At 33.5% G+C, this 45,982-nt stretch carries 43 protein-coding genes, 13 tRNA genes and 1 pseudogene; 15 read left to right on the forward strand and 42 right to left on the reverse strand.

From position 1 onward, the window contains the following. Positions 1-824: 824 nt before the first annotated feature. Positions 825-1,238 (reverse strand): Ohr family peroxiredoxin, encoded by a 414-nt coding sequence (locus IAE51_RS03765; protein ID WP_012897305.1) that lies wholly within the window; start codon positions 1,236-1,238, stop codon positions 825-827. 100 nt (positions 1,239-1,338) lie between these two features. Here IAE51_RS03765 and IAE51_RS03770 point away from each other — a divergent pair, with 100 nt between their 5' ends. Further along, a complete protein-coding gene (locus IAE51_RS03770; RefSeq protein ID WP_200094785.1) occupies positions 1,339-1,770 on the forward strand; it encodes a MarR family winged helix-turn-helix transcriptional regulator in 432 nt (143 codons plus the stop codon). Positions 1,771-1,822: 52 nt separating this feature from the next. On the opposite strand, the gene IAE51_RS03775 is transcribed toward IAE51_RS03770, so the two are convergent. Continuing rightward, complete coding sequence (locus IAE51_RS03775) at positions 1,823-2,332, reverse strand: hypothetical protein (protein ID WP_010905453.1); 510 nt, start codon at positions 2,330-2,332, stop codon at positions 1,823-1,825. A gap of 299 nt (positions 2,333-2,631) precedes the next feature. On the opposite strand from IAE51_RS03775, the gene IAE51_RS03780 reads away from it, so the two are divergent. The 4 genes from IAE51_RS03780 (at position 2,632) to IAE51_RS03795 (ending at position 6,288) form a co-directional block, all read left to right on the forward strand. Beyond that, positions 2,632-3,165 (forward strand): GNAT family N-acetyltransferase, encoded by a 534-nt coding sequence (locus IAE51_RS03780; protein ID WP_021723151.1) that lies wholly within the window; start codon positions 2,632-2,634, stop codon positions 3,163-3,165. 461 nt (positions 3,166-3,626) lie between these two features. Continuing rightward, positions 3,627-5,093, forward strand: coding sequence for a Y-family DNA polymerase (locus IAE51_RS03785; protein ID WP_058208586.1), 1,467 nt, complete (start codon positions 3,627-3,629; stop codon positions 5,091-5,093). Beyond that, positions 5,053-5,433: a hypothetical protein gene (locus IAE51_RS03790; RefSeq protein ID WP_012897301.1), complete on the forward strand. Its 381-nt coding sequence runs from the start codon at positions 5,053-5,055 to the stop codon at positions 5,431-5,433. Before IAE51_RS03785 ends, IAE51_RS03790 begins: the two co-directional genes overlap by 41 nt. A gap of 156 nt (positions 5,434-5,589) precedes the next feature. Next, a complete protein-coding gene (locus IAE51_RS03795) occupies positions 5,590-6,288 on the forward strand; it encodes a TIGR00266 family protein (protein WP_015425920.1) in 699 nt (232 codons plus the stop codon). Positions 6,289-6,762: 474 nt separating this feature from the next. Here the strand turns inward: IAE51_RS03795 and lysS are convergent, their stop codons facing one another. Then, entirely contained in the window at positions 6,763-8,259 is a 1,497-nt protein-coding gene (gene lysS / locus IAE51_RS03800) for a lysine--tRNA ligase (protein ID WP_017864184.1), read from the reverse strand. Positions 8,260-8,625: 366 nt separating this feature from the next. On the opposite strand from lysS, the gene IAE51_RS03805 reads away from it, so the two are divergent. Further along, on the forward strand, positions 8,626-9,546 hold the full coding sequence (locus IAE51_RS03805; protein ID WP_038599443.1) for an Rgg/GadR/MutR family transcriptional regulator: 921 nt from the start codon (positions 8,626-8,628) through the stop codon (positions 9,544-9,546). Between the two features lie 548 nt (positions 9,547-10,094). On the opposite strand, the gene IAE51_RS03810 is transcribed toward IAE51_RS03805, so the two are convergent. The 11 genes and pseudogenes from IAE51_RS03810 to IAE51_RS03860 form a co-directional block, all read right to left on the reverse strand. Further along, the gene (locus tag IAE51_RS03810; protein WP_003130528.1) at positions 10,095-10,379 is read right to left on the reverse strand and encodes a putative quinol monooxygenase; all 285 of its coding nucleotides are present in this window, start codon (positions 10,377-10,379) and stop codon (positions 10,095-10,097) included. A gap of 227 nt (positions 10,380-10,606) precedes the next feature. Then, positions 10,607-10,975 carry a glyoxalase/bleomycin resistance/dioxygenase family protein gene (locus IAE51_RS03815; protein ID WP_021723158.1) on the reverse strand — a complete coding sequence of 123 codons (369 nt, stop codon included), beginning with the start codon at positions 10,973-10,975 and terminating at the stop codon, positions 10,607-10,609. A 119-nt stretch (positions 10,976-11,094) separates the two neighbouring features. Beyond that, entirely contained in the window at positions 11,095-11,457 is a 363-nt protein-coding gene (locus tag IAE51_RS03820; RefSeq protein ID WP_010905449.1) for a YxeA family protein, read from the reverse strand. 146 nt (positions 11,458-11,603) lie between these two features. Further along, positions 11,604-12,377 carry a DUF1295 domain-containing protein gene (locus IAE51_RS03825; protein WP_010905448.1) on the reverse strand — a complete coding sequence of 258 codons (774 nt, stop codon included), beginning with the start codon at positions 12,375-12,377 and terminating at the stop codon, positions 11,604-11,606. Further along, a pseudogene (locus tag IAE51_RS03830) lies at positions 12,374-14,169 on the reverse strand (DAK2 domain-containing protein). The gene IAE51_RS03825 and the pseudogene IAE51_RS03830 overlap by 4 nt, the downstream one beginning before the upstream one ends. A 3-nt stretch (positions 14,170-14,172) precedes the next feature. After that, positions 14,173-14,574, reverse strand: a complete 402-nt coding sequence (locus tag IAE51_RS03835) for a DUF2177 family protein (RefSeq protein ID WP_003130519.1) — start codon at positions 14,572-14,574, stop codon at positions 14,173-14,175. A 118-nt stretch (positions 14,575-14,692) separates the two neighbouring features. Further along, positions 14,693-15,175 carry a TspO/MBR family protein gene (locus IAE51_RS03840; protein WP_003130518.1) on the reverse strand — a complete coding sequence of 161 codons (483 nt, stop codon included), beginning with the start codon at positions 15,173-15,175 and terminating at the stop codon, positions 14,693-14,695. Between the two features lie 197 nt (positions 15,176-15,372). Continuing rightward, complete coding sequence (locus tag IAE51_RS03845; RefSeq protein ID WP_010905446.1) at positions 15,373-15,966, reverse strand: lipoprotein BA_5634 family protein; 594 nt, start codon at positions 15,964-15,966, stop codon at positions 15,373-15,375. Positions 15,967-16,115: 149 nt separating this feature from the next. Further along, a complete protein-coding gene (locus IAE51_RS03850; RefSeq protein WP_017864179.1) occupies positions 16,116-17,141 on the reverse strand; it encodes a YdcF family protein in 1,026 nt (341 codons plus the stop codon). Positions 17,142-17,247: 106 nt separating this feature from the next. Then, the gene (locus tag IAE51_RS03855) at positions 17,248-17,691 is read right to left on the reverse strand and encodes a GNAT family N-acetyltransferase (protein WP_012897295.1); all 444 of its coding nucleotides are present in this window, start codon (positions 17,689-17,691) and stop codon (positions 17,248-17,250) included. A 12-nt stretch (positions 17,692-17,703) separates the two neighbouring features. Continuing rightward, a complete protein-coding gene (locus tag IAE51_RS03860; protein ID WP_017864178.1) occupies positions 17,704-20,031 on the reverse strand; it encodes a cation-translocating P-type ATPase in 2,328 nt (775 codons plus the stop codon). Between the two features lie 197 nt (positions 20,032-20,228). On the opposite strand from IAE51_RS03860, the gene IAE51_RS03865 reads away from it, so the two are divergent. The 6 genes from IAE51_RS03865 (at position 20,229) to yidC (ending at position 24,382) form a co-directional block, all read left to right on the forward strand. After that, positions 20,229-20,414: a 2-hydroxymuconate tautomerase gene (locus IAE51_RS03865; RefSeq protein ID WP_003130513.1), complete on the forward strand. Its 186-nt coding sequence runs from the start codon at positions 20,229-20,231 to the stop codon at positions 20,412-20,414. A 145-nt stretch (positions 20,415-20,559) separates the two neighbouring features. Beyond that, positions 20,560-21,255: a phosphopantothenate--cysteine ligase gene (locus IAE51_RS03870; RefSeq protein ID WP_012897293.1), complete on the forward strand. Its 696-nt coding sequence runs from the start codon at positions 20,560-20,562 to the stop codon at positions 21,253-21,255. Further along, on the forward strand, positions 21,248-21,784 hold the full coding sequence (gene coaC / locus IAE51_RS03875) for a phosphopantothenoylcysteine decarboxylase (RefSeq protein ID WP_017864177.1): 537 nt from the start codon (positions 21,248-21,250) through the stop codon (positions 21,782-21,784). The genes IAE51_RS03870 and coaC overlap by 8 nt, the downstream gene beginning before the upstream one ends. Before the next feature lie 16 nt (positions 21,785-21,800). Beyond that, entirely contained in the window at positions 21,801-22,391 is a 591-nt protein-coding gene (locus IAE51_RS03880) for an ECF transporter S component (protein ID WP_109990671.1), read from the forward strand. A gap of 95 nt (positions 22,392-22,486) precedes the next feature. Continuing rightward, complete coding sequence (locus IAE51_RS03885; protein ID WP_003130508.1) at positions 22,487-23,245, forward strand: HAD-IIB family hydrolase; 759 nt, start codon at positions 22,487-22,489, stop codon at positions 23,243-23,245. 174 nt (positions 23,246-23,419) lie between these two features. After that, a complete protein-coding gene (yidC, locus tag IAE51_RS03890) occupies positions 23,420-24,382 on the forward strand; it encodes a membrane protein insertase YidC (protein ID WP_003130506.1) in 963 nt (320 codons plus the stop codon). 126 nt (positions 24,383-24,508) lie between these two features. Here the strand turns inward: yidC and IAE51_RS03895 are convergent, their stop codons facing one another. The 4 genes from IAE51_RS03895 to fabI all read right to left on the reverse strand — a co-directional run bounded on the left by IAE51_RS03895 (position 24,509) and on the right by fabI (position 27,541). Next, positions 24,509-25,429 carry an ABC transporter permease gene (locus IAE51_RS03895; protein ID WP_003130505.1) on the reverse strand — a complete coding sequence of 307 codons (921 nt, stop codon included), beginning with the start codon at positions 25,427-25,429 and terminating at the stop codon, positions 24,509-24,511. Then, on the reverse strand, positions 25,410-26,051 hold the full coding sequence (locus IAE51_RS03900) for an ATP-binding cassette domain-containing protein (protein ID WP_200094787.1): 642 nt from the start codon (positions 26,049-26,051) through the stop codon (positions 25,410-25,412). Before IAE51_RS03900 ends, IAE51_RS03895 begins: the two co-directional genes overlap by 20 nt. A 68-nt stretch (positions 26,052-26,119) precedes the next feature. Next, a complete protein-coding gene (locus IAE51_RS03905; RefSeq protein WP_003130500.1) occupies positions 26,120-26,527 on the reverse strand; it encodes a hypothetical protein in 408 nt (135 codons plus the stop codon). A 261-nt stretch (positions 26,528-26,788) separates the two neighbouring features. Beyond that, positions 26,789-27,541 carry an enoyl-ACP reductase FabI gene (gene fabI, locus IAE51_RS03910; RefSeq protein WP_012897290.1) on the reverse strand — a complete coding sequence of 251 codons (753 nt, stop codon included), beginning with the start codon at positions 27,539-27,541 and terminating at the stop codon, positions 26,789-26,791. 275 nt (positions 27,542-27,816) lie between these two features. Here fabI and fabZ point away from each other — a divergent pair, with 275 nt between their 5' ends. Next, on the forward strand, positions 27,817-28,272 hold the full coding sequence (fabZ, locus tag IAE51_RS03915) for a 3-hydroxyacyl-ACP dehydratase FabZ (protein WP_003130498.1): 456 nt from the start codon (positions 27,817-27,819) through the stop codon (positions 28,270-28,272). 67 nt (positions 28,273-28,339) lie between these two features. Here the strand turns inward: fabZ and IAE51_RS03920 are convergent, their stop codons facing one another. The 4 genes from IAE51_RS03920 to IAE51_RS03935 form a co-directional block, all read right to left on the reverse strand. Next, on the reverse strand, positions 28,340-29,458 hold the full coding sequence (locus tag IAE51_RS03920) for a M20 family metallopeptidase (protein WP_012897289.1): 1,119 nt from the start codon (positions 29,456-29,458) through the stop codon (positions 28,340-28,342). A 14-nt stretch (positions 29,459-29,472) separates the two neighbouring features. Next, positions 29,473-30,282, reverse strand: coding sequence for an ABC transporter substrate-binding protein (locus IAE51_RS03925; RefSeq protein WP_010905441.1), 810 nt, complete (start codon positions 30,280-30,282; stop codon positions 29,473-29,475). A gap of 195 nt (positions 30,283-30,477) precedes the next feature. Continuing rightward, the gene (uvrB, locus tag IAE51_RS03930; protein ID WP_023189444.1) at positions 30,478-32,556 is read right to left on the reverse strand and encodes an excinuclease ABC subunit UvrB; all 2,079 of its coding nucleotides are present in this window, start codon (positions 32,554-32,556) and stop codon (positions 30,478-30,480) included. Positions 32,557-32,566: 10 nt separating this feature from the next. Next, positions 32,567-33,028 (reverse strand): RNA pyrophosphohydrolase, encoded by a 462-nt coding sequence (locus IAE51_RS03935; RefSeq protein ID WP_306171264.1) that lies wholly within the window; start codon positions 33,026-33,028, stop codon positions 32,567-32,569. A 147-nt stretch (positions 33,029-33,175) separates the two neighbouring features. Between IAE51_RS03935 and def the strand changes: the two genes are divergently transcribed. Continuing rightward, entirely contained in the window at positions 33,176-33,811 is a 636-nt protein-coding gene (gene def, locus IAE51_RS03940) for a peptide deformylase (protein WP_003130816.1), read from the forward strand. Positions 33,812-33,953: 142 nt separating this feature from the next. Here the strand turns inward: def and gap are convergent, their stop codons facing one another. After that, the gene (gene gap / locus IAE51_RS03945; protein ID WP_003130818.1) at positions 33,954-34,967 is read right to left on the reverse strand and encodes a type I glyceraldehyde-3-phosphate dehydrogenase; all 1,014 of its coding nucleotides are present in this window, start codon (positions 34,965-34,967) and stop codon (positions 33,954-33,956) included. 172 nt (positions 34,968-35,139) lie between these two features. Here gap and IAE51_RS03950 point away from each other — a divergent pair, with 172 nt between their 5' ends. After that, a complete protein-coding gene (locus tag IAE51_RS03950; RefSeq protein ID WP_200094789.1) occupies positions 35,140-35,610 on the forward strand; it encodes an Rrf2 family transcriptional regulator in 471 nt (156 codons plus the stop codon). Positions 35,611-35,964: 354 nt separating this feature from the next. Here IAE51_RS03950 and IAE51_RS03955 read toward each other — a convergent pair whose 3' ends face one another. The 19 genes from IAE51_RS03955 to IAE51_RS04045 form a co-directional block, all read right to left on the reverse strand. Beyond that, positions 35,965-38,211 (reverse strand): ATP-dependent Clp protease ATP-binding subunit, encoded by a 2,247-nt coding sequence (locus IAE51_RS03955; RefSeq protein ID WP_012897283.1) that lies wholly within the window; start codon positions 38,209-38,211, stop codon positions 35,965-35,967. 50 nt (positions 38,212-38,261) lie between these two features. Next, entirely contained in the window at positions 38,262-38,600 is a 339-nt protein-coding gene (locus IAE51_RS03960) for a hypothetical protein (protein ID WP_200094791.1), read from the reverse strand. 283 nt (positions 38,601-38,883) lie between these two features. Continuing rightward, a complete protein-coding gene (locus IAE51_RS03965; protein WP_200094793.1) occupies positions 38,884-40,251 on the reverse strand; it encodes an MFS transporter in 1,368 nt (455 codons plus the stop codon). A 164-nt stretch (positions 40,252-40,415) separates the two neighbouring features. Next, positions 40,416-41,159 (reverse strand): MurR/RpiR family transcriptional regulator, encoded by a 744-nt coding sequence (locus IAE51_RS03970; protein ID WP_010905438.1) that lies wholly within the window; start codon positions 41,157-41,159, stop codon positions 40,416-40,418. Positions 41,160-41,273: 114 nt separating this feature from the next. Further along, entirely contained in the window at positions 41,274-42,434 is a 1,161-nt protein-coding gene (gene rpoD, locus IAE51_RS03975; RefSeq protein WP_026138868.1) for an RNA polymerase sigma factor RpoD, read from the reverse strand. 259 nt (positions 42,435-42,693) lie between these two features. Then, positions 42,694-44,607: a DNA primase gene (gene dnaG, locus IAE51_RS03980; protein WP_058204328.1), complete on the reverse strand. Its 1,914-nt coding sequence runs from the start codon at positions 44,605-44,607 to the stop codon at positions 42,694-42,696. A gap of 178 nt (positions 44,608-44,785) precedes the next feature. Continuing rightward, positions 44,786-44,873 (reverse strand) — tRNA-Ser (locus IAE51_RS03985). Positions 44,874-44,914: 41 nt separating this feature from the next. Further along, positions 44,915-44,988 (reverse strand) — tRNA-Ile (locus tag IAE51_RS03990). A gap of 14 nt (positions 44,989-45,002) precedes the next feature. Then, a tRNA-Gly gene (locus tag IAE51_RS03995) sits at positions 45,003-45,073 on the reverse strand. Positions 45,074-45,083: 10 nt separating this feature from the next. After that, positions 45,084-45,156: transfer RNA gene (locus IAE51_RS04000), tRNA-Phe, on the reverse strand. A 7-nt stretch (positions 45,157-45,163) separates the two neighbouring features. Further along, positions 45,164-45,237 (reverse strand) — tRNA-Ile (locus IAE51_RS04005). Between the two features lie 12 nt (positions 45,238-45,249). Next, positions 45,250-45,323 (reverse strand) — tRNA-Met (locus IAE51_RS04010). Positions 45,324-45,360: 37 nt separating this feature from the next. After that, positions 45,361-45,434, reverse strand: a tRNA-Pro gene (locus IAE51_RS04015). A 5-nt stretch (positions 45,435-45,439) separates the two neighbouring features. Next, a tRNA-Arg gene (locus IAE51_RS04020) sits at positions 45,440-45,513 on the reverse strand. A gap of 39 nt (positions 45,514-45,552) precedes the next feature. Next, positions 45,553-45,624: transfer RNA gene (locus tag IAE51_RS04025), tRNA-Gly, on the reverse strand. Positions 45,625-45,649: 25 nt separating this feature from the next. Continuing rightward, positions 45,650-45,722 (reverse strand) — tRNA-Thr (locus tag IAE51_RS04030). A gap of 12 nt (positions 45,723-45,734) precedes the next feature. Continuing rightward, positions 45,735-45,816, reverse strand: a tRNA-Leu gene (locus tag IAE51_RS04035). Positions 45,817-45,824: 8 nt separating this feature from the next. Beyond that, positions 45,825-45,897 (reverse strand) — tRNA-Lys (locus IAE51_RS04040). Between the two features lie 20 nt (positions 45,898-45,917). Beyond that, positions 45,918-45,981 (reverse strand) — tRNA-Asp (locus IAE51_RS04045). Position 45,982: the final 1 nt, after the last annotated feature.

The following is a 45,982-nucleotide window of genomic DNA, read 5'->3' on the forward strand; positions in this document are numbered from 1 at the left end:
CGGTAAATTTTATTTTAATTTTTATAATATACTGTTACAAAGGCAGCCATGAATATTCCCATATTTGAAATAACATTCAACGCGTTTGCTTAATATTAAAACTCATAAAATAAAAAGTCACTAATGTTTAGTGACTTTTTATTTTATATGTTTTCTATATTCTTCAATAATATCTTGTTATTTTATGTATTTTAAATTCTGCCCACTATTTGCCCACTAAATTTTATATTAACTTCTATAATGCATTGCTACAAAGGCAGCCATCAATATTCCCATATTTGAAATATAATTGCGCCATTACTTTTCCTTTTATTTTTTAGCTTCTAAACCATTGATATCAAAAGTTCTGTACTTCAAAATCCCTAAAGATTACTTCATAAACTTTCTCGATTTCTCTAATTTTTACTCTACGAGGTCAAATTAAAACACAACTTAAATTATATCATATTTCATTTATATTTTAACCCTTCTCTCTGTTTTATTAATCCATCAAAGGTTGGAAATGTTACTTCATTTAATGTATATCTTTATAATTTCTTAGTAATAAGATCCTTTTATCTATTTTCTTATTTTTTATTGCACTCGAGATGAAAACACCTATTCTGGAATTTTTTAAAATAAAAAAACCAATATTTTTTTTATTGACTTTTTTACTTTTTAAATTTTTAATAAGATCCTCGCTGATTTTTGTATTTTAAATTCTGCATTAACTATCGTTATCTTTTATTTTCAATATATTATCAAAACAAAAAATAATAAGAGTTTTGCGCTCCCTAAACTTAGTAAAAAGTTTAATTTTGGAAAACTGATTTTAGAATAATCTTTTAGATAGCCTTTATCGTTACTTCAATATTACCTTGAGTAGCGCGAGAATATGGGCAAGTTTTATGTGTTAGTTTCAAGAGTTCTTCTGTTTCTTCAGTACCCACTCCTTCGATATGTCCTGTAATATCAACTCCTAATACTACATCTGGAATTTCATTTTGACTTAAATTATAGAGAGAAACTGTAACTTCAATAGTTGATTCACCCTCTATATTTTTTGATTTCTTAATATAGTCTAAAGCACTATTAAAACAAGCGCTATATCCTGCAGCAAATAATTGCTCTGGATTTGTTGCTCCTTCAACCTTTCTGCCTGGTGCAACAATATCTAAATTAAAACTTTTATCTGGAGAATGGACTTCGCCATTTCGACCGCCAGTATTTATCATTTTTGTAGAAAATATTTTTTTCATTGAAATCTCCTTTTTAAATTGTTTACAATATAATTGTACTAAATACAATTACGTTTGACAAATATATAGATTCAGATATAATGAAATGATAGGAGAAAATATGACAGACAATATTCTTAGCAAGGAATTATGTTTTCAATTATACATTGCTTCAAAGGAAATCATAAAAAAATATAATTCTTATTTAAATAGATATTCGCTTACTTATACTGGATTTATCGCTATGTTAGCAATTGAAAACAAGATGACAATAAATAAATTAGGCGATGAACTCTCTTTAGATTCTGGTACATTAAGCCCTCTGCTAAAAAGATTGGAAGCAAAAGGATACATTATAAGAAAACGTTCTGATAAAGATGAAAGAAGTGTTGAGTTATTTCTCACAGATAAGGGAGCACAAGTTAAAAAGGAATTACCTTCTATCTCTATTGAAATTGGTGACAGTTTAGTTTCTTGCAACGAGAATATTAATTATGACTTACTTCTCTCGCAATTACTTACTTTAAATAAAAGTTTGAAAACAGAAATTTAAATATTTATGCTTATTTATATAAAAAAACCTGACCTAAGTCAGGTTTTTTTATTTATTGTGCATCTTTTACAGCCTGATCAGATTTTGCTCGAGTATCTTGAACTTCTCGCAATGCTTGATCATTGTCCTGCCCAGACTTTTGCCTTAAATCATTAAGTTGTTGGTTTAATTGAGAAATTGTTTGGTTTGCTGTATCAACCTCTTTTTGTTTATCAGCTACTTTTTGATTTCCTTCTGCAATTTTTGTATTGATTTCATTTATCTTTGCATTAATTTCATTTTGTTTGTCAACATTAGCTTGCGTTAATTGAGTTTGCAAAGAATTGACTTGTGAACTTTGTGAATCAACTGAACTTTTTAAGTTTGCTATGGTCTGATTTAAATCAGAAATTACTTGATTTTTACTTTTAACCCGATTTGATAGTGTATCAATATTGTTGTTAATTGTCTGAATTTCTCCATGTCCAGTCCAATAATTATCCGCTAATGATTTAATACCAATACACGTACTAAAAACTATTGCAAAAGTGGTGGCTGCTATGATAATTTTTTTTATTTTCATTTTTATTTTTTCCTTTATTTTTTTCAAATTACACACACAAAGAGCATTGTACCATATACATTACATCAAAACAATACCAATTATGGAAAAAACTGACTTTTTTAGTTATACAAAAAAACTATACCCCTTAAATGTTTGTTAAACAATACTTAAGAACAACACGAAATGCATAACATATAAAATATGCATTATACCACTTTGATAACATATACGAAAATCCCAGATAAAAACAAAGAAAAGGTTTACATTCATGCTTTTTTATGCTATAATTTTCCAACCTCAAAATAGGAGAATATAAGATGAAATACTTTGTACGCCTTGCTACAGAGCAAGATAAACCCGCAGTTGCTAAATTCTATGATAATTCTTTACCATTGATTGATGAAAAACAAACGAGTTGGATAAAAAATATTTATCCCTCAATTGATACAGCTCTAAAAGCAATTGACTTATCTCAGCTCTTTGTTTGTTATGATTCAAATGATATTGTTTCAGGAACTGTGATTCTAAATAATCAATCAGATAAAGAGTATGAAAATATTACCTGGAGCACTCCAGAGCTTGATCCTAATCAAATATTGGTAATCCATACTTTAATTATAGATCCTAAAAAATTAAATCAAGGAATTGCAAGTGCCATGATCAACTTTATTAAAGATTTTGGCAAAAGTAATAGTATGGTAACTATTAGATTAGATACTAATTTTAAAAATACACCTGCACAGAAACTTTATGAAAAACATCAATTTGTATTTCGCGGAAGAACCAATCTCAAGAGCTTTGATAACAAAGGATGGGACGATTGCGTATTTTATGAATTTTGTCTTAAATAATTAAAAATATAAAAATAAGTAAAAACCACTATTTTTTTTAGTGGTTTTTTATTTTATAAATTTTCTTTTTTTAACAATATTTTTTAATTTATTTTAAATTCTACCCATTAAATTTTATTTTGGTTTCTTTAATTCATTGCTACTAAGAGGACTAGTAATATTTGCATATTTGAACTGATTAAATATTTTTCTTAAAAATTGTAATTTTTCCTAAAACTTACATCAATTATTCTTAAATATTTTTAAATAATGAATCAAATACACAACATCTTTGCCCTTCTCTAAATCTAACTGTAGCAGAAAATAAACTCTTTTTTTGGTGGGAAGGAATAAACTGAGGTATTTTCCTCAACACCTTTTTACTATTTTTTCTGATATTATTTATTGATTAATGGTTTTTTTTAGAGTATAATATCAGATAAACGGATTTTTTGTATTAAATATGTTACTGAAGGGGAGAAATGGATAAACATAAATTAAATAACTTTTTTGACTACTCACTTGAACCTCGCAGAGCTATCCTTTTTGAAGATGTCAAATCAAATTACGCTTCTATTGAGTGCGTTCAACGAAATCTTAACCCTTTGACAACTTCTCTTTGCGTCATGAGTCGTGCAGATAACACTAAAGGTTTAACGCTTGCCTCTAGTCCTACTTTTAAAAAAGTCTTTGGAATGAAAAACATAAGTCGTGCCAGTGATTTACCCTTTATTATTGAAACAAGGAAATTCAATTTCCCACAATGGTATCGAACACATACGGATATTTACGGACAACGGGCTGAACCAACTTTGCAGTATGTCGCTTTCATCGAATCTTGGGCAAAACGAACATGGCTTGTTCCGCCTCAAATGCAGCTCTATGTAGATTATAAAATCAAAGTTACTGAAATTCTAACCAATTACACATCAATTGAAGAAATTCACTCTTACTCAATTGATGAATCATTTTTAGATATCACAGAATCTCTTAACTTCTTCTATCCTGATATTAGAAACCGATATGAGCAAATGAATCTGATTGCTTTAGATTTACAACGTGAGATTTTGGATAAGTTAGGGCTTTATGTAACTGTAGGGATGGGTGATAATCCTCTACTTGCAAAACTTGCCATGGATAACTATGCCAAACATAATCAGAATATGAGAGCATTAATACGGTATGAAGATGTGCCTAGTAAACTCTGGACTCTTCCTAAGATGACTGACTTCTGGGGAATTGGAAAACGAACTGAGAAACGTTTGAACAAGTTAGGAATCAGTTCTATTAAAGAGCTTGCAAATGCTGACCCTCTTCTCCTTAAACAAAAATTAGGCACAATTGGACTCCAACATTTTTTCCATGCAAATGGAATTGATGAAAGTAATGTAAGGGAAAAATATATTCCTAAATCTTCTAGCTTCAGCAATTCTCAAATTCTACCTCGTGACTACCATAAACAAAAAGAAATAGAACTTGTGATTAAAGAAATGGCTGAAAACTTAGCGATAAGGCTAAGAAAGGGAGGAAGAATGGCAAGCAATCTTTCACTTTATGTGGGTGCTGCAGCAAGCTCTGAACACTCTTCTATTAAAATTTCACGCAATATTGAAGCAACACAAAATACAAAGGAACTGCAAGACCTCGCAATTCGTTTATTTCGTGAAAAATATCAAGGTGGAGCAGTAAGGCAAATAGGAATAAGTGGCAATCAACTCTCTGATAATTCGGTCAAACAACTTTCTTTATTTGAAACTGTTGAAGAAAATCAATCCAACGAAAAGCAGGAATCCCTTCAAAAAGCCATTGACGAAATCAGAGAAAAATTCGATTTTCTATCCATTCAAAAAGCAAGTAGTTTATCCGAAGGTTCACGTGTGATTTATCGAAATAAACTTATTGGAGGTCATGCAGCAAGTCAAAATAAGGAGGATAAAGATGTCAGTTGACCGTTCTTATAGTTCCTATGAAGTCATTCGAGCATATCAGGATAGAGGAATGATGAAATGGGGATCATTTGCGACCGGAGAGTTGACCGAGGCCCAAAATGCATTTGTTAAAGAGCAAAATAGTGATAAAATCTTACAACCTTTATCACATCACATTATACTTCATCTTCTCAACCAGTCATTTACTAATCAAGTACAAGTCAAAATTAAATATCAATCTAAGGATAAAATAACTGAAGTTTTTGGTTTTGTATCAGAATTTATCAATAATCAAGTTAGAATAAAATCCACAGATAAAATTCACCTCATATCTATCGAAAAAATTATAAATATTTCATAATTAATGAAAAAAGCATGTTATGTCCAAACATGCTTTTTTATTACTATAGCTTCTTTGAATACAATAATTTCATAAATAAGAATAATTTTTAATATTTATTCAGATGACATCTCATGATATAATTGTTTAAAGAATAAGTTCAAAAGGAGAAGATTTATGGAATATCAACTAAGTTCAACATCAATGGCACCACTAGTGGAGATTAGTCTTGACAATAATGAAGAGATTCAAATTGAGTCTGGAGCGATGGTCTATCATAACGCTGCTGTTAAACTTGAAGGAAAAATGAACAGCAATGGAAAAGGAGGACTTGGAGGTGCTTTAAAAGCTCTTGGTCGTTCAATTACAAGTGGAGAAAGTTTCTTTATTACTAAGGCAAGCGCAATAGGTGCAAATGGTAAAATTTCGCTTGCTCCTGCTAGCCTTGGTTCAATCAAGGAAATTCTTGTCGGTCAAGAACAGTGGAATCTTAACACAGGGGCATTCCTCGTTAGTGAGGGTGGTGTCCATTACATAATGGAACGTCAAAAATTAGATGGAGCATTATTTGGAGGAACTGGTGGTCTTTTTGTGATGAAAACACAGGGCAGCGGAAAGATGTTAATCAGCGGTTACGGGGATATTGTAGAAATAGATCTTGATGGAACAGAAGATTTTGTAGTTGATAATCAACATGTTTTAGCATGGACTGAATCTTTGAGTTATTCAATTGAAGTTGCTTCCGGAACATTTGGTTTTAAGACAGGAGAAGGGTTAGTTAATAAATTTCGAGGTAAGGGAAAAATCCTGATTCAAAGTAGAAATGTTGAAGCCCTCGCACAGTCAATCATTCCATTCATACCAAGTAAAGGATAAATAAAAAGTCACTAAACTTTAGTGGCTTTTTATTTTATAAATTTCCTTATTTTTCAATAATATCTTGTTGTTTTATGTATTTTAAATTTTGCACACTATTTTCACACTAAATTTTATTTTAGTTTCTATCGTATATTGCTACACTAACATTCAGTAATAATTCTATATCTTAAATTGGTTTTGAACATTCTTTAGTTATTCTAATACATTCAAATCTTTTTATTTATTGAAATGCCACGAACTGAAATATCATTATATAAACTAAAATATAAATAAAAACAAAATTTCTGGCACTTGATTATTTTAAGCTTGTATTTCTAATAATACTGTGATTTTCGTAGAGACCGAAAAGCCAAAGCTTTGGAACCTCTTGGACTTTTAAATATCGACGGAAATCTAAGTTCAATTGGGTATAAAAGCATAGTCAAATTTCGGACTAACTTACTCTGTTTTAAACTTCGAAATAGAACCATTTTATGGCTTCATAGTGGGAAAGAGGAGCACATCTCTAATAGTTGTTGTATTAGTTAAGAGCATAACAAGTCGGTCAATCCCAATCCCTAATCCTCCAGTAGGGGGCATTCCATACTCTAAAGCCTCTACATAATCATAATCTATACCAGTCGCTTCTTCATCACCTAATTCTTTATCTCTTGCTTGATTTTTAAATCTTTCTAACTGATCTATCGGATCATTCAATTCAGAATATGCATTAGCATATTCATGCCCACCGATAAACAATTCGAATCTCTCAGTAAACCTTGGATCTTCTTTACTCATTTTAGCAAGAGGTGTTATTTCTTTTGGGTGGCCAAAAATAAACGTGGGTTGAATCAAAGTTTCCTCAACAAATTTTTCAAAGAATTCATTAATGATATGCCCAATTGTAAAATGTCTTTGTACCTCAATACCATGATTAACAGCAATATTTACTGCCTCTTCAAAGGTCATCTGTTTTCTAAAATCGATCCCTATTTTTTCTTTTATTGCATCAACCATATGTAATCTTTTAAAATTCTTAGATAAATCTATTGAGGTTTTCTTTCCTGATAACTCTATCTCAACTACTGTACTTGAAGCAACGGATAATGCTGCACTTTTAAAAATACCTTCTGTTAAATTCATAATATCTCTAAGATCAGAATAAGCTTCATAACATTCTAACATGGTAAATTCAGGATTATGAGTATTATCCATCCCCTCATTACGAAAGTCTCTTCCTATTTCATATACTTTTTCCATTCCACCAACAATTAACCTCTTCAAATGCAACTCCGTAGCAATTCGAAGTGTCATATCTATATCTAAAGCATTATGATGAGTAGTAAATGGTTTTGCTGAAGCGCCGCCAGCTTGATTTTCCAAAACTGGAGTTTCTACTTCGAGGTATCCTCTATCATCCAAATACTTTCTCACTGAGCTGATAATATTGCTTCTCATCCTAAAGCGTTCTAAACTTTCATGATTAGAAATCAAATCTAAGTAGCGTTTACGATAACGAGTTTCTGTATCAGTGAGGCCGTGCCATTTTTCAGGAAGTGGGCGCAAAGCTTTTGATAGATGCGTTAAACGAGTAGCTTTAACAGTGACTTCACCAGTGTCAGTTTTCATAACGTCGCCTTCAACACCTAGAATGTCTCCCAAATCCGATTTTTTAAAAATATCGTAATTTTCCTCACCCACAATATCTTTACGCACGTAAATCTGGATTTGCCCCTCTCGGTCTTGAAGGTTGGCAAAGCCAACTTTACCTTTGCCACGCTTGGTCATCATACGCCCAGCAATCATTGCTGTTAAAGCTTTTGCTTCCAAATCTTCTTTACTGTCTGCGTCGAAATTTTGATGTAACTCTCCTGAATCTGTCGTGCGTATAAACTTTTTCCCAAAAGGACTAATCCCCTTTTCACGCAACTCTTCCATCTTTTCACGCCTAACTTTCATTTGGTCATTCAACTCGATGCTTACTGTCATTATAAATCTCCTTTGCTCCTTGCTTTATGTTTTTTCTTTATATAGTACTTTTTTAGATCTAACATACTCAAAAAATTTTTTATAATAATACCACTTTTCAGATCCTGTTGCAAAGCTCCTCATAATTCCCTAATTAAGTATAAAATATAAGAATCTAAAACTTTGATTTTTTTGGAACTGGAATTAGCGCTTATTATATTTTATAATAGTATTAATATAAGGTGTTAAATGTTTATATGTGATTATTTGAAGTATAAATAAAGTGTAAAGTTAGCTAAAAAATCAAATTAAGCTATAATTAAAGATACTTTTTGTAATTATTTAGTATGTTTAGAATATAAACTATATAAAATAGAGGTCTAAAAAATGGATAAAAAAACAAAAAAATATTCTGAAGAAGAGCTTGCAATTGGAATTATTTTCAAAGAATTTCGAATATCAAAAGGTTTTTCCCAACTAGAAGCAGCTGGTAACGAGATTTCAGTTACACATCTTTCAAATTTTGAGAATGGGAAAACTGTCATATCTACAAATCATTTCCTTAATATTCTACAAAATATAAATGTAAATATGTTTGAATTTCAAAATTCTTTAAATCAATATTTTCAAAAAAAAGATTTATTACTTTTTAACATAGAGATGGCAGATGCTTTTGCTGAGAAAAACGTATCAAAATTACGTATGATTACTGAAGAATTGCATAAAAAATTAGAAATAAGTTCAACTATCTCAACCACCAAAAAATACAGACTTGATTATATTCGTGCAAAATCTATTCTCTCTTTTGTTGATTCATCTTATTTCCTTACAAAAAGTGAAATAACTTTTTTAGAAAACTACCTTTATAATCTTAAAGAATGGGGACAATATGATATAGCAATTTTGGGACAATGTGCACAATTTTTAGATTTTATTCATCTTATAGAACTATCCGATCGAATGATCAATCCTTCACAAAATTCCATCAACATTCCCTATGTAAAGCAAGCTATAATTCAAACTGTTCTTAATATAATTAATATTTTTGTAGATGCAGGGTTATACACTCCAGCTAGAAAATTTATAAAATATCTTGAAAACATTAAAATTAACGATAACTATATGTTTGAAAAATTTACTTTAGTCTATAATACTGCACGCTATAATTATAAGATAGGCGACGAAGGTGCACTTGCTGTAATGAATGATTGTCGAAAAGCCTTAGAATTCTGTAAATGCTTTAATACTTCAAATTGGATAGCCGAAGAAATAATCAGGATAAAAGATCAGAACTCAAAGAACAATTAACAAACTTTATCAAAGTAGTTAGCTCTATTCCAAAGTTTCCAAAATGAGTAGACTAACGTCAAATAGTTATACATAAAATGAGCTATATTTGGATTATAAAATTGAAGTTACGGATATTCTGACCAATTATACATCTATTGGTGAACCTTTTTTGACCATCACAGAACTTCTTAACCTCTTATATCCTAGTATTCAAACTAATATGAACAAATAAATCTTATTGCTTTAGATTTGAAACGTGAGGTTTTGAATAAGTTAAGCCTTTATGTAACTGTAGGGATGGCGACAATCCTCATTTTTCAATGGTATCTTGTTGTTTTATGTATTTTAAATTTTGCCCACTAAATTTTATTTTAGTTTCTATAATGCATTGTTATAAAGGAATCCAGTAATATTTCCATATCTAAAATATAGTTGAGCGATTACTTTTCCTTTCCCAGTTTTACCTTCTAAACCTTAGAAGATTCTTCACTAATTTCTTTCCCTATAATATAAAAAGATAGAGCAATATTTTTCTTGCTCTATCTTTTTATATTGTTAATTATTTTTTACTTTGTTTCCGCAATTTGTAGAACTGGTTTCTTTGAACTATAAGTGCTTAAGTTCTTAGCGAATGCTAGCAAAAGGGGATTAGTGTTATGTTTTTCGATCGCTTCCTGTGATTCCCAATTTTCTATCATCACAAATTCTAGCTGATTATCCGTAGATTCATAAAGAGAGTATTCCAGACATCCTTCATCCTTTTTGGAAGCTGAAATCAGACCTTCTATCTCTTTTAAGAATTGAGATTTTTTATCTTCTTTAATATAAAATTTAGCATTTACAATAATCATAATTTTTATTCCTTTTTATTTATTAATGTTTATTTTTCAATTTTTGGAAAATAAATACTTGATGAGTCAATGATTGATAAGTCATATAATAAAATATTTTACTTGTTTTTGCAAATATTTTAGATTACACAGAATAAAAATTTATATGATTTCTTTATTTTTTCATTTAAATAAAAAGAACTGCCTTTAATGACAGTTTTTAAGTACTATTATAAAATTAGATATGATTAAATTTCCATAAAAGCATAATAGTTACCCGAAGGGCTTTGGAAATTAAATGCTTTTTTCCCGTTAGCATCCATCAAGTCGCTTGTTGTAGGAGTAATTTTCTTTAATTTTTCATTCATCTCTTCTATATTATCTACTGTGAATAGTAATGAAGGTTTATCATTCGCAACTTCGGGTGAGACTTTTTTTATAAACTCGATATCCCAAATTTGTAAAAAAGCATTGCCATCTGATAGCGGTGCAATTACAACTGAATCTGAGTTTTCCATCTTATGTCTTTCAATTTCTAAAAAACCGATTGACCTGAAAAAATCTACTTCTTTTTCTACTTCTTTTACATAAAGATTTACACAGATATTAAAAGCCATATTTATTTTCCTTTTTTCCTTTAACACTATCATTATATCGCTAAAATATTTAATCTATCCACTAACTTCTTTTAGCTCCCTAGCTTACAAATTCTTTATCTAGATAAGGAAAATAGAAATTAGTTTTCTAAGCTTTGTAGCTCTTTTAATGCAGGTTTTGGTATTTCTTTCTCTTGGACCTCATTCCAGTTTGTTACACCTTTATGCTTGTTATAAGTCAGTTCTAAATAGGCTTGGTTTCTTAAATTATGACTAGCCATAAACTTTACTAACTTTTTATCTCCTTTTGAATTGAAAGAATCAAGTTTGTAGTGATAAATTACCATTGGTGTATGATCATCAGCAGTCGTCTCTTCCCGCTCACCATTAACTAATATTTGAACATAGTAACTTTCCCCACCATAATTCATTTTATAATATGTATATCCAGAAGCGATTATCATAACCATAATAGCTAACAATCCTACTAATACTTTCTTCACAATATATTCTCCTTTATTTTATACCCTTATTATATCAAGGAGCTGGATTAATAAGCTTACAATTTTGAAAGCATACGAATGTTGTTTTATATAAGAATAAAAAGGAAATTACTAAAATTATGGGCCTTTATGATTGAGAACTTAGTCTACAAGCCCTTTTTACCAATAAAAGGAACAAACTTCGGGGTAGTTTTTGCATATTCTTTAAAATCTTCACGATTCTTATATTTTTTTTCAAGAATTGGTACACCAGATACAAATAAAAGGAGACTAGTAATCAATAGTGGACTAATAACCAACCAAAGCGTTGATAAAGTCGTCAAAGAGATTAAGAATATTCCCCACCAACACATTGACTCGCCAAAATAATTAGGATGTCGTGTTAGTGACCACAGGCCACTAGTCAATAGTTTTCCTTTATTTTGGGGTAGTTTTTTAAAGACTTCTAACTGACGATCTCCAAAAACTTCAAAGATAAAGCCAAATATCCAAATTATTATACCTAAAATTTGCCACCAATAAAATTGAGAATTAACATTTGAATTGACTTGAATAATTGGGAGTGAAATAATGATTAACAAAAGATATTGCACCATAAATACCGTTAGAAAAGCTTTCAATTTTGGAAAATTATTGCCCCACCTTTTACGCATATTTGTATAGCGATAATCCTCGGGTTTATTCCAATTTCGTCTTCCTAAATGAATTGCTAAACGTACTCCCCATAATATGACTAATACTAAGATTAGGCTATTTTGAATCGTAATTCTCGGAGAAAATAAATAAGAGACCACAGCTGTAAGAACAAATCCTCCGCCCCAAGCAATATCTATCAATCCGTAATTTTTCTTAGATGTCGCAATAAGAAACCAACAGATGAAATAAAGTAATAAAGTTACCAAAACGGCTATATAATTCATTTGACCTCCTTTAATAGTCCGGCAATTGCTAAACTTCCAATCCCTGCAGAAATTCCAATTGCTGCTGAACTGTCTATAATTTCACAGTTTTTAGTAGTTTTTTCTTTCAATAGTTCATTTATCTTTAAAGCTGATTCTTCGGATAAAACATGTGTCAAAGCTAATTCTTCGATTTGTCCTTCTTTTGACAATAGGTTAATTTTTTTCAAAATTTTATCCATACTCTTATTTTGACTAAAAGAAGCACCAATCAGCTTTCCGTTTCCTCCTTTATCAAGACTAATAATTGGATGCATTGAAAGTTTTTGTGCGGTTTCTCCCAAAATTTTTGGAATTCTTCCCGAATTTATCATTGGCGATAAATCTTCTACTGCCACATAAATAAATATCCGGTCAGTTATTTTTTCTGTTTCATTAAGTACTGATTCAATAGAACGCTCTTCACTAATCAATTTGGCAACTTGTTTAACTAGTAGTCCTTGAGCCACTGAATTTAATTTGGAATCTATAAGATGTACTCGGTTTTCTAAGGATTTCTTTGCTGTAATTCTTTGGTTGAGAAGTTGATAAGTGCCACTTAGTTTTGAAGAAACTGAAATCACGATGATATGTTCATATTTTCCTTCTAAAAAGGAGAAAAGTGAATCAACAGATTGAATGCTTGGTTGAGAAGTTGTCATTTTTAAATTTTTATTATACTTTTCTGAAAAAATTTGAGGATTGATTGTAAGTTTATCTAAAAAGGCTTGCTCACCTACTGAAACATTCAAAGGTAAAACAAAAATTTGATTTTCAAGTATAAAATCAGCAGATAGATCGGCAACAGAATCTGTGACAATAGCAATGGATGATTTTCTATTTTGTGATATTTCATATTGTAATTGCATATCATCAACTTTTTGATAGATAATTGTTCCTGTTTTTTCTAACAGTGCTAATATATTTTCCGGATGGTTAGTATGGATATGAATCTTTATTTGTTTTTTATTTCCAGCAATAACTAAAGAATCTCCCCATTTCCTTAGTGATTCTTTTAAGTCCTTTTCTTGTTTTAGGGGTTCTTTGATAATAAATTCTGAACAATACCTATTTTTAGGTGCTTCAGATATAAAGTGTTCTTTAATATCTTCTGTATTTAATTCTTTTATGCTGGGGATAAGTCCTTCTTGTATCTTACTTACTTTTCTCCACAGTAAGCGTCAGTAAAACCAGATATAAAGTAGTAAAAACCCTTCGCTCCAGAGTCAACGAGTTTATTCTTTTTTAAAATTGACATCTGAAATTGTGTTTCCTTAAGAGCTTTCCAAGCTTCTCCTTTTGCTTCTAGCAAGGCTTTTTCAAAAGATGTACTTTCTTTAAAAGTAATCAGTAATACTTCTGCCCATCTTTTCATAACTGATAAAATCGTTCCTTCTTTGGGCTCAATCAAAGAATCATAGGCGCTCTTTACTGCTCTGTTGAAAGCTAAAACAAGTATCTCTAAGTTAGTTTCATATACACTATAATAATCTGAAACGGCATTTAAGTACTGGGCAAAAATAATTCCAGAATTTCCCCGAGCCCCAATGAGTGCTGCCGAAGCTACTTCATCAAATAAAAGGTTCGTTGAATAATTATTATTAGATAAATTATCAATAATGGTTTGCATTAAAGATGCTAAATTACTCCCTGTATCCCCATCGGCAACTGGAAATACATTTATTTTGTTTAGTTCATCCTTTCCGTTAATAACCTTTTGCGCTCCTGCTATGATACTTTCTAGTAGACGGTCTTCAGATTTTACCTTTTCCATTCTTTATCCTTCCATAAACTTTGTAATCACAAGAAATGAAAGACTTGCACTCAAAGAGCTTACAAAAGTCCCCCAAATAATATCAATTATTGTTACCATTAGTGACCAGTCTTTAATTGATGCCAAATTTGTTAAATCGTATGTAGAATAACATACTAATCCTAGTAGAGCACCACTCAGTAAGACGTAAGTTATACTATTTTTTTCAAGTCCGGGCATTAATACAAAAAATGTTAGTGCTCCTAGATAAATAATATAGAAGATAATGGCCGGAATAACTTTAAAATCTCCCATCAAGTTACCAATATTTGGCTGATAGATTTTTTTATTTGCAAAAAAGAGCCAGCAAATATCTAAAATTAAAAAAATTACTCCACTTATAATAAAGGGTTTAATAAAATTCATTATTCTTCTCCAATCTATAGCTTTCAGTTTTACAGATGTATATACTTATAAATATCAAAATTTTTATGTTATATAATCATTATTTATTGCCCAAACCATCAGATTCTCCTCAAATTATTTAGTTCAAGATAGCAACTGATATACTCAAATATGTTGCGAAAATAATCCAAATAAAATAAGGAATTAGAAGGAATGCAGACCACTTATTAATTTTTGAAAATTTAATGATGCAGAGATAAACAATAAAATCTAGTAAGAGAATAATAATAACTCCTAACCAAAAATAGCCTTTGAAAAAAATAATACTCCAAATAAAGTTTAAGATAAGTTGTATTCCAAAATAGAATAAAGCATTTTGTCCCTCACTTCTTTGAGTTTTCAGCTTATAAAAAATCAAATAGGCGGAAATGGCGATAAGAGCATATAATACAGGCCAAACAATCCCAAAAAGATAGTCTGGTGGAGCTAGGGGTGGGAGTTTAAGATTATTATAAATCCCCTTAATATCCCCCGCCAAGAGGCCAGATAGGCCACCAATTAGTTCAATTCCTACAATAAATAATATTAGTTGTCCCAATGCTTTTAGTTTTTTACTAGTCATAATTTCTCTCCCTTTTAATATACATGAGTTCTTTTGATTACTATACTTATATTATTACATAAATAGTGAGTCAAGCTGTCTTATTCGCTTGATAACTTTATAACTTAGTATAATCATCTTTAATTTGTTAAAAAATAAAAATGTCACTGGAAAAATTTCCAGTAACATTTTATAAGAGTTATTTTTAGTAGTTTTTATTATTTGTAAGGGAATATCTGTGAGGGAATTGAACCACTCGTAATGTAGCTTTTAAGGACTTTATCAGCATCTCGTTTTTCTTTTATTACACTTACAAATTTAGCTTTTGCATCAAATTTTTGATAATCTTCATCATTAAGAATCAATAGCTTAGAAGTAGCACTGTATTCTCCTAGAACAATATATTTTGTACTTTTAGGTTTCACTGACTGTCCTTTATCATCAGTTATTGTTTTATCTTCCTTTCCTGTCCACAAAGCTGGCTCGGCTGATAAGTTTTCTACTGTCTTAAATTTAAACTTGTCTCCTTTTTTGGTTACGTTATTAAAAACTTTTTCATTTATTAATTTATTAGCAGCTTGAGTATTCAAGACTAAGACATCTGATTTTGAACTGTATTTACCTTCTACAGTTAAACTTTTATCAATATATTTTTTATTATTCTCTAATATAGTATCTGCTTCATCCTTATTATCACTATACATGATTATACCGTGAACATGAGCAAAATTTTTTTTGAAAAAGTCATAACCGAGAAATCCGGTAATGGCAATTGGTACTATGATAATTAGCGCTATTAGTATTTTCTTCATTCTATATCTTTCCTTTTTTTCTTTTTACAATTTAGCTACTCTTTCATTCTAACATCAAGTCCGATGCCTCCTTCTTACATTTTTGTAATGAAAAAATGAGTACTAAAAACCTCAAGAAAGAGATTCTTTCTTGAGGTTTGCTAACTTTTTTAAATAGGAAGAAGGGAAATAATGATGAATAGTAAGACACCTCCCAATACACTAAAAAGAATAATTTTTCTATGTAGAAGTAATGCGATATATTCACGAATTAAGGCCGTAGGTAAGAAATAAAGTGCTGTGGGTGCCCCTACTCCTTGGGCTTTTAATTTTACTCTTTGCGCATATAAACTTCCTCTGAGAACATGATAATTATTGGTTGAAAAAATGATTGAAGGGGGCATTTCTTTATCTGACCAATCCTCATTAATTATCCTTTTAGAAAATAACATGTTCTCATAAGTAGTGGTGGATTTATCTTCAAAAAGAATTTGATGATTAGGAATGTTTTGTGAGTGGAGGTATTTTCGCATGGCGAAGGCTTCTGATACAGGCTCATCCGCCCCCTGTCCGCCACTAACAACAAATTTGGCTGTAGGATTTTTCTGGTAATATTCAATTCCTTTGTCCAATCGACTCTTTAACAAGGGTGGAACTTCTTCACTTCTAACACCTGAACCCAAAATGATAATATAATCTATCTTTTTTTGTAAAGGAATCATTTGGCTCATCCATGAATATAAAATATAGGCTGCAAACAAAAAACAGAGAATTATATCAATAAGTAAAATATAAAGAAGAATGTACCAGATTATTTGTGGTATTGTTTTTGTTGAAAATGTGAATAACATAAAGAGTGCTGGAAAGGCAATAAGCAAATTTAAGCCAAATAGAGCAGATAATTTTGCAGTGGCACTTTTACCTTCTTTAGTTCTCATTGTTTTTGAGTTAAAAATGAAATATCCACAGACCAATAAAAATATTAAGGGAAGGATTCCATAAGCAATGATCAAGGTTGCAAAATCACCCGACGGAAGATAAAGATAAATAAGGTATAATAATTCAAAAAACAGAGAGGCTAGGCTCAATATCAAACCTGAGGCTAAAAAAATTCCTCCTATTATACTTCGTTTATTGATTTTTAATCTTAGCAGGCCAATTAGCATGATAATCAGGGAAATTATTAAAAAAGCCATTCAAACTCCTTGGGTTTAATCTATTCTATTATAACATAGCCTTCTATCCTAATCTCTTCACGTGTATTAAAAAAATCCCACTGTTCAAATGTGAGATTTTTGATTATTAACCCAAATGCATAAAAAGAATTGGATATTGATTTCCTTGTTCGTCAATTGGATTTCTTTTATAAACTTTAAAGCCTAAATGCTCATAAAATCCTTTGGCTTGCGGATTTTGCTCATTCACTACAAGTTCATTTACCGAATAGTTTTTTATTGCTTCTTCAAGCAACTTTCTACCGAGTCCTTTTTTCATGTGATTAGGGCTAATAAACAACATTTCAAGTTTCTCACCAACAATTCCCATAAAAGCAATTGGTTTTTCATTATCGTCAAATTCCACAATTAAATGTTCGATAGCTTTAAGAGCTTGTGGGACATATTGTTTTATATCTTCAATTTCTTTAACTGACAGAAAAGAATGTGTTTCTTTAACTGAATTTTCCCATAAACTTATCAATTCTTCTATGAGTTCTTTATTTCTCATATCTTTATTTATTTCTTTCATTTTAATCCTTTCTTATTTGAAAAACTTTTTTAATAGTGAATCAAAATTTCTAAATAGTGATTCTGAAAATAGTGAGAGTAAGGCAACCAGAACAAAACTATCCAAAGAAATTTTGCTGATAGAGAAGAGGGAATTGAACATGAAACCTGAGATAATTATCCCAACAATATTAAAAATGATAATTCCCATTTTAAAACGGTTGAGTGGTGCACTGATTTTAGTTAAAATCATAAATCCAACAACAGCTAGTAAGATAACTGCTGAAGTTGAAATTTCTGATGCCGTCAATTTGAAGGCAGCTCCAGCAATAACGACTCCTAAAACGGCCGTAATTTCAGTCAAGCTGGCTGGTAATGCTTTTAAGATAACATTTTTAATAAAATCTTTTTCAATTCGTTTGTCATTTTCTTCTAAAGAGAGTAAGAATCCCGGAATCCCAATGGTGAATAAACTGATAAGTGAAAGTTGTGAAGCTTGTAAGGGATAGGTGAAGACAAAGATTGCTGAGATAATTGCCAAGATGATTGAAAAGAGATTTTTTACAAGGAAAAGAATGGCTGAACGTTGGACGTTATTGACGACTCGACGTCCTTCTGTGACTACTTGTGTCATATGCCCAAAATCTGAATCTAATAAGACAACTTGTGCAACTTGGGTCGCGGCATCACTTCCGGAAGCCATGGCAATGCTACAATCAGCACTTTTCATGGCTAAAATATCATTAACACCATCTCCGGTCATTGCGACAGTATGATCTTTACGTTTAAGGGCTTGAACGAGACGGCGTTTTTGGTCAGGTGTCACACGTCCAAAAACGGTATATGATTCAACCGCTTGGTCTAAATCTTCTTTCGTTTTCAATAAATTTGCATCAATGAAACGTTCAGCTCCAGTAATTCCTGCTCTTTTCGCAACTGCCGACACGGTTTGAGGGTTATCACCTGAAATAACTTTGATATTGACTCCTTGCTCTGCAAAGTAGTTAAAGGTCGATTTAGCATTTTCTCTGATGGGATTGGCTAACACAACGTAGCCAAGTGCGTAAGCCCCCAAATTAAGTTGGTCATAAATTTTTTCTTTTGTTCCCGCTAAAACTAGGACACGAAAGCCTTCTTCTAAGAGATGATTGATTTCAGAGCTAATTTTTTCATAAGTTTTTCCTAAAACAATTTCTGGTGCTCCTAAAAGATAACTTTCATTTTCAAAACAAACAGCACTATATTTTACTTTTGATGAAAATGGAATAATTTTTTTAACGCCGGTCATTTGATTTTGAAGGTCACCTTTTGCAAGCATAAACTCTCGAATTGCCTTCATGGTATCATTGTCATCAGTATTTGCTGAGATGTAGTCAGATAAAAGAGACATAAATTTCGCTTCGCTTATGTTACTACTTGGGCTAACAAATACTTGCTCAACTGACATTCTGGGTTCTGTGATTGTTCCTGTTTTATCAACACATAGAACGTCTACACGCGCTAAGGACTCAATACTTTTCATATTGTGCAATAGCACTTGATTACGAGCCAATTTTACACTACTGAGGGTTAAGGCAATGGTTGTTAAAAGATACAACCCCTCTGGAATCATTCCAATAACCGCTGCCACCATTGCTACAACACTGGTTTGAAGTGTATTATGATTGACAAAGTAATTTTGGGTAAATAAAATGACTGCTATCGGAAGAATAATAAAGCTGACCCACTTTAATAATTTATTGAGGGCCCGTAACATCTCAGAGTCTTCACCATGGTCAACTAATTTGGCTTGTTCTGTTAATTTGGAAATGTAGGAATCTTTTCCGACTTTTTCCAAAATGACTTTGGCTTCTCCTGACACAACAAAACTTCCTGACAGAAGTTTGTCATCAACATTTTTTTCAATTTCGTCAGCTTCACCTGTCAAAAGTGATTCATTGACAAAAATACTTCCTTCGACAATGCGAGCGTCAGCGACAATTTGATTTCCTGTTTTCAGAATAATAATATCTTCTTCAACCAAATCATCTGAAGCAATTTTTTCTTGTTGACCATTCCTTATCACTGTGGATTGCGGAGCGTGCAGGAGAGTCATTTGGTCCAAATATCGTTTGGCTTTGATTTCTTGATAAATTCCGACAATTGTATTAATGACAATTATTGGAAGGAAAATAAGCTGATTCCATGCTTGAACTAAACTGATTAGAATCGCAATGACTGCAAATATTAAGTTGAAAAATGTAAAAGTATTTCGTTTTACAATTTCCCAAACAGGACGATCCGTCTCATCTATATTTTTATTTATCTTCCCTTGGCGAATCCGTTCTTCAACCTCAAAACTTGTTAATCCTTTTAAAGACATATTTTTTACTCTCTATTTCTTCTCAATTTCAATTTTTGATTTCAATTATATAGTATTTTTAAGAATGCTTTGTTCTATCTTAACATAGTTCTGAGAAGTCCTGCAAACGGTAAAAATGTTATTTTTGATTCGTTAAACTTTTTTCTATTTAAATATGATAAAATATGCTCATAATCATATAGAAAAGAGAATTTATTATGCCATATGTCCATGTTGAACTTTTTGAAGGTCGTACAGTTGAGCAAAAAGCTATAATTGCTAAAGAAATTACTGAATCAATTTCTAAACATGCTGGAGCACCTACTTCAGCAATTCATGTCATCTTTAATGACCTTCCAGAAGGAATGCTCTATCAAGGCGGAGAAATGAAAAAGAAGAAATAAGTTTTCATTTGAGCCAATCAAAGCTGTCAGTAATTGATGGCTTTTTTATTTAAGCTGTCAGTAAATTTTTAGTAAATAAACTTCTCTTGAAAAAATATTTTTATTAGGATAAAATGAAAGCAACTCTAAAAGAAACTGGTGAAAAATGAAAGTTTTGATTACTTCTGGTGGAACAACGGAACCTATTGACAACGTTCGTGGCATCAGTAATTTTGCAACAGGAAGTCTCGGAAAAGTGACTGCTGAAAAATTTTTAAATGCTGGTCATGAAGTCTATTTATTAGCTGGACTTCAGGCTAAACTTCCTGAATTTACTGACAGACTGACCTATATTCCGATTGAAGGAACTCATGACCTTTATGAACAGATGAAAAACTTAGTCCCTGACATGGATGTTGTTATCCATAGTATGGCTGTCAGTGATTATCGTCCTATTTATATGACAGGTCTTGAAAATTTTACTGACAAGTTTTCTAAAGAGGAGCTTTTAAATTTTCGTCCTGAAAAAGTTGGGAAAATTTCTTCAAAATCTGATTATCAAATCATGCTCCTAGAAAAAACACCAAAAATTATTTCTTATATTAAAGAATGGAATCCAAATGTTTTACTTTTTGGTTTTAAATTATTGGTTGGTGTAGAAAAATCTGAGCTTCTTTCTGTAGCCAGAGAAAAATTACTGACAAATCATGCTGATTTTATTTTAGCGAATGATTTAGAAAATATTCATGGAAATGACCATCAAGCATTTTTGGTCAGTAAAAATCATGAAATTACTTTAAAAACAAAGGCTGAAATTGCTGACAGACTTTTAAAAACCTCGGAGGAATTAAAAAATGACTAAAATTACACTTGCGGTAACAGGTTCAATTGCAGCTTACAAAGCAGCAGATTTAACTTCTTTACTGACAAAAGAGGGACATGATGTGACAGTTTTAATGACAAAAAGCGCTACTCAGTTCATCACTCCTTTAACTCTACAAGTTTTGTCCAAAAATAAGGTTCACTTGGATATTATGGACGAAGAACGTCCTGAATTGGTTAATCATATTGATTTAGCTAAAAATACTGAGCTTTTCCTTGTTGCACCTGCAACTGCTGATACAATTAGCCGTTTGGCGCAAGGCCGAGCTGATGATATTATCACTTCTGTAGCCCTTGCTCTTGAACCTTCTGTACCAAAATATTTTGCCCCTGCAATGAATACTAAAATGTATCAACATCCTTTGACGCAAAAAAACATTGAGATTCTTAAGAAAATAGATTATAATATGATTCAACCGAAAAAATCTTTGCTCGCTTGTGGAGATTTTGGTGAGGGAGCACTCGCCGACTTACCTGATATTCTATCGGATTTAAAAAATTCTTTATAAAATAAATGAGGTATTTATGAAAAAATCAAAAGCGTCTGATGTGGCAATCTTGTCCATTTTTATTGCAATTATGGTCGTTGTCCAACTTTTGAGTCAAATTATCTATAGCGTTTGGCCTTTACCAATCGTTCCAACTTTGCTCCATATTCCAGTAATCATTGGTTCAATTGTTCTTGGAGTTCGTAAAGGAGCATTTCTGGGTCTAGTGATGGGATTGATTAGTGTTATTAATTCAACAATCGTAACCCTACCTTCTAGCTTTATGTTTAGTCCCTTACAGCCTGTTCCTGGAACAAATCATGGGTCTATCTGGGCATTAGTTATTGCCATCGTTCCGCGTATTCTAGTCGGAATTCTTCCTGCCCTCGTTTATCGTTTGGCACAAAATCGTTTTGGAGCTGGTTTAGCCGCTTTTGTTGGAACAGCAACTAATACACTTTTGGTTTTAAGTTTCATCTTCCTCTTCTTTCATGATGTAACCAAACAAACCTTCGGAGCTTTGCTTGCTTCAATTATCACAGGAAATTCTATTGCAGAAGTGATCATCGCTGTGATTTTAACAATGGCAATTGTCCCTGCTTTAAGTAAAGCAAGAGGCAATTCATAATTGAAAAAAAAACAATCTATTTTTATTAGATTGTTTTTTTTATTAAAAAAATGTTATAATGTAAGCGTTGATAAGAAAAAAATAGGAGAAAACTTATGAAAAAAATATTAAGTTTCGACATTGACAACACACTCAATGAACCAAAAATGCCGATTTTCCCTGAGATGGCTGAATTGTTGGCTACTTTGTCTCAAAAATATATCATTGCACCAATTTCTGGTCAAAAATATGATCAATTTTTGATTCAAATTATTAATAATTTGCCTGAATCTGCAAATCTGGATAATTTCCATTTGTTTGTTGCCCAAGGGACTCAATATTATGCTCACAAAGATGGCGAATGGAAACAGGTCTTCAATTACGCTTTAACTGATGAACAAGCTAACGCAATTATGGGTGCACTTGAAAAAGCTGCTAAAGAGCTTGGACATTGGGATGAATCTGTTCTTGCCCCTGGTGATGAAATTAATGAAAATCGTGAATCGATGATTGCTTACTCAGCAATCGGTCAAAAAGCTGGTGTTGAAGCTAAACAAGCTTGGGACCCAGACATGACAAAACGTAATGAAATTGCTAAATTGGCTAGCCAATATGCTCCAGAATTTGAATTTGAAGTTGCTGGAACAACAACTATTAACGGTTTTGTTCCAGGTCAAAATAAAGAATTTGGGATGAATCATTTGATGGAAGAACTTAATGTTACTAAAGAAGAAATTCTTTACTTTGGTGACATGACTCAACCTGGCGGAAATGATTACCCTGTTGTTCAAATGGGAATTGAAACAATCACTGTTCGTGACTGGAAAGAAACTGCAGCTATTCTAAAAGCAATTATTGCGATGGAAGAAGCTTAATTTTCCACTGATAAAAAGCTGTCACTACTGACAGCTTTTTTCTTTTGCTGACAGAAAATATTATTGAAGATTTTAAACTACAGAATGGCTTTTCATCCTTTAGTCCTATTGAAATTCATCTGAATTTTAGGTAAAATAGATGAGTATGTTTAATTTATAGAAGGTGAACTTATATTGAAAAATTTGAAAAAGAAATTAACATTGACTGGTTTAATGACAGCCGGATTGTTATTCCTATCTGGCTGTGTTCAAACACACGTTGTTGATGGAGTCCGCGTTCCAACCGAAGCAGCTACTCATGGAATTACCTATAATTTTTTGGTTCGTCCAATGTCTGCTTTTGTTGACTTATTCGCTAATAACTTGCACATGGGTTATGGTTGGGGAATTATTTTTGTTACTCTGATTATCCGTTTTCTCATCTTGCCTTTAGGTTTGAATCAAGCCTACAAATCAACTTATATGCAAGAAAAAATGGCTTATCTTGCTCCTGTATTTGCTCCTTTGCAAGAACGACTCAAAAAAGCACAAACTCCTGAAGAAAAAATGGCAGCTCAACAAGCATTGATGGCAGCCCAAAAAGATAATGGAATTAACATGCTTTCATCAATTGGTTGCTTACCAATGTTGATTCAATGGCCTTTCTTTATCGCTCTTTATAATGCTGCAGCCTATACAACGGGAATTTCAAGTTCAACATTTTATGGGATTCCTTTAGGACATCCAAGTGTGGTCTTGGTTATTATCTCTGGGGTGCTTTACTTCATCCAAACCTGGATTTCAACTTTGTCAATGACCCCTGAACAAAAGAAATCAGGAATGGCAATGTTGATTATGAGTCCGGCAATGATTGTTGTTTTCTCATTCATGTCACCTGCTGGAGTAGCACTTTACTGGGCAGTTGGTGGTTTTGTTATTGTTATCCAACAAATCATCATTACCTTCATCATGAAACCAAGAATGCGCCGTCGTATTGATGAAGAATTTACAAAAAATCCTCCAAAAATCAATAATGAAGGCCTAAAAGATGTTACACCTACTTCTGTTCAAGAAAATTTCAAAGAAATCACAAGTGAGCGCAATGAAAAGGAACGTAAATCTGGCGGACGAAATGCTGGTAAACAAAATCGTAAGTAATTTTTACTGACAAGATATTAAAAAAAATAAAAAGTCACTGATAGAATTTCTGTCAGTGATTTTTTTATTTATTGAATCAATAATTTCTTGTTCAGATTAAAATGAGAGTTCTGTCAGTAACTTTTCTTATATATTATAGCGTGTATGCTTAAAAAATATCAACATTCCTCCAGTAAGAATAATTAAAAGATAAGTCACAAATAGCACTAAAATAAATAAAGGAGAGATTTGGGTCATTGAAAGAGGTGGCACACCTAAATGGTTACCAAATGGTGCAAAAATATTTAATGTCATATTACTCCAATCGAAGCAACCAGTATTTGGTAAGATAAATAAATAAATCATAAAAGCACTCCCTATCAGGTTTGCTCGTTTACTGGCTAAAGTTAACGCAAAACACATCATTGCTAATGCTAATCCAATCATAAAGCTAAAAAATAGTAAATAAAAACTATCTGAATTAATAAGTGGATACAATGATTGCCCATATTCTCCAGCATTTTCAGACTTAAAGAATAAGTGTAAAATTTCACCAGAACAAGCTGCCAAACTAAAAATAAGCAAATACATTACAATTAATGATACAACTAATCCAACAGATTTTCCTAATAAAATTATCTTCCAACTCTGTTGCCCAAGTCTCCTTTTGAAGGTTCCAAATTTATAATCATAGTTTGCAACAAGTACTCCAAAGAAACCAGCAAGTAAAGAAATAATTGTCATACCATAAGATTTAAATATGAATTGTGGAAATCCCACAAAACTGATTGCTTGGTTGGCTTGATTTAATTGCTCATAATCATAGCGAGTGGCATTATTAAGTATAGATTGATTGCCATTATTAGAAATAGAATAATCTTTATGAATATTTTTTTGAAAATTAATATCTGATTGTTTGTCCTCCACAAAAAGACTCTCAGCTCCTTTTAAATTAAGGCTTGCTTGGAATGTGCCTAAAATCAATAAACCGATTATTATTCCAGAAATTACTAGATAAATTTTGGATTTGGTAAGATAGAAAAGTTCTTTAATTAAAGTTACTTTCATAAATTTTTTTCAAACCTCCTTTATCCACCTTTAAAATTTTTTTATTTTTTATCACATATAAATCATCAATAATCTCTTCATAAAACTCAAATTGATGACCTGTTAATAAAATAATTTTCTCGTTTTTTGACCTGATAAGGTCTTCCTTAAGAATATTTAAACTCTCATAATCCAATCCATTTGTCACTTCATCCATCATCGTTAAAGAAGGTTCTAATAAGTTCCATATAATCAATGATAATCTTTTCCCTTCACCAAGAGAATAGGTTGATACCCGTTTTGACAGTCTTTCTTCTGAAAGATACCGTTGAGCTCTCTTTTCAATTGTCAATTTAGAATATCTAAAATTTGTAAAAAAAAGAATATTGTCCATTCCAGTTAGATTTTTATAGAGTTCTAAATTATCAAATAGGACATATGTATCATTATTTTTAGCTGAATTATTTATAAGGCCTTGGCTCGCATGCAGACTTCCTAAAATAAGTTTCAATAGTGTTGTCTTCCCTCTACCGTTTGGTGCCATAATAAACGAGATTTTACCCTCTGCGAAAGAAACCGTTGTATTCTCAAAAATATTTTGTGTTTTGAAATTAAAAGATAAATTTTGAATGTCAATTTCCATTTATTCTCCTTTATAAAAAATATGTACACAACTAAATTTTAATCATGTACATATTTTCACTAATATTATCAATTAAATGTAGAATAGGTCCATTGACCATTTCCAAGAATAGTTGTCCGTATATACTTATTAAAACTAACTCCCACATGTCCAAATTTTCCAGCATTTATCCCTGAGCCCACAGTATATTTTCCTTGATAAATTCGTCCCCAAGAACCATTTTTATTAATAAGTGAAATTCCATTTTGAGTGACCCAGTTTGTCGGAGTAAAGCTATGAGCACTCTGAAAAGCTGTAGCTGTACTAATCGCTTTTCCATTATACTGAAAATAGACACGATCCGCCATTGTGATAATATTTAAAACAGAAATAGAAGCATTAGTTGTTTTAGTTGCCGCATTTACAGCCGGACTTAGAGCACCTGATATTCCCAGGGTGACTGCGAGAGTTACAAGAGTTTTCTTCATGAGTTTCATATTTATACCTCCATATTAAATAATTAAATTGACATTTCTTCTTTAATCCAATTTTTCTACAAAAGCAAGAGATAATCCACTATATTCAAAAATATTCTGGATAATAACAATCATTCGTTAAAACAATGATAGCGCTTTAAATGATTTACTTCAATCTATTTTTTGTTAACATTAAGTTTCTTTTGTATTACTTGAGGTCAAAAAAATACTGATTATTTTTATCAATCTCGATAAAAATAATCAGTATTTTTCTCTTTATTCTTATGTTAAATGAACACCTTTATCAACATAAACGATATCACCAATGACACCTGAGGCAAGTGGGCTAACAAGGAAAGCGGCAGTTTGACCCACTTCATCAATTGTTACACCAACACCATCAGCTGTACGGCTGTCAGATTCTTTAATCAAATCTTTGTAACCTGAAACTCCAGAAACCGCAAGTGTTTTAATTGCTCCTGCAGAAATTCCGTTCACATGAACACCTACATGTGCCATTTCAGCAGCAAGATAACGAACTGTAGATTCAAGAGCTGCTTTAGCAATTCCCATAACATTGTAGTTAGGAATGGCACGAACTGAACCCATGTAAGTCAAAGTTACGATACCAGAACCTTTTTTAAGCAATGGTTTTGCTGCTTTAGCAACAGCAAGCAAGCTGTAAGCTGAAATATCTTGAGCAAGGGCATAACCATCGCGAGAGATATCTGTAACATTCCCACCAAGCTCTTCTTTTTTAGAGTAAGCAATGGCATGAACAAGTCCGTCAATTTTACCGACACGTGCCTCAATTGTACCAAAAGCACGGCGAATAGATTCATCAGAAGTTACATCACATTCAATGAGCAAATCTTCTGGTTCAGCCAATTTAGCTAATTGTTTTTCCATTCGTTCATTTTGGTAAGTATAAATTAATGTTGCACCTTGATCTTTCATTGCTTTAGCACAGCCCCAAGCAATAGATTTATTGTTAGCAACACCCATGATAACAATTTTTTTACCTTCTAAAAACATAAATAAAATAAGTCCTTTTCTTTAAAATAATCAGGTTTAAGCGACTAGCAAATAAAAAAAAATAAATTTAATCACTTTACCTTTACAAGTCATATAAAAAAGTTGACACTCTCACAAGAAATTGATAATATTAATTGTAAAAGGTTTTGTATATCAAAATACTTGATACATAAAATTTTAACTTAAAAATGTTGAACTGTCAAGTTAGAGTGATGGCTCTTTTTCCCTGATTACTCGGGCTTTTCATTAATTTTTAATAAGAAAAGGAATAAAAAATGACTAAAAAATACGCTATGACTGCTACAGAAGTGATGGAAGTTATTCCGAACCGCTATCCTATCATGTTTATTGACTACGTTGATGAAATTTCTGAAAATAAAATTGTTGCAACGAAAAATGTAACGATTAACGAAGAAGTTTTTAATGGACATTTCCCTGGTAATCCAACTTTCCCTGGTGTTTTGATTCTTGAATCACTCGCTCAAGCTGGTTCAATTTTGATTCTCAAAAAAGAAGAATTTCAAGGAAAAATGGCTTATATTGGTGGAATTGATAAAGCAAAATTCCGTCAAAAAGTCACTCCTGGTGATGTAATGAAACTTGAATTTGAAATTACAAAATTCCGTGGAAAAGTAGGAACTGCTGATGCCGCAGCTTATGTTGATGGTAAAAAAGTAACCACTTGTCAGTTCACTTTCATCGTTGATGAAGCAGCTGAACAAACAAACTAAAAAAAATTTACTGACGGTCTTTGTCAGTAAATTTTTTTATTATATACAGGATTTGTCAGTAAATATCTTAACTCTCCTGCATTTTTTTAATAAAGGATTGTAAAATTTCAATATGTTCTTCCAACTTTTCAAGAATAATAGATTCATTTGCAATGTGGCATTGTTCATGCTGTCCTGGTCCAAAAACAACCGTTCTAATCCCAACATTTTCAAAAAATCCTTGATCATTAGAACCCGAAGCCGCCGTTGTTTTCGCGCCAGATAAGTCTGTCAGTAACTGAATGAATGGAGCTTGATTATCGGTCAAAGTTGATAAAACAGGTGTCACAATATCTTCATAAGTAAAATGATACTGCACAGCTAACTCACTCATGACTTGCTCAAATACCTCTTCCAATTCAGGAGTTAAACGACAGTCAACCACAAGTTCAGCGAAGTCGGCTGTTTTATTAGGAGAATTTTCATCCCCAGAGAGAATTGATGTCACTACAAAAGTTGGCAGACCAAGCTGACTATTTTTGTAAATTTTCAAGTCTTCAACGATTTGCTCAATATTTTCTAGAAAATAAGTAACCGCCCCTAAAGCGCTTTGCTGAAAATGTTCTTGTACCGAAGCATGACCAGCCTTCCCAGAAAAATGTAGCTTCATAAAATGATTTCCACGTTGCCCAATATAAATCTTCTCTAAATCAGTTGGTTCTGCAATAATGCAACAAGCTGAGTCATAGCTCCAATTTTCACTAAAATAACGAGCAAAATCTTCTGAACCCTTACCATCAAGTTCTTCGTTAGCCGTCCCCACGACCCAAATATCTTGACTTAAATCTTTACCAATAAAACTTGCAGCAGCAAGTAAATTTCCAACATCGCCACCTTTCATATCACTCGCACCAAGTCCAAAGAGTTTTCCCTCTTCTACTCTTGCATCGGTAGGCGAAAATTTCCAGTCAGCTAAATGACCTGAAACGACAGTATCAACATGCCCAGTTAAGATAATGGCTTCTTTTTTTTGTTCTTTTTTACCTTTTGCTTTAATTTGTCCGGCGACAAAAGTTTCTTTGCGAATAACAAAATCAAATTGCTTCTCAATAAACCATTTTTCAAGAAATATTAAAATCTCTTCTTCATTTCCTGAACTTGACGGAATATTAACCAAACTTTTTAATAAGTCTACAGCTTTTTCCATAAATTTCCACCAAACTATTTATTATTTTCAGAAAGCGTGTAGTTCTTTTGAATATCTTTATTAATTTGTCCGTTCTTCAATTCTTCTTTAATGACAGAATTGACAACCTTTGTTAATTCATCTGAACCTTTAGGAAGTGCAACCGCTGAACCATAACTATCTTTTGGCGTTTTTACGTCCACATTAGCAATCGCTAAATCTGAATTAGCTGCGACATAACTCTTAGCAATAAGGTTTTCAATCACGGCTCCTTGTACTTGTCCCCCTTTGACTTCATTGATTTCATCGCCAATTTGTGGCAAGGCAATCTCTGTTGCTCCTTTGAATTGACTGGTTACAATGCCTTCTTGAGTTGACCCTTTTTGTGCCGCTACTTTTTTACCTTTGAAATCATCTACTGAACGATATTTACTTAAATCAGATTTTTTCACAACTAAATAATTACTTGCTGTATAATATACATCTGAGAAATTGACAGATTTTTCACGACTAGGTTCTTTTGAAATGCCCGAAATCGCAATATCTGCTTTTCCTGTATTTAAACTAGCTAAAACATTGTTAAAGTCCATGCTTTCAATTTTCACTTTAACCCCTAGTTTTTTACCAATAGCATTGGCCAAATCAACATCAGAACCCACGACTGTATTCTTACCATCTTTAATAATTTGGAATTCAAAGGGTGGATAATCTGGAGATAAAGCAACTTTCAATACGCCGGCTTTTTTTACTTTATCCACTTGATTAGTAGCCGATTTTCCATTTCCACAAGCTGCTAATGTTGCTACTGCGGCCAAACCGACCATTCCCAATGCTAATTTTTTCATCTTCTTGTTCATCCTTAAACCTCTTTTATAAATAGAATAAGTATAATTATACATTTTAAAATTATTTTGTCAAGAATTTTTGCATATTTATATTATAATTATTTAATAAACAAAGATTTTTAGATAAAAACTGTACTTTTATACTTGAGACAAAATAAAAATTCACTCAATGAGTGAATTTTTATTAATTATTAATCAATCCATTGCACGTAATTCTAATACCATATCACGTAACTGAGCAGCTCCTTCAAAGTCGAGGGCGCTAGCCGCTTGTTGCATTTCTTTTTCAAGTTTTTTGACTAATGCTTTACGTTCTTTCTTAGTCATCGCACTTGCATCAACTTCTTCAATCTCACCAGAATCAGTTTTCTTAGTAATGGCAATCAAATCACGAATTTCTTTTTTGATCGTTTGAGGTGTGATTCCATGTTCTTCATTATAAGCCATTTGAATTTCACGTCGACGGGCTGTTTCATCCATCGCATGTTTCATTGAACGCGTTATTTTATACTTTTGACCCTCGTATTCTGTATAATAACCACTATCTAAGATTTCTTTATCCGCAGGATCATTTTCATCAAGGGCTTTAGCCATATCAGAATAAAGAATAACATGGCCTTCACTATTACGTGCTGCACGACCAATGGTCTGAATCAAGCCACGCTCATTACGTAAAAATCCTTCTTTATCAGCATCCAAAATCGCGACTAAAGAAACTTCTGGCACGTCAATCCCTTCGCGAAGCAGATTTATTCCCACCAGAACATCAAAGACTCCTAAACGCAAATCCCGAATAATTTCGGTTCGTTCTAATGTTTTGATATCCGAGTGCATATATTTAACTTTTATCCCCATTTCCTTGAAATAGGCAGTTAAATCTTCTGACATCTTTTTAGTCAAAGTCGTGACGAATACTCGTTCGTTTTTCTCAGCTCGTTTATGAATTTCACCAACTAAATCATCAATTTGTCCCATCATTGGTCGAACTTCTACGACAGGATCTAATAGACCTGTTGGACGAATAATTTGTTCAACAATGGTATCGGTCTGCTCCATCTCATAATCCCCAGGGGTTGCTGAAACATAAACAATTTGATGCACATGACTTTCAAATTCTTCTCTTTTTAAAGGACGGTTATCGAGGGCTGAAGGCAGGCGGAATCCATAATTACAAAGCATTTCTTTACGGGCTCTGTCACCGTTATACATTCCTTTTACTTGCCCCATTGTCATGTGTGATTCATCAATCATAATCATGAAATCATCAGGAAAGAAATCAAGCAAAGTATACGGAGGTTCGCCTTCCTCGCGCCCATCCATATGACGTGAATAGTTTTCGACCCCATTACAATAACCCATTTCACGGAGCATTTCGATATCGTAGTTGGTTCTTTGTTCTAAACGTTGAGCCTCAAGAAGTTTTCCTTCTGAGCGGAAAACTTTTAATTGTTCTTCTAATTCTGCTTCTATCTTGGCAATTGATTCTTCCATACGGTCATCATTTGTCATGAAATGTGTCGCTGGGAAAATTGCCAAATGGTCTACTTCACCTAAAACTTGTCCGGTCAAAACTTCAATTTCACGGATACGGTCAATTTCATCACCGAAAAATTCAACACGAAAGGCATGCTCATCACGAGAGGCTGGAAAAACTTCTACAACATCCCCACGAACTCGGAAACAGCCCCGTTGAAAGTCAATATCATTTCGCTCAAATTGAATTCCTACCAAATCATTTAAAAGTTGGTCACGAGAAATTTCTTGACCTGGGCGCAATGAAACCACCGAATCTTGATACTCTTTGGGTGAACCCAATCCATAAATACAAGAAACTGAGGCCACAACAATCACATCATTACGTTCCAATAAGCTTGAGGTCGCACTATGACGCAATTTATCAATTTCATCATTGACCGAACTGTCTTTTTCAATATAGGTGTCAGAACTTGGCACATAGGCTTCGGGTTGATAATAATCATAGTAGGATACGAAATACTCGACTGCATTATTTGGAAAAAACTCTTTAAATTCACTGTATAATTGACCAGCCAGTGTTTTATTATGGGCCATAACAAGAGTAGGTTTACCTGTCCGTGCAATCACTTGACTCATGGTGTAAGTTTTCCCTGTTCCTGTTGCTCCACGTAAAATTTGAGCTTTTTCCCCATTCTCTATATTATCTACTAACTCAGCAATCGCCTCACCTTGGTCACCGGCTGGCTCATATTTTGAAACAAGTTCAAATTTATTATCTGTTATTCTTTCTATAGCCATTCTTTTTCCTTTAATTCTTTTCTATTATCTTTGAAAAATAATCTAATGCTTGATGATAAACATCATTTTTAAAGCCAAAATCCATTTTACGAATTTCAGAAAGTCCTAAAAATTGATAAGTTGAAAATTCAATTTCTTCAGGATGGCTTTCAAGATTAATTTTTGCTTCTTCATGCAATCGGACAAGAAAATAATGTTGTTCTTGGCCAGCATAAGTCCAAGTTGGAAATTTCATCTCTTTAGGAAAATCATATTTTAAAGTTCCTGGATATTGTCCAATGATTTCAAACTCTTTTGTGCCAATTTCTTCTGAGAGTTCTCGAATAATGGCTGTCTCTGGTTTTTCACCAGCTTCAATTCCACCTTGTGGGAAGCCCCAGCTCATCCCGTCTGCTCGTTTACCTAGCCAAATTTTGTTTTCTTTATTGAGAATAATGGCTGCAACATTTTGTCTGTATTCTTTCATTTTTATCCTCTTTTTAGTATTAGGTTTACTGAATTCTATAGATGTAAAATTTGTCTTATTATTAATCTTCTAATACAATTTTACCATTTTCATCGCTAAAAATATGCTATAATTAATCTATATTCAAAAAAAGATAAGGAAGTTTTATTAATAATGAATCGTGATGAAATTCAAGCAAATTTAATCAAAGCAAGTCACATGATTAGCATGGACGATATTATTCGTGAAGGTTATCCAACTTTACGTGAAGTGGCAAATGATGTAACCTTGCCATTGTCAGATGAAGACATTATCTTAGGAGAAAAAATGTTGCAATTCTTACATAATTCTCAAGATCCTGTCATGGCTGAAAAAATGGGACTCCGTGGTGGAGTTGGACTTGCAGCAAACCAACTTGGCTTGCTCAAAAAAGTCATCGCCGTTTTGATTCCAAATGAACCTGAAGTTGATGAAGATGGAAATGAAATTCCACCTAAAGAAGCTTACAAAATGCGCGAAATCATGTATAATGCAAAAGTGGTTAGTCACTCTGTTCAAGATGCGGCTGTTGAAGGTGGCGAAGGTTGTCTTTCTGTTGACCGTGAAGTTCCAGGTTACGTCGTTCGCCATGCTCGTGTAACTGTGGAATACTACAACAAGGAAGGCGAAAAGAAAAAAATTCGCTTAAAAGATTTCCCAGCAATTTGTGTTCAACATGAGATTGACCACACTAATGGTGTTATGTTCTATGACCACATCAATATGAATGACCCTTGGGAAATTAAAGACGGTATGATTATTGTTAAATAATCGCCAAATTTACTGATGAATTTATGAATAGAAAAATTACTGACAGAATTTCCGTCAGTAATTTTTTATTTCATTTTCTACTTTTTAATCCTTGTCAGTAAAAGTTACTGACAAGTTTTTAGAAAATGATAAAGGTAAATTATTATTTAGCAATTTTTGCAAAATATTCAAGAGTACGAATCAATTGAGCAGTGAAACTCATTTCATTATCATACCAAGCAGCTGTTTTAACTAATTGTCCACCGTCTTTTAGGTCAGTCACTTCAGTTAATGTAGCATCAAAAAGTGAACCGTAAGCCATACCAATAATATCAGATGAAACAATTTCATCAACATTATAGCCAAAGCTTTCATCAGCGGCAGCTTTCATTGCTTCATTGATTTCGTCAACTGTAACGTGTTTTTCAAGTACAGTAACAAGTTCGGTAATTGAGCCTGTTGGAGTTGAAACACGTTGAGCATGACCTTTCATCAAACCAGAAAGTTCAGGCAAAACAAGACCAATTGCTTTAGCCGCTCCACTTGATGCTGGAACAATGTTTTCGGCAGCAGCACGCGCACGACGGAAGTCTCCACCACGATGTGGACCATCAAGTGTCATTTGGTCACCAGTATAAGAGTGAACAGTAGTCATTGTTCCACCTTTAACACCAAAGTTTTTATTTAAGGCATCCGCCATTGGTGCTAAACTATTTGTAGTACAAGAACCGGCAGAAATAACTGTTTCAGTTCCATCAAGAATTGTGTGGTTTGTATTGAAGACAACAGTTTTAACATCATTTCCACCAGGTGCCGTAATCAAAACTTTCTTAGCTCCACCAGGATGCAAATGTTTTTCAGCTTTTTCTTTAGTCGCAAAGAAACCTGTGGCTTCAAGCACAATTTCAACACCAGAATCAGCCCATTGAATGTCTTCCGGATTACGTTCAGCCGTAACTTTCACAAATTTTCCGTTGACATCAAAACCATCTTCTTTGACTTCAACAGTCCCTTTAAAACGACCTTGAGTTGTATCATATTTTAGCAAATGTGCAAGCATTGCTGGGTCTGTCAAATCGTTGATATGCGCAACTTCAACTCCTTCGACTTCTTGAATTCGACGTAATGCCAAACGTCCAATACGACCAAAACCGTTAATACCAACTTTAACTACCATGATGTAGTCCTCCGTTTTTTTATTTAGATGATGAGATTCTTCTCTTTTTTTGCTATAATAGAAATAAATAATTATAGCTATTGGAGATATCTCTTGTCTCTAATATAAATGATACTACTTTTTTACCCTAGTGTCAATCTTTTTTAATTTAAAATGTTTAAGGAGCTTCATCATGAAATTATCATCTGGTTGGGAACAATCTGTTTATGTATTACTTATTTTGGCAAGACTTCCTGAAAATCGGACCATGTCATCAATTGCACTTGCAAATCGTCTCAAAGTTTCGCCTTCATATCTCAAAAAAATTATTAAATCTTTAGTTGATGAGGGACTTTTACGCTCTACTCCAGGGAAAAATGGCGGTTTTTCACTCAATAAAGACCTTAATGATATTAGTTTTTACGATGTCTTTTTGGCCATCGAAGGACGGGGTCGAATTTTTCAAAGTCAAGGTCTTTTGCAAAATTTTATTGGTTCAGAGTCTGGCAAAGCAAAGCGTTGTGCCATTACAAGCGCTCTTGATGAAATTGAAAATACGCTTGTCAGAACACTATCAAATGTTTCACTAGCCCAAGTTGCTGACGAAACTCAATATAATTATAATCTTGGTTATCTTGATGAGTGGATTGATGAAATGGATTAAAGGATTTACTGACAGAGCTGCAATTCATTACGAACAATGAAGTTACAAATAGAAAAATTACTGACGAGATTCACGTCAGTTCAATGCGACCAAGGAGAGCATTAAAGTTGTAGATAGAAAAATTGCTGACAAGATTCATGTCAGTTCAATGCGACTACGGGGAGCATTGAAGTTGGGGATAAAAAAATTGCTGACAAGATTCATGTCAGTTCAATGCGACTACGGGGAGCATTGAAGTTGTAGATAGAAAAATTGCTGACAAGATTCATGTCAGCAATTTTTCATTATTTCATTATTTCTTTATTTCATTATTTTATTTTTTCTATCACTAAAAATTTTACTGACAGACATTTTTTATTCAGCAGGAACTTCTTCATCAGTCGTTTCTGCTGCTTCTTGAGCTTGATTAGAGATAACAATTTTATCATCAATCAAATCAGCAACCAATTCTTTGTATTCAGGGTGTTCAATATAGAAGTCAGCAATTGAATCTTCGATATTTTCTTGAATTGTTCTACGAAGTGGTCTTGCACCCATTGCTGGATTGTAACCTAGATCAACTAATTTTTCTTTTGCTGCTTGAGTGACACTAAGATGAATATCATTACGTCCAATTTGTTCGTTGACTTCATCAAGCATCAAATCAACAATTTTAAGGAGATTTTCTTTGCTCAAAGCAGAGAATTCAATTATTCCGTCAAAACGGTTCATGAATTCAGGGCTAAAGAAATCGCCAAGCTGACCAAGCACTGATTTAGTTCGTCCCTCACGAGCAGCACCAAATCCGACAGAGGCTTCAACTTTACCAGTTCCGGCATTAGAAGTCATAATAATCAAACTATCTTTAAAGGATACTGTCCGTCCTTGTGCGTCTGTCAGACGTCCATCTTCAAGAATTTGCAAGAACATGTGCATCACATCTGGATGTGCTTTTTCGATTTCATCTAATAAAATCAAACTGTAGGGATTACGACGAACACGTTCAGTCAATTGACCAGCTTCTTCATAACCCACATATCCTGGAGGGGCTCCAATTAATTTGGCCACCGAATGTTTTTCCATGTATTCCGACATGTCAAAACGAATCATACTTTCACTTGAGCCAAATAATTCTTTAGCCAATTGTTTAGCAAGTTCTGTTTTACCAACACCTGTTGGACCAACGAAAAGGAAAGAACCAATTGGACGATTAGGTTTACCAAGTCCCACACGAGAACGACGGATAGCTTTAGCAATCTTATCCACTGCTTCATCCTGACCAATCACATGTGCTTTCAAATCATCAGCCAAATTAATCAATTGGGTTTGTTCTTTTTCTTTCAAATCACCAACTGGAATATGTGTTTTTTGCTCAACAATTTGTTCAATATCTTTTTCAGTGATGACAGGAATTTCATCATCTGAAACTTCATGATTTTGTAATTCACGAAGTTTAGTGATTTGGTCACGGAAATGAGCGGCTTTTTCAAAATCTTCAGCCTGTGTTGCTTCATTTTTCTTCGTTTCTGCATCCGCAATCCGACGATTAATATCTTCAGGATCAACAAATTTCAAGGTTAGATTTTTCTTAGAACCAGACTCATCCAAAAGGTCAATGGCTTTATCTGGTAAGAAACGGTCTTGAATGTAACGATTTGACAAATGAGCGGCTGCTTCAATAGCCTCATCAGTGTATTTCACGTGATGATAATCTTCATAACGTGCTTGAATACCTCGCAAAATAGTAATTGTTTCATCAACTGATGGTTCATCGACTTTAACTGGTTGCATCCGGCGTTCAAGCGCAGCATCTTTTTCAATGATGCGATATTCATTGAGCGTTGTTGCTCCGACCAATTGAAGCTCACCACGCGCAAGCGCAGGTTTTAGGATATTTCCTGCATCCATATTGCCATCACCGGCAGAACCAGCACCAACAATTTCATGAATTTCATCAATAAACATAATCACATCATTACGTTTTCTGATTTCATCCATTAATTTTTGCATCCGTTCTTCAAATTGTCCACGAATTCCTGTTCCTTGAACAAGAGAAACAACATCAAGACGAATCACTTCTTTATTTTGTAGTTTTTGCGGCACATCTCCATCCACAATTTTTTGCGCTAAACCTTCAACAACTGCTGTTTTACCAACACCAGGTTCACCAATTAATACAGGATTATTCTTAGTCCTACGATTTAAAATCTCAATGACACGTTTAATTTCTTCATCACGCCCAATCACTGGATCAATTTCGCCACGACGAGCTGACTCTGTGATGTTAATTCCAAATTCTTCTAACATTCCTTTAGGTTGTTTTGCCCGAGGATTTTGTGGACCGCGCGGACCACGTCCACCTGTTTGTGTTGGTGGAGTTTGAGTGCTTGCTGCTCCATTAAAATCTTGACCGTGCAAAGCACTGAAGATATCATTAAATGGATTAAATGGTTCATCAGAATTTCCATTTGAGGCATTTCCTGCGCCAAATAAAGCTTCTTGACCGCCAGATTTCATAATTTGATAACAGTTTTGGCACAAATCAATTTGTTTTTTCTGACCATTTACACTTGTGTAAAGGTGAATCGTCGCTTCATTAATATTACAATTTTGACAAAGCATCGCTTTCCTCCTCTTAATTCTCAGTAATTAATTTTAAACTAATTTTCTCTTCACGGTTCGGAAGGAGTTAATCTAAAATCAGGACCAACTTCGATGTAAAGTTTTTTATATTTGAAATTTTTTGTGGTGATGACTAGAACTCGCTCATTATTTCGGACATCCCAAAACTCATTGTCACCGTTTTCTCTGAACCAACCGCCATAGTACCAAGCGTTAGTTCCTGCTACTTTTTTATAGAATTTTGGTTTTTTCATATTAGAAACAAGTTGAACAGATTCCAAATTTTCCGGGTCAATCTTGATATGTTTTCTTAAAGAAAGAACTTTTCTTGCTCCTCTAAGTTCAATATCAATGCCACCATTTTTTTCAAAATAGACAGTAGTCGTCATTTTCTCTCCTTATTTATAATTTAAGTGATAACGGTTACTTTTATTTTACATCAAATTTAAAAAATCAATAAATCATTTCTCCCTTTTAAAATAAAAAGTTTGACCATATTTGACCATTGATAAATTTATTATAATCATTTTAGGAAAATTTAGCAAGTCTTTTGAACTTTATAAATAAATTTTTAATAAAAAATACTGACAAAGCTGTCAGTAGAGCCAAAATATAATATAAAAAATTTAGCTTTTCCTTCTAGGATTGTCAGTAATTTTTTTATTTTGTCAGTTAGCCTGCATCATCAATTTTCTTATATAATCGATTTTGATGAACCAAGATATAAATTGAAGCAAGAATGGCAATGCCGGCAAAAATATAAACAATGATATTTCCTGCTGACCAGCCGTATGCTTGAACAAGCCAACCAATAACCAGAGTTGCTGTCACTTCACCAATAATGTACTGACAGAACCCCATCGTACCCGTTGACATTCCATTGGCAAATTTTGGGACAGCTTCATTGACCATCAGCCCGACAATTGTTGCTGGAGCATAAATGAAAGTTCCCATAATTAATAACACAATAATAATCAAAGTATGATTGGTCGCTGCAAAATAAGTAATCAGACAGGCAAGCATGGCAATCAATGAAACCAAAACCATAATGGCCCGACGGCCTTTAAGTAAATCAGTGATAAATCCGATGATAATAACACCAGGTACAGCTGCAAGTTCAAAAATTCCTGTCAGCCATTTTGCTGTTGAATTATCAAATTCTTTGACATTAACCAGATAGTTTGGAATCCAACTCATAATTCCATAACGAACGACATAGATTGACAATGAGGTCAAAATGACCGCCCACACGAGTTTATTTTTGACAATATATTCAAAAAATATTTTAAAAACATTGTCATTAGAAACATCGCCTTCAACAATTTCTCCGTCTTTAATAACCACTTTGTCGCCAGAATATTCTTCAATTGTCGGTAATCCTTTCGTCGTTGGACGGTCAGAACCCAGAAATAAAACGATAATAGCAATGACAATCGAAACAATTGATGCTGTCCAAAAACTCCATTGAAGCGAAGCGCCGAAAAAGAAAGCAGATAAATTAATAACAGCCACACACATGAAAGCTCCAGCATTATGAGCTGATGACCAGATTGAAAATGCTGTCCCACGCGCCATAATCGAACCTTTTGCTTTTCGGCCAAACCATAAACCGACTAAACGCTGACAAGCCGCAGCTCCCATACCTTGCATAACCGAGTTAAGCAACATCAGAAAGACAATCATCCCAAAACTTTGGGTTGCTCCATAAAGCGCATTGATAATCGCTGACACAATCAATCCTGTCGCCACATAACGGTTTGGATTGGCCCGGTCAGCTAAAGTCCCCATAATCAGCTTTGAAATTCCATAGCCAATCCCAAACATGGAGAGAATTGTCCCAATTTGTCCCATCGAAAAACCATAAGCCTTGGAAATATCATTTTGTTGAACGGTAAAGATCAATCGAATAATATAATAACCAATATAAACGATTGCCGTCGAAATTAAAACTCGAGTTTGCCACATTTTATACAACCGGGGAACTTTTTCCTCTGATATTTTTTGCTCCGCATCTGGAGCGGGTTTTAAGAATCTAAACATTTTGAATCCCCTTTCATTTTGATGAATTAATTATAACCCACTCCTATTTGAAATAAATTCCTGATTAAGCCATAATTTCAGGAATTTATTTTTAAATCAAAAAAATTTACTGACAGAATATAATCGTCAGCTTACATTACAATCTGTCAGTAAATCTCTAGCACTCAAACAATTGCACCGTATTCTTTATACTGTTTGTAAAGTTGGATTAAAAGGTGAATAATTAATTCTAAGGGGAGCATATTATTATAATCAACAAGGATTTTCCCTGACAGGTTCTTTTGATAAGCAAGCAAAAGCAAATCACTTTGTTCAACCAGCCTACTCTTATAGTTACCAGTAATAGCTAAAACCTTTTTTCCATCTCTTTTGGCCTTCTGTGCTGTTGCCACAATCAAATCTGTTTCACCTGATAAGCTAAGACCAATTACAAATGTGTTTCTAGGCAATTTTTCAAGATATGCTTGCATATTATCTTGATATAAGCTGACAGCTTTAACATCTAAAAATTGCAAATCTCTCGCAAATGAGTCAGCTATCCGAACAGATAATCCTCTTGAAATAATCACGACTGAAGCTGCATGAAAAATATTTTCAACAACTTTAGCTAAGTTTTCACTCTCTAGCAGCCTTACTGTCATTAATAATTCTTCAATATTTTCAGAGACAACTTGATTTGCATCTTTTGTCAGCCCATAAATCCAATCATGTCTATTTAATTTTTGTTTTTCCATATTTTTGTATTCAGAAAAACCAGAAAAATTTTTCTTTTTCAAAGTTCGAATAATTGATGAAGGACTGACATGGGCAGATTCAGCAATTTGAGCAACCGTCATTTGAATTATTTTTGCTTTATTTTCTTCTAAATAATTCCAAATATAAATTTCGACACTAGTTAAATGGTTCATAAAACTCCTCTGAATAAAAAATAATTTTATATAATACAAACTGAATCATAATACATACTATCTCTAAAAAAATATAAAAAAACTTACTGACAGTTTCATCAGTAAGTTTTTAAATTACATAAAGTCACGCAACGGTTTAGAACGACGTGGGTGACGAAGTTTTTTGATTGCTTTTGCTTCAATCTGACGAATACGTTCACGTGTCACTTTGAATTGTTTACCAACATCTTCCAAAGTATGCATGCGTCCATCATCAAGACCAAAACGCATTCTCAAAACATTTTCTTCACGGTCAGTCAAAGTATCCATGACTTCATCTAACTGTTCACGTAAAAGAATACGGTTTGTATAATCAACAGGTGATTCGATTACATCATCTTCAATGAAGTCACCAAGATGTGAATCATCTTCTTCACCGATAGGTGTTTCGAGTGAGACTGGTTCTTGAGCAATTTTCAGAACTTCACGAACTTTATCTGGCGCCATGTGCAACTCTTTACCAATTTCTTCTGGTGAAGGATCGCGTCCGAGTTCTTGCAAAAGATTACGTTGAACACGAATCAATTTATTGATTGTTTCAACCATATGCACTGGAATACGAATCGTGCGGGCTTGGTCAGCAATCGCACGTGTAATTGCTTGGCGAATCCACCATGTGGCATAAGTCGAGAACTTGAATCCTTTTGTATGGTCAAATTTATCCACAGCCTTCATCAAGCCCATATTTCCTTCTTGAATCAAGTCCAAAAATTGCATTCCACGTCCAGAATAACGTTTTGCAATTGAAACAACCAAACGCAAGTTGGCTTCGGCAAGCATTTGTTTCGCAAATTCTGCCCCTTCACCACCAGCAATAATTGCTTCAGCAAGTTTTGTTTCTTCATCAAGAGAAATCAATGGATAACGACCGATTTCTTTAAGATACATGCGAACAGGATCATCGATACGAACATTCGTAACAATTTCATCCATTGCAGTATCTGAAACTTCTTCTTTTTCAATTTCATCAGTGACAAGAGCCAAAGGACTTGGATTTCCATCTTTATCCACAATTGAAATTCCTGCATCTTGAATTTGTTTAAACAAGTCTTCAAGCGCATCATCAACAATCCCAAATTTAACAGAAAGTTCATCCATGATTTCTTCATCAAGCGCTTCACCCAAAGGTTTACGTTTGGTAATATAGCTTTTAACTGCTTTTTCATAAGCTTTTACGTTAAAAGTATCACCATTTTCTTTGACTTCAACTCTTGCTAATGTCTTAGGACTATCCATCTTTTCAACAACAACAGGTTTAACATTTAATGCTTCAAGAAGACGACGTTCTTCACCAGGTCCAACTGAACTTGAATGTGATTTTACAAGTAAGCCAATTTCTTGAGCCTTCTCAACCAAAACACGGTTTTGAACGCCAGTTTCTTTTGAAATTTGACTTATTCTTTTTTTATTTGCTGCCAATTCGCTCCTCCTCTTTGGGTAAAACTACTGACAAAACTGTCATTAAATAGACTAGCCAATTGTCAGTAAAAAATTATCATAATTTTTTCTTTTGGTTAATAATCTGAAGGGTTAACTCTAAGACACGTTCTTTGTTTCCTGCTTTCTCAGCAGTTGCCAACTGTTGAATGAGTTCTTCAAATTTTATTTGTTCCATTTCATTAGAAAAAATGGAAACTAAGTCATTGATTTCCTGACTTGATGCTGTATCAGGCAAATCTAAACTTATAATCTGGTAAAACAGACTACGTTCTTCGTCTGACAGCTCACTTGCTAAGTGTGATTCATCAATTTGTTCATAAACCATTGCTTCAAGCAAGATTTTATCAAATAAATCTTGATAACGTTTATGGACGAATCTAAAATTTTCATCTTGAGAAAATTTTTTCAAAACTGATGAATGATAAATCATTCGATGGAGTAGCATTTCTTCGGCTTTTTCCGAACGTGACAACTTAGGAACCTGAACAGATGGTTGAACAACTTGAGCCGATTCACTTCTTCTGTAAGTTTGTTGAGTTTTAACATTATTCTCATAATAAGCCTCCTCAAAATCTACAGGCATGACTGATTCAAGACTAGAATAATCATTTTCGTCAGTAAAACTTTCGGTCAAACTTGAAGCATCTAAATTACTGACAGGGTGGTCAGTAATTTTCATATTTTCACGCCGTAAATTTACAGCCTGCTCCACTTGATTATACTCGAAATCAGGCAAAATCTCAACTAATTTTCTTATATAGGCATCCTGAGCCGTAATCGATGGAAGCTTTGCAATCATTGGTGAAATCTGTTCAATAAAATCAAGTTGCGTTTGTAAATTAGCAAGGTTTTCAGGTCTCAAATAATCAATTAAAAATTCAATGGGTTGAATACGCCCCGTTTCCATTAAGGCAGATAATCCCTTCAAACCATAATTTTTAGAATACTCATCTGGATCAAGTCCTTCTGGGACCTTTACAATCTGCACAGCAGATTCACCAATCAAATCAATGGCCTTATAAATTGCATTTTGCCCAGCAGAATCTCCATCATAAACTAATACGAATTTTTTTGCCATTTGTTTCAAACGGCGGACGTGTTTTTCGGTTAATGCCGTCCCCATTGAGGCAACAACATTATTTATTCCAGCTTTATAAGACGCAATAACATCCATAAAACCTTCCATTAAATAGACTTCATGCTGCTTTGAAATTGTTGGTTTTGCTTTATCTAAATTCCAAAGTTCATAAGATTTATCAAATATAGTTGTTGCTGAAGTATTAATATATTTGGCTTTAGAATCATCATTTTCCTGCCATTTACGTCCAGAAAAACCAATTGTCTGTCCATATTCGTTGGTGATTGGAAACATGATTCGGTTCGTAAAAGCATCAAAAACTTTATTATTTGAGAAATGAAATAAACCAGACTTTGCCATAATTTCTTCATCAAACTTATTTGATAAATTTTTAAAAATAAAATCATTTTCTTCAGGAGCTAAACCAATATTAAATCTCTTGATTACATCATCAGTAATCCCCCGCTCCTCAAGATATTTCCTAGCCCGTTCACCCAACTCCGTTGACATCAATAGAATATTGTATAAACGAGCAGCCTGGTTATTGATTTCAAACAATGGTGCATTTGGATTATTTTTTTCTTCTCTATCATCAGAAATGTTAAGAGTAACTCCTGCAAAATCAGCCAGTTCCTTAACAGCATCAACGAATCCAACTTGATTGTATTCTTTTAAAAACTCAATCGCATCACCAGAGCGCCCACAACCAAAACAATGATAAAAACCTTTTTCAGCATTTACATTAAAGGAAGGAGTTTTCTCACCATGAAAAGGGCATAAACCAATATAATTCTTACCTGTACGACTTAAAGCAACATACTGTGAAATTAAATCAGCAATATTAACTTTTGACTTTAAATCATTAACAACCTCAGTGTCAAGTGAAACCATAATCTCCCCCTTCATCCCTACGATTAATCATAAAAGTAATCTCATAAAATAAGTATAACACTTCAGAAAGGTTCTTAATCATCATTCATTTTCTAAAATAAATATAACTTACGAAATCTTACTGATTTTATGGCTTTAAAGTCTAAAAGACGCCTATTAAAGAATAGACGTCGAACAAAGGGGGGTAAGGGATTCGAACCCTCGCGCCGGTTTCCCGACCTAACGATTTAGCAAACCGTCCTCTTCAGCCTCTTGAGTAACCCCCCATAGGCTTATTAACAATGAATAGATACCTACATATCCATTATGGGAATTCCAGGATTCGAACCTGGGACCCCTGCGTTATCAACACAGTGCTCTAACCAACTGAGCTAAACTCCCAAAATATTAAGCTAAGCGGATGACGAGAATCGAACTCGCGTAGCCAGCTTGGAAGGCTGGGGTTCTACCATTAAACTACATCCGCTAACAAAGAATGGCGCGAGACGGAATCGAACCGCCGACACATGGAGCTTCAATCCATTGCTCTACCAACTGAGCTACCGAGCCAAAGATATGGATCTTGCTGGATTCGAACCAGCGACCGATCGGTTATGAGCCGATAGCTCTAACCAACTGAGCTAAAGATCCAGCTGATAAATATAGCGGCGAAGGGGATCGAACCCCCGACCTCTCGGGTATGAACCGAACGCTCTAGCCAGCTGAGCTACACCGCCATTTTTGACACAAGTCAAATTGATGTAAAAACATCAATCGGGAAGACAGGATTCGAACCTGCGACACCTTGGTCCCAAACCAAGTACTCTACCAAGCTGAGCTACTTCCCGTTATATGCAAGCGGTAGGATTCGAACCTACAACCGCCTGATTCGTAGTCAGGTACTCTATCCAGTTGAGCCACGCCTGCAAATAACATTTTTATAAATAACTAGTAATAATACTAGTAAGCGAACGACGAGATTCGAACTCGCGACCCCAACCATGGCAAGGTTGTGTTCTACCCCTGAACTACGTTCGCACTTAAACTTTGTGTCTTCCGACAATGCCGACTACATGATTCGAACACGCGACCCTCTGATTACAAATCAGATGCTCTACCAACTGAGCTAAGTCGGCTAATACCTAGTATGCGGATGAAGGGACTTGAACCCCCACGCCGTTAAGCGCTAGATCCTAAATCTAGTGCGTCTGCCAATTCCGCCACATCCGCTAGGATTATGACCCGTGCTGGGCTCGAACCAGCGACCCTTTGATTAAAAGTCAAATGCTCTACCAACTGAGCTAACGAGTCATTAGTATTTCTACTAACGGTTCTGACGGGAATCGAACCCGCGATCTTCGCCGTGACAGGGCGACGTGATAACCGCTACACTACA

Source organism: Lactococcus sp. S64, assembly GCF_016516525.1.
GTDB lineage: Bacteria > Bacillota > Bacilli > Lactobacillales > Streptococcaceae > Lactococcus > Lactococcus lactis.

Bases quoted from the DNA above. Each gene is read 5' to 3' on its own strand.
- IAE51_RS03765 (WP_012897305.1), bottom strand. From the start codon at position 1,238: ATGAAAAAAATATTTTCTACAAAAATGATAAATACTGGCGGTCGAAAT.
- IAE51_RS03770 (WP_200094785.1), top strand. From the start codon at position 1,339: ATGACAGACAATATTCTTAGCAAGGAATTATGTTTTCAATTATACATT.
- IAE51_RS03775 (WP_010905453.1), bottom strand. From the start codon at position 2,332: ATGAAAATAAAAAAAATTATCATAGCAGCCACCACTTTTGCAATAGTT.
- IAE51_RS03780 (WP_021723151.1), top strand. From the start codon at position 2,632: ATGAAATACTTTGTACGCCTTGCTACAGAGCAAGATAAACCCGCAGTT.
- IAE51_RS03785 (WP_058208586.1), top strand. From the start codon at position 3,627: ATGGATAAACATAAATTAAATAACTTTTTTGACTACTCACTTGAACCT.
- IAE51_RS03790 (WP_012897301.1), top strand. From the start codon at position 5,053: ATGCAGCAAGTCAAAATAAGGAGGATAAAGATGTCAGTTGACCGTTCT.
- IAE51_RS03795 (WP_015425920.1), top strand. From the start codon at position 5,590: ATGGAATATCAACTAAGTTCAACATCAATGGCACCACTAGTGGAGATT.
- lysS (WP_017864184.1), bottom strand. From the start codon at position 8,259: ATGACAGTAAGCATCGAGTTGAATGACCAAATGAAAGTTAGGCGTGAA.
- IAE51_RS03805 (WP_038599443.1), top strand. From the start codon at position 8,626: ATGGATAAAAAAACAAAAAAATATTCTGAAGAAGAGCTTGCAATTGGA.
- IAE51_RS03810 (WP_003130528.1), bottom strand. From the start codon at position 10,379: ATGATTATTGTAAATGCTAAATTTTATATTAAAGAAGATAAAAAATCT.
- IAE51_RS03815 (WP_021723158.1), bottom strand. From the start codon at position 10,975: ATGGCTTTTAATATCTGTGTAAATCTTTATGTAAAAGAAGTAGAAAAA.
- IAE51_RS03825 (WP_010905448.1), bottom strand. From the start codon at position 12,377: ATGAATTATATAGCCGTTTTGGTAACTTTATTACTTTATTTCATCTGT.
- IAE51_RS03835 (WP_003130519.1), bottom strand. From the start codon at position 14,574: ATGAATTTTATTAAACCCTTTATTATAAGTGGAGTAATTTTTTTAATT.
- IAE51_RS03840 (WP_003130518.1), bottom strand. From the start codon at position 15,175: ATGACTAGTAAAAAACTAAAAGCATTGGGACAACTAATATTATTTATT.
- IAE51_RS03845 (WP_010905446.1), bottom strand. From the start codon at position 15,966: ATGAAGAAAATACTAATAGCGCTAATTATCATAGTACCAATTGCCATT.
- IAE51_RS03850 (WP_017864179.1), bottom strand. From the start codon at position 17,141: ATGGCTTTTTTAATAATTTCCCTGATTATCATGCTAATTGGCCTGCTA.
- IAE51_RS03855 (WP_012897295.1), bottom strand. From the start codon at position 17,691: ATGAAAGAAATAAATAAAGATATGAGAAATAAAGAACTCATAGAAGAA.
- IAE51_RS03860 (WP_017864178.1), bottom strand. From the start codon at position 20,031: ATGTCTTTAAAAGGATTAACAAGTTTTGAGGTTGAAGAACGGATTCGC.
- IAE51_RS03865 (WP_003130513.1), top strand. From the start codon at position 20,229: ATGCCATATGTCCATGTTGAACTTTTTGAAGGTCGTACAGTTGAGCAA.
- IAE51_RS03870 (WP_012897293.1), top strand. From the start codon at position 20,560: ATGAAAGTTTTGATTACTTCTGGTGGAACAACGGAACCTATTGACAAC.
- coaC (WP_017864177.1), top strand. From the start codon at position 21,248: ATGACTAAAATTACACTTGCGGTAACAGGTTCAATTGCAGCTTACAAA.
- IAE51_RS03880 (WP_109990671.1), top strand. From the start codon at position 21,801: ATGAAAAAATCAAAAGCGTCTGATGTGGCAATCTTGTCCATTTTTATT.
- IAE51_RS03885 (WP_003130508.1), top strand. From the start codon at position 22,487: ATGAAAAAAATATTAAGTTTCGACATTGACAACACACTCAATGAACCA.
- IAE51_RS03895 (WP_003130505.1), bottom strand. From the start codon at position 25,429: ATGAAAGTAACTTTAATTAAAGAACTTTTCTATCTTACCAAATCCAAA.
- IAE51_RS03900 (WP_200094787.1), bottom strand. From the start codon at position 26,051: ATGGAAATTGACATTCAAAATTTATCTTTTAATTTCAAAACACAAAAT.
- IAE51_RS03905 (WP_003130500.1), bottom strand. From the start codon at position 26,527: ATGAAACTCATGAAGAAAACTCTTGTAACTCTCGCAGTCACCCTGGGA.
- fabI (WP_012897290.1), bottom strand. From the start codon at position 27,541: ATGTTTTTAGAAGGTAAAAAAATTGTTATCATGGGTGTTGCTAACAAT.
- fabZ (WP_003130498.1), top strand. From the start codon at position 27,817: ATGACTAAAAAATACGCTATGACTGCTACAGAAGTGATGGAAGTTATT.
- IAE51_RS03920 (WP_012897289.1), bottom strand. From the start codon at position 29,458: ATGGAAAAAGCTGTAGACTTATTAAAAAGTTTGGTTAATATTCCGTCA.
- IAE51_RS03925 (WP_010905441.1), bottom strand. From the start codon at position 30,282: ATGAAAAAATTAGCATTGGGAATGGTCGGTTTGGCCGCAGTAGCAACA.
- uvrB (WP_023189444.1), bottom strand. From the start codon at position 32,556: ATGGCTATAGAAAGAATAACAGATAATAAATTTGAACTTGTTTCAAAA.
- def (WP_003130816.1), top strand. From the start codon at position 33,176: ATGAATCGTGATGAAATTCAAGCAAATTTAATCAAAGCAAGTCACATG.
- gap (WP_003130818.1), bottom strand. From the start codon at position 34,967: ATGGTAGTTAAAGTTGGTATTAACGGTTTTGGTCGTATTGGACGTTTG.
- IAE51_RS03950 (WP_200094789.1), top strand. From the start codon at position 35,140: ATGAAATTATCATCTGGTTGGGAACAATCTGTTTATGTATTACTTATT.
- IAE51_RS03955 (WP_012897283.1), bottom strand. From the start codon at position 38,211: ATGCTTTGTCAAAATTGTAATATTAATGAAGCGACGATTCACCTTTAC.
- IAE51_RS03960 (WP_200094791.1), bottom strand. From the start codon at position 38,600: ATGACGACTACTGTCTATTTTGAAAAAAATGGTGGCATTGATATTGAA.
- IAE51_RS03965 (WP_200094793.1), bottom strand. From the start codon at position 40,251: ATGTTTAGATTCTTAAAACCCGCTCCAGATGCGGAGCAAAAAATATCA.
- IAE51_RS03970 (WP_010905438.1), bottom strand. From the start codon at position 41,159: ATGAACCATTTAACTAGTGTCGAAATTTATATTTGGAATTATTTAGAA.
- rpoD (WP_026138868.1), bottom strand. From the start codon at position 42,434: ATGGATAGTCCTAAGACATTAGCAAGAGTTGAAGTCAAAGAAAATGGT.
- dnaG (WP_058204328.1), bottom strand. From the start codon at position 44,607: ATGGTTTCACTTGACACTGAGGTTGTTAATGATTTAAAGTCAAAAGTT.